The 57671-nt window shown below is 60.7% G+C and carries 49 protein-coding genes and 1 tRNA gene (1 of these 50 running past the window's edge); 16 read left to right on the plus strand and 34 right to left on the minus strand.

The features are described 5' to 3' along the window. Positions 1-63 precede the first annotated feature (63 nt). The 8 genes from BBF94_RS11150 to BBF94_RS11185 form a co-directional block, all read right to left on the minus strand. On the minus strand, positions 64-693 hold the full coding sequence (locus BBF94_RS11150; RefSeq protein WP_065259143.1) for a glutathione S-transferase: 630 nt from the start codon (positions 691-693) through the stop codon (positions 64-66). A 97-nt stretch (positions 694-790) separates the two neighbouring features. Beyond that, positions 791-970, minus strand: coding sequence for a hypothetical protein (locus tag BBF94_RS11155; RefSeq protein ID WP_065259090.1), 180 nt, complete (start codon positions 968-970; stop codon positions 791-793). Next, the gene (locus tag BBF94_RS11160) at positions 967-2097 is read right to left on the minus strand and encodes a PepSY-associated TM helix domain-containing protein (RefSeq protein WP_065259144.1); all 1131 of its coding nucleotides are present in this window, start codon (positions 2095-2097) and stop codon (positions 967-969) included. Before BBF94_RS11160 ends, BBF94_RS11155 begins: the two co-directional genes overlap by 4 nt. 74 nt (positions 2098-2171) lie before the next feature. Beyond that, the gene (locus BBF94_RS11165; RefSeq protein WP_065259091.1) at positions 2172-4598 is read right to left on the minus strand and encodes a TonB-dependent siderophore receptor; all 2427 of its coding nucleotides are present in this window, start codon (positions 4596-4598) and stop codon (positions 2172-2174) included. Positions 4599-4754: 156 nt separating this feature from the next. Further along, positions 4755-5726, minus strand: a complete 972-nt coding sequence (locus BBF94_RS11170; RefSeq protein ID WP_065259092.1) for a FecR domain-containing protein — start codon at positions 5724-5726, stop codon at positions 4755-4757. Beyond that, positions 5723-6241, minus strand: coding sequence for an RNA polymerase sigma factor (locus BBF94_RS11175; RefSeq protein WP_065259093.1), 519 nt, complete (start codon positions 6239-6241; stop codon positions 5723-5725). The genes BBF94_RS11170 and BBF94_RS11175 overlap by 4 nt, the downstream gene beginning before the upstream one ends. Before the next feature lie 113 nt (positions 6242-6354). Then, a complete protein-coding gene (locus tag BBF94_RS11180; protein ID WP_065259094.1) occupies positions 6355-7062 on the minus strand; it encodes a 3'-5' exonuclease in 708 nt (235 codons plus the stop codon). After that, positions 7059-8999: a putative nucleotidyltransferase substrate binding domain-containing protein gene (locus tag BBF94_RS11185; protein WP_065259095.1), complete on the minus strand. Its 1941-nt coding sequence runs from the start codon at positions 8997-8999 to the stop codon at positions 7059-7061. Before BBF94_RS11185 ends, BBF94_RS11180 begins: the two co-directional genes overlap by 4 nt. 253 nt (positions 9000-9252) lie before the next feature. On the opposite strand from BBF94_RS11185, the gene BBF94_RS11190 reads away from it, so the two are divergent. Continuing rightward, entirely contained in the window at positions 9253-9717 is a 465-nt protein-coding gene (locus tag BBF94_RS11190) for a response regulator (protein WP_065259096.1), read from the plus strand. Between the two features lie 64 nt (positions 9718-9781). On the opposite strand, the gene BBF94_RS11195 is transcribed toward BBF94_RS11190, so the two are convergent. Beyond that, positions 9782-11959 carry a malate synthase G gene (locus BBF94_RS11195; protein ID WP_065259097.1) on the minus strand — a complete coding sequence of 726 codons (2178 nt, stop codon included), beginning with the start codon at positions 11957-11959 and terminating at the stop codon, positions 9782-9784. Between the two features lie 454 nt (positions 11960-12413). On the opposite strand from BBF94_RS11195, the gene BBF94_RS11200 reads away from it, so the two are divergent. Beyond that, complete coding sequence (locus BBF94_RS11200; RefSeq protein ID WP_065259098.1) at positions 12414-12932, plus strand: glycine cleavage system protein R; 519 nt, start codon at positions 12414-12416, stop codon at positions 12930-12932. Positions 12933-13157: 225 nt separating this feature from the next. On the opposite strand, the gene rarD is transcribed toward BBF94_RS11200, so the two are convergent. The 5 genes from rarD to BBF94_RS11225 all read right to left on the minus strand — a co-directional run bounded on the left by rarD (position 13158) and on the right by BBF94_RS11225 (position 18797). Next, positions 13158-14045, minus strand: a complete 888-nt coding sequence (gene rarD / locus BBF94_RS11205; protein WP_065259099.1) for an EamA family transporter RarD — start codon at positions 14043-14045, stop codon at positions 13158-13160. A 66-nt stretch (positions 14046-14111) separates the two neighbouring features. Further along, positions 14112-15086 (minus strand): serine/threonine protein kinase, encoded by a 975-nt coding sequence (locus BBF94_RS11210; protein WP_065259100.1) that lies wholly within the window; start codon positions 15084-15086, stop codon positions 14112-14114. Positions 15087-15259: 173 nt separating this feature from the next. After that, positions 15260-17161, minus strand: coding sequence for a PhoX family protein (locus BBF94_RS11215; RefSeq protein WP_065259101.1), 1902 nt, complete (start codon positions 17159-17161; stop codon positions 15260-15262). Between the two features lie 72 nt (positions 17162-17233). Then, on the minus strand, positions 17234-17998 hold the full coding sequence (locus BBF94_RS11220) for a TOBE domain-containing protein (protein ID WP_065259102.1): 765 nt from the start codon (positions 17996-17998) through the stop codon (positions 17234-17236). 58 nt (positions 17999-18056) lie between these two features. Beyond that, on the minus strand, positions 18057-18797 hold the full coding sequence (locus tag BBF94_RS11225; RefSeq protein ID WP_065259103.1) for a ComF family protein: 741 nt from the start codon (positions 18795-18797) through the stop codon (positions 18057-18059). Between the two features lie 91 nt (positions 18798-18888). On the opposite strand from BBF94_RS11225, the gene bioB reads away from it, so the two are divergent. The 9 genes from bioB to BBF94_RS11270 all read left to right on the plus strand — a co-directional run bounded on the left by bioB (position 18889) and on the right by BBF94_RS11270 (position 29482). Then, positions 18889-19944, plus strand: a complete 1056-nt coding sequence (gene bioB / locus BBF94_RS11230) for a biotin synthase BioB (RefSeq protein ID WP_065259104.1) — start codon at positions 18889-18891, stop codon at positions 19942-19944. A gap of 67 nt (positions 19945-20011) precedes the next feature. Further along, complete coding sequence (bioF, locus tag BBF94_RS11235; RefSeq protein WP_065259105.1) at positions 20012-21190, plus strand: 8-amino-7-oxononanoate synthase; 1179 nt, start codon at positions 20012-20014, stop codon at positions 21188-21190. Beyond that, positions 21183-21914, plus strand: coding sequence for an alpha/beta fold hydrolase (locus BBF94_RS11240; protein WP_065259106.1), 732 nt, complete (start codon positions 21183-21185; stop codon positions 21912-21914). Before bioF ends, BBF94_RS11240 begins: the two co-directional genes overlap by 8 nt. Beyond that, positions 21907-22719: a malonyl-ACP O-methyltransferase BioC gene (gene bioC / locus BBF94_RS11245; protein WP_065259107.1), complete on the plus strand. Its 813-nt coding sequence runs from the start codon at positions 21907-21909 to the stop codon at positions 22717-22719. The genes BBF94_RS11240 and bioC overlap by 8 nt, the downstream gene beginning before the upstream one ends. After that, the gene (bioD, locus tag BBF94_RS11250; RefSeq protein WP_065259108.1) at positions 22716-23396 is read left to right on the plus strand and encodes a dethiobiotin synthase; all 681 of its coding nucleotides are present in this window, start codon (positions 22716-22718) and stop codon (positions 23394-23396) included. Before bioC ends, bioD begins: the two co-directional genes overlap by 4 nt. Positions 23397-23502: 106 nt before the next feature. Then, a complete protein-coding gene (locus BBF94_RS11255) occupies positions 23503-23799 on the plus strand; it encodes a pyrroloquinoline quinone biosynthesis protein PqqE (protein WP_065259109.1) in 297 nt (98 codons plus the stop codon). A 275-nt stretch (positions 23800-24074) separates the two neighbouring features. After that, positions 24075-25880 carry a phenylacyl-CoA dehydrogenase gene (locus BBF94_RS11260; RefSeq protein ID WP_065259110.1) on the plus strand — a complete coding sequence of 602 codons (1806 nt, stop codon included), beginning with the start codon at positions 24075-24077 and terminating at the stop codon, positions 25878-25880. A 331-nt stretch (positions 25881-26211) separates the two neighbouring features. Continuing rightward, positions 26212-27501: a GGDEF domain-containing protein gene (locus BBF94_RS11265; RefSeq protein WP_065259111.1), complete on the plus strand. Its 1290-nt coding sequence runs from the start codon at positions 26212-26214 to the stop codon at positions 27499-27501. A gap of 202 nt (positions 27502-27703) precedes the next feature. Further along, on the plus strand, positions 27704-29482 hold the full coding sequence (locus BBF94_RS11270) for an acyl-CoA dehydrogenase C-terminal domain-containing protein (protein ID WP_065259112.1): 1779 nt from the start codon (positions 27704-27706) through the stop codon (positions 29480-29482). Between the two features lie 228 nt (positions 29483-29710). On the opposite strand, the gene BBF94_RS11275 is transcribed toward BBF94_RS11270, so the two are convergent. Further along, positions 29711-30640 (minus strand): LysR family transcriptional regulator, encoded by a 930-nt coding sequence (locus BBF94_RS11275; protein WP_065259113.1) that lies wholly within the window; start codon positions 30638-30640, stop codon positions 29711-29713. A 169-nt stretch (positions 30641-30809) separates the two neighbouring features. On the opposite strand from BBF94_RS11275, the gene BBF94_RS11280 reads away from it, so the two are divergent. Further along, on the plus strand, positions 30810-32093 hold the full coding sequence (locus BBF94_RS11280) for an aspartate aminotransferase family protein (protein WP_065259114.1): 1284 nt from the start codon (positions 30810-30812) through the stop codon (positions 32091-32093). Positions 32094-32299: 206 nt separating this feature from the next. Further along, positions 32300-32458, plus strand: a complete 159-nt coding sequence (locus BBF94_RS11285; RefSeq protein ID WP_065259115.1) for a YqaE/Pmp3 family membrane protein — start codon at positions 32300-32302, stop codon at positions 32456-32458. A 3-nt stretch (positions 32459-32461) separates the two neighbouring features. Here BBF94_RS11285 and BBF94_RS11290 read toward each other — a convergent pair whose 3' ends face one another. From BBF94_RS11290 to rpsU, 15 genes are all read right to left on the minus strand, one after another. After that, positions 32462-34270, minus strand: coding sequence for a S9 family peptidase (locus BBF94_RS11290; RefSeq protein WP_065259116.1), 1809 nt, complete (start codon positions 34268-34270; stop codon positions 32462-32464). Next, positions 34236-35408: a pyrroloquinoline quinone biosynthesis protein PqqE gene (gene pqqE, locus BBF94_RS11295; RefSeq protein ID WP_065259117.1), complete on the minus strand. Its 1173-nt coding sequence runs from the start codon at positions 35406-35408 to the stop codon at positions 34236-34238. Before pqqE ends, BBF94_RS11290 begins: the two co-directional genes overlap by 35 nt. Beyond that, a complete protein-coding gene (gene pqqD, locus BBF94_RS11300; RefSeq protein ID WP_065259118.1) occupies positions 35380-35655 on the minus strand; it encodes a pyrroloquinoline quinone biosynthesis peptide chaperone PqqD in 276 nt (91 codons plus the stop codon). The genes pqqE and pqqD overlap by 29 nt, the downstream gene beginning before the upstream one ends. Beyond that, positions 35652-36404, minus strand: coding sequence for a pyrroloquinoline-quinone synthase PqqC (pqqC, locus tag BBF94_RS11305; RefSeq protein ID WP_011336228.1), 753 nt, complete (start codon positions 36402-36404; stop codon positions 35652-35654). Before pqqC ends, pqqD begins: the two co-directional genes overlap by 4 nt. 21 nt (positions 36405-36425) lie before the next feature. Beyond that, positions 36426-37337 (minus strand): pyrroloquinoline quinone biosynthesis protein PqqB, encoded by a 912-nt coding sequence (pqqB, locus tag BBF94_RS11310; protein WP_065259119.1) that lies wholly within the window; start codon positions 37335-37337, stop codon positions 36426-36428. 81 nt (positions 37338-37418) lie between these two features. Next, positions 37419-37493, minus strand: a complete 75-nt coding sequence (gene pqqA / locus BBF94_RS27115; RefSeq protein ID WP_003444522.1) for a pyrroloquinoline quinone precursor peptide PqqA — start codon at positions 37491-37493, stop codon at positions 37419-37421. A gap of 159 nt (positions 37494-37652) precedes the next feature. Continuing rightward, entirely contained in the window at positions 37653-40079 is a 2427-nt protein-coding gene (pqqF, locus tag BBF94_RS11315; protein WP_065259120.1) for a pyrroloquinoline quinone biosynthesis protein PqqF, read from the minus strand. A gap of 38 nt (positions 40080-40117) precedes the next feature. Beyond that, entirely contained in the window at positions 40118-40912 is a 795-nt protein-coding gene (locus tag BBF94_RS11320; RefSeq protein WP_065259121.1) for a carbon-nitrogen hydrolase family protein, read from the minus strand. Between the two features lie 12 nt (positions 40913-40924). Further along, complete coding sequence (locus BBF94_RS11325) at positions 40925-42607, minus strand: flavin monoamine oxidase family protein (protein WP_065259122.1); 1683 nt, start codon at positions 42605-42607, stop codon at positions 40925-40927. Between the two features lie 146 nt (positions 42608-42753). Then, complete coding sequence (locus tag BBF94_RS11330; RefSeq protein ID WP_065259123.1) at positions 42754-43215, minus strand: Lrp/AsnC family transcriptional regulator; 462 nt, start codon at positions 43213-43215, stop codon at positions 42754-42756. 57 nt (positions 43216-43272) lie between these two features. Beyond that, positions 43273-43349 (minus strand) — tRNA-Ile (locus tag BBF94_RS11335). A 15-nt stretch (positions 43350-43364) separates the two neighbouring features. Further along, positions 43365-47111, minus strand: a complete 3747-nt coding sequence (locus BBF94_RS11340; RefSeq protein ID WP_065259124.1) for a bifunctional diguanylate cyclase/phosphodiesterase — start codon at positions 47109-47111, stop codon at positions 43365-43367. A 125-nt stretch (positions 47112-47236) separates the two neighbouring features. Beyond that, positions 47237-49084, minus strand: a complete 1848-nt coding sequence (gene rpoD, locus BBF94_RS11345) for an RNA polymerase sigma factor RpoD (RefSeq protein ID WP_065259125.1) — start codon at positions 49082-49084, stop codon at positions 47237-47239. A gap of 67 nt (positions 49085-49151) precedes the next feature. Then, complete coding sequence (gene dnaG / locus BBF94_RS11350; RefSeq protein WP_065259126.1) at positions 49152-51119, minus strand: DNA primase; 1968 nt, start codon at positions 51117-51119, stop codon at positions 49152-49154. A 483-nt stretch (positions 51120-51602) separates the two neighbouring features. Further along, entirely contained in the window at positions 51603-51818 is a 216-nt protein-coding gene (gene rpsU, locus BBF94_RS11355; protein ID WP_002551877.1) for a 30S ribosomal protein S21, read from the minus strand. Positions 51819-52017: 199 nt separating this feature from the next. Between rpsU and tsaD the strand changes: the two genes are divergently transcribed. After that, a complete protein-coding gene (gene tsaD, locus BBF94_RS11360; protein WP_065259127.1) occupies positions 52018-53043 on the plus strand; it encodes a tRNA (adenosine(37)-N6)-threonylcarbamoyltransferase complex transferase subunit TsaD in 1026 nt (341 codons plus the stop codon). A gap of 22 nt (positions 53044-53065) precedes the next feature. Here the strand turns inward: tsaD and plsY are convergent, their stop codons facing one another. Beyond that, the gene (plsY, locus tag BBF94_RS11365) at positions 53066-53635 is read right to left on the minus strand and encodes a glycerol-3-phosphate 1-O-acyltransferase PlsY (protein WP_065259128.1); all 570 of its coding nucleotides are present in this window, start codon (positions 53633-53635) and stop codon (positions 53066-53068) included. A 74-nt stretch (positions 53636-53709) separates the two neighbouring features. On the opposite strand from plsY, the gene folB reads away from it, so the two are divergent. Both folB and folK read left to right on the plus strand, forming a co-directional pair. Then, entirely contained in the window at positions 53710-54066 is a 357-nt protein-coding gene (folB, locus tag BBF94_RS11370) for a dihydroneopterin aldolase (RefSeq protein WP_016772885.1), read from the plus strand. After that, positions 54057-54578, plus strand: a complete 522-nt coding sequence (gene folK, locus BBF94_RS11375; protein ID WP_065259129.1) for a 2-amino-4-hydroxy-6-hydroxymethyldihydropteridine diphosphokinase — start codon at positions 54057-54059, stop codon at positions 54576-54578. Before folB ends, folK begins: the two co-directional genes overlap by 10 nt. 41 nt (positions 54579-54619) lie before the next feature. On the opposite strand, the gene BBF94_RS11380 is transcribed toward folK, so the two are convergent. From BBF94_RS11380 to BBF94_RS11390, 3 genes are all read right to left on the minus strand, one after another. Next, entirely contained in the window at positions 54620-55849 is a 1230-nt protein-coding gene (locus BBF94_RS11380) for a multifunctional CCA addition/repair protein (protein WP_065259130.1), read from the minus strand. Between the two features lie 63 nt (positions 55850-55912). After that, positions 55913-57475, minus strand: coding sequence for a SpoVR family protein (locus BBF94_RS11385; protein WP_065259131.1), 1563 nt, complete (start codon positions 57473-57475; stop codon positions 55913-55915). Beyond that, positions 57472-57671, minus strand: the 3' portion of a protein-coding gene (locus tag BBF94_RS11390) for a YeaH/YhbH family protein (RefSeq protein WP_065259132.1). The gene runs 1072 nt beyond the window's last position; the window shows 200 of its 1272 coding nt (coding positions 1073-1272); the start codon falls outside the window, past its right edge; the stop codon is at positions 57472-57474. The genes BBF94_RS11385 and BBF94_RS11390 overlap by 4 nt, the downstream gene beginning before the upstream one ends.

Genomic DNA, 57671 nt, shown 5'->3' on the forward strand with positions numbered 1-57671 from the left:
CCACAGGTGCACGCGTTCCATTGTGGGAGCGAGCTTGCTCGCGAAGGGGCCGGAACAGTCGGCCTAGACTTTTGGCATCGTCGCAATCATCGACGGCCGCTGGCTCACCTCGAAGTACCAGTGGGCCAGTTGCGGGTTGGCCTCACGCCAGCCGAAATCCGCAAAGCGCAGATCCAGATAGCCCAACGCACAGGCCACGCTGATCGCGGCGATGTCGAAATGACTGGTCAGTTCGGCAATGGCGTCGCGCTCCAGCAGCGCCAGGGTGCGGCGAATCTTGTCGCGCTGGGCTTCGAGCCATTCGTCCCAATGCTTCTCCGGGGCGCGCAGCACTTGTTCATAACGCACCAAGACGGAGGCGTCCATGACCCCGTCGGCCATCGAGGCCAGGGTCAGGCGCCGCCAGCGGGCCGAGCCGTCGCGAGGGATCAGTGGATTGCCGACGTGCTGGTGGTCGAGGTAGTCGAGGATCACCCGGCTGTCATGAATGACATTGCCGTCGGCCAGACGCAGGGCCGGGATCTTGCCCAGCGGGTTGTCGTCGTTCAGCGCAGCATCGGGACTGACCGGTGTCAGGACGCAGTCCTGCAGGGCGACGCGATCCTGCTGGCCGGTCTCGTGCAGCAGCACCATGACTTTGCGCACGAACGGGGACAGGTTGTTGTGGAACAGGGTCATGCTGGGAGCGGACATCGGCAGGGTCTCGGTCAAGGGCAATGAACGGGCAGCATAGCCTGTCAGCGCCTTGGCTCAAGCCTTTTGTGGGAGCAGGCTCGCTCCCACAGGTTTTTCAGCTTCGCCACAGCAGACCGCGCAAGGCGAGTGCGGCCGGCACACCCAGACCGATCCAGCTCAAGCCGTCCCAGATTCCGTCGCCCAGCAGTGCGGCGAACAGCCCCGCCGCGCTGAGCAACGCGATCACCAGCGGTGTGCTGAAGACTTTCCAGAAGTTCGACTGACGCGGTTTCATGCCGAAGCCTCCGCCGTTTCCGTCACCGGTTTTGCCGCCTTGCGCCGCACCAGCCACAAGTACACGCCGCTGCCGAGAACGATGATGGTCAGCACATCGAGGGTGGCCCAGAGGATCTTCATCGGCATGCCGCCGTAGTCGCCAAAGTGCAGCGGTTGCGACATGCCCATGGCGTCCATGTACCACGGTCGTTCGGCTACCGCCGTGACCTGCAGGGTGCTGGCGTCGATCAGCACCGGCGTCAGCAGATGCGAAGTCAGGTGGGTGCCGCCCTTCATGAACACCGAGTAATGGTGCTCGCTGGAAAACCGCGTGCCGGGGAAGGCGATGAAGTCCGCTTTCATCCCCGGTGCGACTTCGCCGGCGATGTCCAGCAGGCGGGTGGCAGGGGCGAGGTGAGTCAGCGGCGGGGCATCGCGGTAGGGCGCGATCATGGCGTTGAGCGAGTCGTTGCGCCAGGCCGCGATGATCAGGTCGGCACAGGCGCTGATCACCCCGGTGACGCCGACCACCAGCGCCCAGGTCAGGGTCACCACGCCGATAAGATTGTGCAGGTCGAGCCAGCGCAGTCGGGTGGATTTGTCCCGGCGCACGGTGGCGAAATCCAGGCGACGCATGAACGGCAAGTACAACACCGTCCCGGAGACGATCGCCACCACGAACAGCACACCCATGAACGCCAGCAGCAACTTGCCCGGCAGGCCTGCGAACATGTCGACGTGCAGACGCAGGATGAACAGCATCAGTCCGCCGTTGGCCGCAGGCGTTTCCAGGACTTCGCCGGTGCGGGCGTCGAGCATGAAGGTGTGCGAGGAATTCGGCTCGGTGCCGGCGGTTTTCGCCATGATCGTCAGCACGGCGTTGGGCTCGTCGTCTTCGAAACCGAAGTACTGCACGACGTCGCCGGGGCGATGGGCCTCGGCGGCCTGCACCAGTTGCGCCAGGTCGAGGTGCGGCGTGTCGGCCGGCATCTCCCGCACTTCGGGGGCGTCACCGAGCAGATGCTCGATCTCATGATGAAAGATCAGCGGCAGGCCGGTCAGGGCCAGCAGCAGCAAAAACACGGTGCAGATCAGGCTGGTCCAGGTGTGGATGAACGACCAGCGACGGATTGTTTTACTTTTCATTTCATGACCTTCAAAAGCACCAAAGCCGTCCACGAGGGACGGCCTGGTTGCGGCACCTGTTCCAGCTCAAGCCATTACCATTTGTAGGTGGCACTGGCGACGACACTGCGCTGGTCGCCGTAGTAGCAGTAGAAGCTGTCGCAGGTGGAAATGTAGTCCTTGTCGAACAGGTTGGTGGCGTTGACTGCCAGCGATGCGCCTTTGAGGCTGTTGTCCAGACGACCGAGATCGTAGTGCACGCTGGCATCGAACACGGTGTAGGCGTCTGCCTTGCCCAGCCAGGTGTTGGCCTTGTCGCCGTAGGTGTTGCCGGTGTAGCGCACGCCACCACCGATACCGAAACCATCGAGCACGCCGCTGTGCCAGGTGTAGTCAGTCCATAGCGAAGCCTGCTGGTTCGGCATCAGTTGCAGGCGGTTGCCCTTGTCGACGCCGTTCTGCACTTCGGACTTGGCCAGGGTGTAGGCGGCGATGACTTTCAGGTTGTCGGTGACGTCGGAGGTGGCTTCCAGTTCCAGGCCCTTGACCTTCACTTCGCCGGTCTGGCTGGTGATCGATACGCCATTGACGAAGGAACTCACCGAGACGTTTTTCTGGGTCAGGTCATACACCGCAGCGCTGAGCAGGGTTTTGCTGCCCGGTGGCTGGTATTTGATCCCCAGTTCCCACTGTTTGCCTTCGGTCGGCTTGAGCGATTCCGTGGAGGAGGCGTCGGCGCCACTGGTGGGCTGGAAGGACTCGGCGTAGGAAAGGTACGGCACGAAGCCCGAGTCGAACACGTAGCTCAGTGCGGCGTTGCCGCTGAAGGCCTTGTCGCGGTCGGTGTTGGTCGCATCGCCCTTGTTGATGAACTTCGTGCCGGTGTGCACCCAGTCTTCACGGCCACCGAGGGTCAGGCGCCACTGGTCGAGGGCCATCTGGTCCTGCACGTAAAGACCGGTCTGGTAAGTTTTCTGGTCGTAGTCGTAGAACGCGGTGGAGCGTGCCGGACGCACGATCGGCTGACCATAGATCGGCTTGAGCACGTTGGTGGTCAGGCCGTCACCGAAGATCGAGGTGTAGTTGGTGTTGCTGCGCTGGTGATCCAGACCCAGCAACAGGGTGTGGCGAATGTCACCGGTGGCGAAGTCGGCCTGGAAGTTGTTGTCCACGGCGAACTGGCTGATGTCCTCTTCGACACTGGTGCTGGTACGACCGACATTGCCGGCGTCGTCCACCTGGGTGTACGGATACGAACCCGGGGTCAGGCTCTGGAACGACAGGTCCGACTTGGTGTAGCGCAGGTTCTGCTTGAACTGCCACACATCGTTCAGGCGATGTTCGAAGGCATAACCCAACGCGTAGTAGGTGCGGTCGTAGTATTCCCAGTCCGGATCGCCGAGGTTCTTGTGATGGGACACCTTGCCGAACGGCATATCGATCCTGGTGCCCTGCACCGGCAGGAACTGGCTGGTGATGCCGGTATCGTCGCGGGTGAACTGGGTCAGCAGGGTGAATCTGGTGTCGTCGTCGATGTTCCAGGTCAGGCTCGGCGCGATGTTGTAGCGCTTGTTATCGACATGATCGACCTGCGTGTCGCTGTCGCGCACCACACCGCTGAGGCCGTAGAGAAACTGCCCGGCGTCGTCGATCTTGCCGGTGCTGGCGAAGTTGATCTGACGGTGATTGTCGCTGCCGTACTGCAACTGGATCTCGCTGCTCTGCACATCGCTCGGACGGCGGCTGACCATGTCCAGCAGACCGCCCGGCGGGGTCTGGCCGTAAACCGACGAGGCCGGGCCGCGCAGAAGGGCAAGGCGGTCGAGGTTCCAGGTTTCCTGTTTCGGGTTGGCGTACACGCCTTTGGGCAGTGGCAGGCCGTCGAGGAACTGGGTCGGTTCGAAACCGCGCACCCGCAGCCAGTCGGAGCGGGTGTCGCTGCCATAGCTGCTGGCGGTGATGCCCGGCATGTAGCGCACGGCGTCATCGAGGCTGTGGACGCTGCGGTCGTCCATCTGCTGGCGAGTGGCTACGGAGATCGAGCGCGGTGCTTCGACCAGTGCGGTATCGGTCTTGGTGCCGGCGGCGGTGCGGGTGGCGGTATAGCCCTCGACCGGGCCCCAGGCACTTTCCATGTTTTCCACACTGATCACGGAAGTTTCCGGCAACGCCACCACGCCCTCCGGCACGGCAACCAGCGTGTAGGTTCCGGCGCTGCTCTGTTGCAGTTGCAGACCGGTGCCCAGCAGAGCTGCGCGCAGGGCTCCCGCCGCGTCATATTGACCATTGACCGGGGCCGAGGTCTTGCCTGCGGCCAGTGCCGGGCTCAGCGACAGCGCAAGGCCGCCCTGGCTGGCGATCTGATTGAGGGTGGTCGCCAGTGGTGCGGCCGGCAGGTTGTAGGCGCGAACGCTCGATGCCTGTTCAGCAGCGATCGACGGGCTGCTGGCCAGCGGTGTGCAGAGGGCAATGGCGACCGCCAGCAAACTGGGGCGCAACAAGGTGTCTAGCGAACGGGACATACGGCGGCTCCTGAATGGAAATATTTCTCAATTGCCTGTGTGCCGGACGAGATTCGAAAAGTGATAGGGCTGGATGAAAATAATTTCGATTAACGGACGGCATGGCGGCTGAAGTCAGCTGAAAGTCCGTTTTCATTGGGGGGGACGGGATTTTTATCAGGGCTTCGGATCAGCCTTGGCCACGGTGACCCACCAGGGGGTGTGCTGTTCGATCTGCACCGGCAGGGTCGGTAACAAGGCGTTCAGGGCCTTGTCGGTATCGTGCAGCGGGAAACTGCCGGTGATGCGCAAATCGGCGACTTCCGGCGCTACGCCCAGATGGCCGCGACGATAGCGGCCGAGTTCGTGCACCAGATCGGCCAGGCGCGCGTTGTCCACCACCAACATGCCGCGAGTCCAGGCATCGGCGCCGGGACCGAGCGTCGCAACCGCGTCCAGCCCGTTGTCGCGAATCAACACTTGCTGGCCTTCGCGCAGGATCTGCTCCTGCGGGTCGAATTGCGCATGTGCAGCGACGGCCGACTGCAACACGCTCAGGCGCGTGCCCTGTTCTTCGCGTTTGACCAGAAACCGTGTGCCCAGCGCACGCATACGGCCTTCGCGGGTTTCGACAATGAACGGTCGTGCATCGCCATGGCCGGTTTCGATGAGGATTTCGCCGTCCTGCAACACCACCAGCCGCTGTTTGTCATCAAAGCGCACGTCCATGGCGCTGTGAGTGTTGAGATTGATCACGGTACCGTCCGCCAGCCGCACGGTGCGTTGTTCGCCGGTGGCGGTGCGCTGGTCGGCGAGCCAGTAATCCAGTGGCAGGTAGTGTTCTGCGGCAAACAGCGACAGACCGATCACCGCGACAACGCTGGCCAGACCGCTGCCCAGTTTGCGCACACGCCGCCGGATCCCCTCGCGCGATTGCAGCAACGCAGCGCGGGCCGGGCCGTTGGCCACACTGAAACGCTGATCGAGCATGCCCAACTGGCGCCAGGCCCGGGCGTGCTCTTCGTGGGCGGCGTGCCACTTGGCGAACTCTTCGCGCTCCAGCGGGCTGCTGGAATCGAGGGTCAACTGCCACGCGATCGCGGCATCCAGCACATGGGCCGGGACGGGTCTGGAACTGGCCGGGTTCACGTCGGCTCACCGTACAGGGCGATGTAGCACTGGCGGATGCCCTGAGCCAGATACTGGCGTACACGCGGCACCGACACGCCGAGTCTGTCGGCGATCTCGGCATGGGTCAGACCGTCCAGACGGTTATAGAGGAATGCGGCGCGGGCCTTGGTCGACAATTGGCCGAGCAGGCGATCGATGGCTTTGAGGTCTTCGAGAATCAGTTGCTGCTCTTCCACCGACGGCTGTTCGTCTTCGGGAATCAACATCAGTTCGGCGAGATAGGCCTGCTCCAGCGCGGCACGACGGAAGTAGTCGAACAGCAGGCCTTTGGCGATCGCCACCAGAAACGCCCGGGGCTCGCGGGGCGTCAACAGTTCCTCGCGGCCGAGCAGGCGGACGAAGGTGTCCTGGCTCAGGTCTTCTGCACGTTGCGGGCAGGCCACGTTGCGCCGCAGCCAGGCCAGCAGCCAGCTGCGATGGTCGCGATACAACGCACCGACGAGCTCACTGTGAGGGCTTTGGGCTGACGACACGAAGGCACCGACTGGGAAATGTTAACCAACGAGAATTGTTCGCGATTGTGGCAGAGGTGGGAATGGTTAGCAATTGGCCACCGGTCGGGTTGTCGGGGCGACAACCCCGGACCTCAGAACGAATGTGTCTGCTGACGGCGCTTCCACTGACTCAGGCGTTGCTGCAGATTCAGCGGGCTGTGAATCTGTTGCTGACGCGCGCGGCTGAACAGAATCAACGCCAGCTCTGCGGTTGCCAGTGCGTCGGCGCTGGCATGGTGACGCTCGAACACATCGAGCCTGAACCAGTTGATCCAATCGTCCAGACCGGCTTCGCGGATGTGCGCCTGCGGACAAACCAGCGGCGCAATGTCGGCCACATCGAGAAATACCTGCTGCAGCTTGTGCCCCAGGTGTTCTTTCATGGCCCGGCCCAACATGTGTTGATCGAAGGGCGCATGAAAAGCCAGTACCGGACTGTTCCCCATGAATTCCAACAGGTCGACCAGCGCTTCGGCCGGCTCGCTGCCGGCGGCAATCGCATTCGGCCCCAATCCGTGGATCAAAACGCTGGGGCTGACCTTGAGTTCACGACATTGCAGGGTCCGTTCGAACTGCTGGCCGAAGTCGATGGCGCCGTCCTCGATCACCACCGCGCCAATCGACAGCACCCGATCCTTGTTCAGATTGAGCCCGGTGGTTTCCAGATCCAATACCACCCAGCGTTGCTCGCGCAGACTGCACTCGCTCAGGTCGCGGATCACCGGCAGTTTCCCCAGCCGTCGTTGCAGATCGTCCGCCAGGACCGGGCTGGCCGGACGCAGCCACGAGAACAGGTTCATAGCTGATACCGCACGGTCAGGCTGCTTTGCAGGCGTTGGGCCTGGCGCAGGGATTCGCGCAGGATGCGCCGGTCCAGATGATTGAGGCTGTCGGGATCGACCCGGTTGGAGTACGGCAGGTTTTCCCGCGTCTGTAATTGATGCTGTTGCAGGCGGGTCTGCTGGATGAAGTGGTAGGCCTCTTCGTATGCCGCGCCATCCAGCCGGTCGATGACGTCTTTGTTCACCAGTTGGCGAAAGCGTTCGAGGGTATTGTTGGCGTCGATGCCGTTGGCCAGCGCCAGCAGGCGTGCGCCATCGACAAATGGCGTCAGCCCCTGGATCTTCAGGTCCAGCGTGGCTTTCTCGCCGTTCTTTTTCGTCAGCACAAACTCACGGAAACGCCCCACCGGAGGACGGTTGCGCAAGGCGTTCTCGGCCATCATCCGCTGGAACAGTCGATTGTCGCCGACCTGATCCAGGATGCCCCGGCGCAGTTGCGCGCAACCCTGCTCGTCGCCCCAGACCACCCGCAGATCGAAATAGATGCTGGAGCCCAGCAGGTTCTCCGGCGTCGCTTCGCGGATGAACGCGGCAAAGCGCCGGGCCCATTCGGCGCGGGACAGACACAATTGCGGATTGCCGGCCATGACGTTGCCCTTGCACAGGGTGAAGCCGCATTGCGCCAGGCTGTTATTGATCTGTTGCGCAATGGGCAGCAACTTGCCGCGAATCTCCGCCGCATGCGCGGCATCCCGCGCCTCGAACAGAATGCCGTTGTCCTGATCGGTGTGCAGGGTTTGCTCGCGCCGGCCTTCGCTGCCGAAGCACAGCCAACTGAACGGCACACCGGGGTCGCCTTTATCGGCGAGGGTCAGCTCGATCACCCGGCACACGGTGTGATCGTTGAGCAGGGTGATGATGTGAGTGATCTGGGTCGAGGACGCACCGTGAGCCAGCATGCGCTCCACCAGTTGGCCGATCTCGCCACGCAGATTCACCAGTTGTTCAACTCGCTGGGCGCTGCGGATGGTGCGCGCCAGGTGCACCAGATCGACCCGCTGCAGTGAAAACAGATCCCGTTCTGAAACCACGCCGCACAGGCGTTGCTCCTTGACCAGGCAAACGTGGGCGATGTGTCGCTCGGTCATCGCAATCGCCGCGTCGAAGGCGCTGTGATCCGGCGACAGATAAAACGGCGAGGGTGTCATGTGGCGTTCGATGGGATCGTTGAAGTCGCCAATACCTTCAGCTACCACATGACGCAGGTCGCGCAGGGTGAAAATCCCCAGCGGCGCCTTGTGCTCATCCACCGCGACGATGCTGCCGACCTGTTGCTCGTGCATCAGCTTCACCGCTTCGCGTAGCGCAGTGGTCGGGCTGCAGGTGACTGGATGACGCATGGCCAATTCGCCGAGACGGGTATTGAGTGAATACTGGGTGCCGAGGGTTTCCACGGCTTTTTGCTGGACCTGCTGGTTGACCTGGTCGAGCAGGCTGCTCACCCCGCGCAAGGCGAAATCGCGGAAAGTATTGGAGAGGGCGAACAGCTTGATGAACGCCAGTTTGTTCAGTTGCAGGCAGAAGGTGTCTTCGCCGGCGAGGTGTTCGGTGCGGGTCGCCCGCTCGCCGAGCAGCGCGGCGAGGGGAAAACACTCGCCGGTGGTGATTTCAAACGTGGTTTCGGTGCCGCCCTTGGCCGTGTGCGGACGCTCGCCGACCACCCGGCCCTGCTTGACGATATAGAAGTGTTCGACCGGCCCGTCGGCGGGTTTGATGATGCTTTCGCCCTGACCGTAAAAGCGCAGTTGGCATTGTTCCACCAGATAAGCGAGGTGGGCGTGTTCCATCTGATTGAAAGGGGGGAAGCGCTGAAGGAATTGCAATGTGCCCTGAATGTTCTGCAACACCGCGGTTTTCCCTGCCTGGGTGAAGGCGTCCGCTTTACTCATAACCATTACCGCAGTCTTTTTCGAATTGTTGTTATCGGATCGTTGCAGCCATGGTCGGCTCCCGGGCGCGGGGTGCCCATTGGACGTAAGTCTAGGTTTTCACGACCGTCGGGCGGTTTCGGACATACCCTACAGAAATACTCGGAATTTCCTCGGTTCGCCTATTGGAAAAGTTTCCGACGAAGTGCACATTGAAGCTCTGCCCTGCGATGTCTGACCACTGTGCCAGAGGATCGATTTCGAAAATGTAGAGAATGCCATGTCCGACCACGATATTTTGAGCGACGCCGAACAGGAGGCGCTGCGGGAACTGATGTTCGAGCCCGAATTGCCTCCTCAGCGGGTTTTGATCGTCGATGACGACAAGGACGCTCGAGAACTGCTGGCGGATATTCTCGGTCTGGACGGCATTGACTGCGTAACGGCCGCCAGCGGCGAAGAAGCGCTGAGGATGTTGATGCCCGATACGGATAACCGGCGACGGATCGGGCTGGTGATCACTGACCTGCGCATGGGAAATGTGGGAGGGCTGGAACTGATCCGGCGGGTGCGGGAATCTGAACGCGCCGCACTGCCGATCATCATTGTCTCCGGCGATGCATCGGTGAAGGATGCCATCGCGGCAATGCACCTCAGCGTGGTGGATTTTCTGCTCAAGCCGATTGATACGGCGAAGTTGCTGGGGCTGGTCAAACATGAACTGGGGATCGAGCCCTGGGGATAGCGACCCAAACGAAAAAGCCCTGATCGAAGGATCAGGGCTTTTTCATGTCCGGAGTCCGCGCAGGTTACAGGCCGTTGGCAGCCTTGAACTCGCGACGACGACGGTGCAGGACCGGCTCGGTGTAGCCGTTCGGCTGTTTGGTGCCTTCGATCACCAGTTCGACCGCTGCCTGGAAGGCGATGTTGCTGTCGAAGTCCGGTGCCAGCGGACGGTACAGCGGATCGTTGGCGTTCTGACGGTCGACCACCGGCGCCATGCGCTTGAGGCTTTCCATCACTTGCGCTTCGGTCACGATGCCGTGGCGCAGCCAGTTGGCGATGTGCTGGCTGGAAATGCGCAGCGTTGCACGGTCTTCCATCAGGCCGACGTCGTTGATGTCCGGCACTTTCGAGCAACCCACGCCCTGATCGATCCAGCGCACCACGTAACCGAGAATGCCCTGGGCGTTGTTGTCCAGTTCATTCTTGATCTGCTCCGGCGTCCAGTCCGGCTTGACCGCCAGCGGGATGGTCAGAATGTCATCGACCGAAGCGCGGGCACGTTTGGCCAGCTCGGCCTGACGGGCGAACACGTCGACCTTGTGGTAGTGCAGCGCGTGCAGCGCGGCGGCGGTCGGCGACGGAACCCAGGCCGTGTTGGCGCCGGCCAGCGGGTGAGCGATTTTCTGTTCGAGCATCGCCGCCATCAGGTCGGGCATCGCCCACATGCCTTTACCGATTTGCGCACGACCCTGCAGGCCGGTGCTCAGACCGATATCGACGTTCCAGTTTTCGTAGGCACCGATCCATTTCTCGGCCTTCATGTCGGCCTTGCGCACCATCGGGCCGGCTTCCATGGAGGTGTGGATTTCGTCGCCGGTGCGGTCGAGGAAACCGGTGTTGATGAACACCACGCGCTCGCTGGCCGCCTGGATGCAGGCCTTGAGGTTGACCGTGGTACGGCGTTCCTCGTCCATGATCCCGACCTTCAAGGTGTTGCGCTTGAGGCCCAGCACGTCTTCGATACGACCGAACAGCTCGTTGGTGAACGCCGCTTCTTCCGGGCCGTGCATTTTCGGTTTGACGATGTAGACCGAACCGGTGCGGGTGTTCTTGCGCGAGGTGTTGCCGCTCAGGTTGTGCATCGCCGCCAGGCAAGTCACCAGACCGTCGAGGATGCCTTCCGGTACTTCATTGCCGTGTTTGTCGAGGATCGCGTCGATGGTCATCAGGTGACCGACGTTGCGCACGAACAGCAGCGAGCGGCCGTGCAGCGTCAGTTCGCTGCCGTCGACTCTGGTGTAGGTGCGATCCGGGTTCATGGTGCGGGTGAAGGTCTGACCGCCCTTGGTGACGGATTCCGCCAGGTCGCCCTTCATCAGGCCCAGCCAGTTGCGGTAGATCACCACCTTGTCGTCGGCATCGACGGCGGCGACGGAGTCTTCGCAGTCCATGATGGTGGTCAGTGCCGCTTCCATCAGGATGTCCTTGACGCCGGCGGCGTCGGTCTGGCCGACCGGGGTGCTGGCATCGATCTGGATTTCGAAATGCAGACCGTTGTTCTTCAGCAGGATCGCGATCGGTGCCGATGCATCGCCCTGGAAGCCGATCAGTTGTGCGTCGTTGCGCAGGCCGCTGTTGCTGCCTCCCTTGAGGGTAACGACCAGTTTGCCGTCAGCAATCTTGTAACCGGTGGAGTCGACGTGGGAGCCGGCCGCCAGAGGTGCCGCTTCGTCGAGGAAGGCGCGGGCGAAGGCGATGACCTTGTCGCCGCGCACCTTGTTGTAGCCTTTGCCTTTTTCCGCGCCGCCGGCTTCGCTGATGGCGTCGGTGCCGTACAGGGCGTCGTACAGCGAGCCCCAGCGGGCGTTCGAGGCGTTGAGGGCGAAGCGGGCGTTCATCACCGGAACCACGAGTTGCGGGCCGGCGGTACGGGCGATTTCGTCATCGACGTTTTGCGTCGTTGCCTGGAAATCAGCCGCTTCTGGCAGCAGATAACCGATCTCTTGCAGGAAGGCTTTGTAGGCCACGGCGTCGTGCGGCTGACCGGCACGGCTCTGGTGCCAGCCGTCAATACGGGCCTGGAAGTCGTCGCGTTTGGCGAGTAGGGCTTTGTTCTTGGGCGCCAGGTCGTGAATGACCTTGTCGGCACCTTCCCAGAATTTTTCGGCGGTGAGGCCGGTACCGGGAATGGCTTCGTTGTTCACGAAGTCGAACAGGACTTTGGCGACCTGCAGGCCACCGACTTGAACGTGTTCAGTCATTGCTTGCCTCACTCTGCTCAGCTATTTCGCTTTTCAGCTCTTCAATTTAACAATGAAGCCTCTGGCCATTTAAACCACAAACCCCTCGACCAGTACATGCCATCGCTGGCGGCTGGGCTGGGACCAATCAACGGCTTGGGGGCCTTGCTGACGGGGCTTTCAGGGTTGCGAACGTGCCTTGGGCAGACATCGATCCAACGTTATGTAGTGCGCGCTGCGGCATACTACATGATGAGTTGCGGTTGTGAAAATCAGACTAATTACGTCGTTCTGCGACCCCATGACGCATTGCGGTCACGGCGCGGAACGGGATGTTCTCAAAAAACCAATGGATTGTTCCAGTTAAATATAAAAAGTTGTACACGATTTGTGATTTCGAGCGTCTGAGGCGCCGCTCGAACCCTTGCCTATACTTGGTTTTCCACTACAAGCGTCATGAGAAGAGGGCTGCGCCATGGATCACCTCGTACTCACCGTCTTCGCGCCGGACAAGCCCGGACAGGTCGAGCGCATCGCCCAATGCATCGCCGAGCACGGCGGCAACTGGCTGGAAAGCCGCATGTCACGGATGGCCGGACAGTTCGCCGGGATTCTGCGAGTCGGGGTGCCGGCGGAGGCTTACGACGAATTAGTCGATGCCTTACAGGCGCTGTCGGCACAGGGCATTCGTGTGCTGGTGGCCGAAAGCGGAATCGAACAGGCGTGCACCTGGAAGCCGATCGCCATGGAACTGGTGGGGAATGATCGTCCGGGCATCGTGCGTGACATCACCCGATTACTGAGCGAGCAGGGCGTGAACCTCGAGCGACTGGTGACCGAAGTACGTCCGGCGCCGATGAGCAGCGAGCCGTTGTTTCATGCCGAGGCGATTCTGGCCTTGCCGCTCACCTTGTCGCTGGACGTGTTGAAATCACGTCTGGAGACCCTGGCTGATGACTTGATGGTGGAATTGAGTCTGCGTGCAGAAGAATGAAACGTCGTGGCAGGTTATCCAGTGATAACGTGCATCCGCTTGTGGATAACCTGTAGAGACTGACTTCCAGGCCACGCCCGCCGTGGCTTTGCCAAGATTGATCAAAAAACCGCCAGCATTCAGTGACTTGCGCACAAACGGCGGGGATCACGCTGTGGATAACCTTGGGAAGGAACGGTGCAGGCCACGAGAACCGTGGCCTGTGGAGGGTTGTTTGTTTTTTGATCAGTTGCGCCGGCGCAGACTTATCCACGCATCGACGCTGTACACCGCCAGACCGGCCCAGATAAACATGAACGCAATCAGCGTGCTGGACGACAAGTGCTCGCCGAACAGCAGCACGGCTTGCAGCAGCACCAGGGTCGGCGCCAGATACTGGAGGAAACCGAGGGTGGTGTAAGGCAGGTGTCGTGCGGCCGCGTTGAAGCAGACCAGCGGAATGAGCGTCACCGGACCGGCCGCCACCAGCCACCAGGCCTCGGAGGTGGTCCAGAAGGTGGCCTGGGCGCTGGTAGCGGTCGGATTCAGCAGCAGCCACGCGAGGGCAATCGGCACCAGCATCCAGGTTTCCACCACCAGCCCCGGCAATGCCTTGACCGGCGCCTGTTTGCGGATCAACCCGTAGAAACCGAAAGTCAGCGCCAGCACCAGTGACACCCACGGCAGACTGCCCACTTGCCACACCTGCTGCGCCACGCCCACGGCGGCCAGGCCGACGGCGATCCATTGCATCCGCCGCAGACGCTCGCCGAGGATCAGCATGCCCAGCAACACGTTCACCAACGGGTTGATGTAGTAACCCAGACTCGCTTCAAGCATCCGGCCATTGTTCACCGACCACACGTAAGTCAGCCAGTTGGCCGCGATCAACGTGCCGCTGAGCGCAAGAATCGCCAGGCGTTTCGGATTGTCGCGCAGTTCCTGCCACCAGCCCGGATGTTTCCAGACCAGCAGCAACAGCCCGCCGAACAGCGCAGACCACAGCACGCGGTGAATGATGATCTCCACCGCCGGCACTTCGGCGATGGCTTTGAAGTAAAGCGGGAAAAGGCCCCAGATGATGTAGGCACTCAGGCCCAGAATGTACCCGCGACGCGGGTTGGCGGCTTGCATGCAGAGTCCTTGCTCAGGCAACTGACAAAGCGGTGATTGTACGGGCAGTTGTATAGACGTGTCGTGTCAGAAAAGCTTCAGCGGCTCTTCATTCAACGCCGCCAGCTGTTCACGCAACGCCAGCACCTGATCGCCCCAATACCGCTCGCTGCCGAACCACGGAAAACTGTGGGGGAACGCCGGATCATCCCAGCGTCGGGCCAGCCAGGCGCTGTAGTGCATCAGGCGCAGGGCGCGCAGCGGTTCGATCAGCGCCAGTTCGCGCGGATCGAAATCGTGGAATTCGTTGTAACCGTCCATCAATTCCGACAACTGTACGAGACATTCCTGACGGTCGCCGGCGAGCATCATCCAGATGTCCTGCACCGCCGGGCCCATGCGGCAGTCGTCGAGGTCGACGATGTAGAACATCTCGTCGCGGCACATCATGTTGCCGGGGTGGCAGTCGCCGTGCATGCGGATGTTCCGGTGCGGCGTGGCGGCGTAGATGTCTTCCACCCGCTTGAGCAAATCGCGGGCGACGGACTCATAGGCCGGCAACAGGCTTTTGGGGATGAAGTCGCCTTCCAGCAAAGTGCGCAGCGAGTCATGGCCGAAGTTCTTCACGGTCAGCGCTTCGCGATGTTCGAAAGGCCTGGTTTCGCCGACCGCGTGCATGCGCCCGAGCAACTGGCCGAGACGATACAACTGATCGAGATTGCCGGGCTCCGGCGCCCGGCCACCGCGTCGGGGAAACAGGGTGAAACGAAAACCGGCGTGTTCGTGCAGGGTCTGGCCGTTGTGGACAAGTGGCGCCACCACCGGGATCTCGACGTCTGCCAGTTCGAAGGTGAACCGGTGTTCTTCGAGAATGGCTTCGTTGCTCCAGCGCTGCGGGCGATAGAACTTGGCGATCAGCGGTTCGGCGTCTTCGATGCCGATCTGATAGACGCGGTTTTCGTAACTGTTGAGCGGCAGGATGCGCGCGTCGCTGAGAAAACCGATGCTTTCGACGGCATCGAGCACGAGGTCTGGGGTGAGGGTTTCAAACGGGTGGGCCATGCTGACTCCTGCGCGCGGCAGGCTGCCGCGTCCGGCCCAGCATGGTAGCGCAGATGGCAGCGGGTTAGTTGGTCGGTGTCTGATCGGGTCTTCGTCGGAACGCCGCCCGGAGCAGGCTCGCTCTCACATTTGGAATCCCCTGTGGGAGCGAGCTTGCTCGCGATGAGGCCCAATCAGGCGCCGATGATCCCGCCATCCTCGCGGGTAATCGCCATCACCGAAGAGCGCGGCTTGCCGTTCGGCAAATGCTCGGGGAAGGTCGAACCGCCGTTCTCGCCCGGATGCTGAATCCCGACAAACAGGGTTTTCTGGTCAGGCGAGAAGGTGATTCCGGTGACCTCGCAACCGATCGGCCCGACCATGAACCGGCGAATCTCTCCGCTCCTGGGGTCGGCGCAGAGCATCTGGTTGTTGCCCATCCCGGCAAAGTCCCCGGCGTTGCTCGAATCACCGTCGGTGAGAATCCACAGTCGGCCCGCCTTGTCGAAACCGAGGCCGTCCGGGCTGTTGAACATGTTCTGCGGGGTGATGTTCGACGAGCCGCCCTTTGGCGTTCCGGCGTGCACGCTCGGGTTGCCGGCGACCACGAACAGATCCCAGGCAAAGGTTCTGGAGCCGTGATCATCGCGGTCGGTACGCCAGCGCAGAATCTGCCCGTAGACGTTCTTCTCGCGCGGGTTCGGACCACCCACCGGTTGCCCGTCTTCGCCGCGTTTGGCGTTGTTGGTCAGGGTGCAATAGACCTGGCCGTCTTTCGGGCTGACCACGATCCACTCCGGACGGTCCATGCGTGTGGCGCCGACTACGCTGGCTGCCAGGCGTGCGTGGATCAGCACTTCAGCCTGATCGGCAAAACCGCTGCTGGCGTCGATGCCGTTCTTGCCGTGGGTCAGTTCGATCCACTGGCCCTGGCCTTTCGGATGGTCGGGGTTGCCGTCGCCCGCGTCGAACTTCGCCACGTACAGGGTTCCGTGATCGAGGATGTCGCGGTTGGCTTTGGCGTTGCGGTGATTGATGCGGTCGCGGCTGACGAATTTATAGATGAACTCGCCGCGTTCGTCGTCGCCCATGTACACCACGGCGCGACCATCGTCGGTCTCGGCCAGGGCGGCGTTTTCGTGTTTGAAGCGACCGAGGGCGGTACGTTTGACCGGGGTCGACTGCGGATCGAACGGGTCGATTTCCACCACCCAGCCGTGACGGTTCAGCTCGTTCGGGTTCTTCGCCATGTCGAAGCGCGGATCGAACGGATGCCAGTTGATCTCGCGGCTGGCGGCTGTCACGCCGTAGCGTTTCTGCGCCGGGTCGAACTGTTGCTGGGCGTTGCTGCTGCCGAAACAGTCGGTGAAGTTCTCTTCGCAGGTCAGGTAAGTGCCCCACGGCGTCTTGCCGTTGGCGCAGTTCTGGAAGGTGCCGAGAACTTTCCTGCCATGCTTGTCGGCACTGGTTTTCATCAGTTCATGGCCAGCCGCCGGACCGCTGATGCGCAGCGGCGAGTTGCCGTGAATGCGGCGGTTGTAGCGTGAGCCCTGGACGAACTGCCACTGGCCGTTCCTGCGCGCCACTTCGATCACCGACACCCCTTCGCAGGCCAAGGCCTTGCGCACGTCTTCCGCCGACTGCGGCAGACCGCCATGGGGGTAGAGGTAGCGGTAGTTGGTGTATTCGTTGTTGATCGCCATCAGGGCGCGATTTTTGTCGTCCGGAAAGGCGAACAGGCTCATGCCGTCGTTGTTGTCGCCGAACTGCACTTCCTGTGCAGCTGCAGTGCCGTTGCCGCTGGGGTCGAAGGCCGGGCCGTTATTGTGCAGGGGCTGGCCCCAGCTGATCAGTACCGACGACTTGTAGCCCTTGGGCAGGCTGATGACGTCGGTAGTGGCGGCCGGAATGCTGTCGAAGCCGAGCAGGCGGCTGTTGCCGGCGCTGACACCGGTGGCCAGCGCGCTACGGCTCAACAGGCTGCCGCCAAGAAACATCGCCGCACCGCACAGTGCGCCGGCACCGATGAAACCGCGACGGCTCATGCCGACCATTTTTTCCAGGTCTGTGGATTGGTTTTCTTCTAATAGGCTCACATCAGGCTCCCTGCTTGGTTTTGGCAGCCACCTTAATGAGAGGCGATGAAGCTTTTGTTGCAGGGCTTGCGGCTAGAGCGGTGTGCCGATCAGCACATTGGACGGCGAAAATTGCACCCGCACCGGTTGTTCGACGCTCAGTTGGCTGGTGCGCAAGTGCAGCGGCTCAGCCAGGGCGCAGAGTGTCTGGCCATTGGGCAGGGCGATGCGCACTTCGCTGGGGCCGTCCTCGGCATCGAGAATCGCTTCGAGAGTGCCTTCGAGAAGATTGTGACCAGATGTTGCGGCCTGTCCGTTGCCCAACAATTCAAGCCAGCCGGCCTTGATCAATGCCACCACTTCGGTGCCGGTTTGCAGTTCCAGATGCACGGTGCTGTCGTGGGTGATCTGCGCGTCGATGCACAGGCCTTCGGCCAGTTCGAGACGGATCAGGTCATTGCGGCCCTGAGACTCGATGCCGAGGACTTTGCCGCGCAGTTGATTGCGAGCGCTGGTCCTGAGCATCAAACGCCCGAGCAGATCCAGATCGCTGGCGTCTTCGGCAGCTTCCAGCACCTGCGCCTGCAAGGTTTGCAACTTCTGGTAAAGACGCAGCACCCGTTCGCCTTCGCTGGACAGTCTGGCGCCACCGCCGCCCTTGCCACCGACCGCCCGCTCGACCAAGGGTTTTTGTGCGAGGTTGTTCAACTCATCAATGGCATCCCACGCTGCCTTGTAACTCAGGCCCGCGCTTTTGGCGGCGCGGGTGATCGAACCCTGTTCGGCGATGTGTTGCAGCAACGCGATGCGTTGCGGGCGGCGGACGATGTGCTGGGACAACAGGCTGGGCAGAGACATGTCGGGTGCTTTGTGCTGGGCTGATGGAGGAGGACGTTGGCCGCTTGGCGCGTGCGAGTCAAGCCGCGTCGCCCGGTTTCGGTGTGCGGGCCAGGCAGTACACGTCGACCCGTGTGGCGCCGGCGTCCACCAGCAGCCGCGCCAATGCCTGGGCCGTGGCACCGGTGGTCAGTACATCATCGACCAACGCCAGATGCCGGCCGCGCACGTTGGTCTGCGGCAGCAGATTGAAGGCGTTGCGCAGATTGCGTTTGCGCGCCTTGGCATCCAGTGCCTGCTGGGCGTCGGTGTCCTGGATACGTCGCAGGATATGTTCTTCACAGGGCACATCCAGTCGCTTGCCGAGCCACTGCGCGAGCATGGCCGCCTGATTGAAGCCGCGTTGCCGCAGACGCTTGTCCGCCAATGGCACCGGCAGCAAGGCATCCGGGCGCGGGAGGTCTTCGTCGAAGCGATGTTGCAGAAACTGGGCGAAAACCTCGCCCATCAAGTTGCCAAAGGGCCATTTGGCGTTGTGTTTGAAGCGGGTGATCAGGCTGTCCACCGGAAACCCGTAAGACCAGGGCACCACCACCTGTTCGAAGGCGGGCGGATTCCTCAGGCAGTCGCCGCAGGTCAGGCCTGCTGCGGGCAGCGGCAATGCGCAAGTCATGCATTGATCGCCCAGCCAGGGCAGGTCGGTTTCGCATGCGGTGCAGAGGGGGGTATCGGTTTCCGCCGGCTCATCGCAAAGCAAGCAGGATTGGTTGTTATTTAACCAGATGTAAACCTGCATTTCTTGATGTGGTTGACAGTGCATGACTCTTCCTTAAATATGCCGAACATCCGTGTCGTGCCTGTGGGTATTCCGTTTCCCCAGGCGTAAGCCAAGCATAACCAAGGAACCACCCATGAGCGCCAGCACCACTGCCTCCCTGCGTCACGACTGGACTTTGGCCGAAGTCAAAGCACTCTTCGTTCAGCCGTTCAACGACTTGCTGTTCCAGGCGCAGACGGTGCACCGCGCGCATTTCGATGCCAACCGCGTCCAGGTTTCCACCCTGTTGTCGATCAAGACCGGCGCCTGCCCGGAAGATTGCAAATATTGTCCACAGTCGGGTCACTACAACACCGGCCTGGAAAAAGAAAAGCTGATGGAAGTGCAGAAAGTCCTTGAAGAGGCTGCCCGCGCCAAGGCCATTGGCTCGACACGATTCTGCATGGGAGCTGCGTGGAAGCACCCGTCGGCCAAGGACATGCCCTACGTGTTGAAAATGGTCGAAGGCGTTAAGGCCATGGGCCTGGAAACCTGCATGACCCTCGGTCGTCTCGACCAGGAGCAGACCGAAGCTTTGGCCAAGGCCGGCCTCGACTACTACAACCATAACCTCGACACCTCGCCGGAGTTCTACGGCAGCATCATCACCACCCGCACCTACAGCGAGCGTCTGCAGACCCTGGCCTACGTGCGCGATGCCGGCATGAAAATCTGCTCCGGCGGCATCCTCGGCATGGGCGAGTCCCTCGATGACCGCGCGAACCTGCTGATTCAGCTGGCCAACCTGCCGGAGCATCCGGAGTCGGTGCCGATCAACATGCTGGTGAAAGTGGCCGGCACGCCGCTGGAAAACGCCGACGACGTCGATCCGTTCGACTTCATCCGCATGCTCGCCGTGGCGCGGATCCTGATGCCGCAATCCCACGTGCGCCTGTCCGCCGGCCGCGAGGCAATGAACGAGCAGATGCAGGCCCTGGCGTTCTTCGCCGGCGCCAACTCGATTTTCTACGGCGACAAACTGCTGACCACCGCCAACCCGCAGGCCGACAAGGACATGCAGCTGTTCGCACGTCTGGGCATTCAGCCGGAAGCCCGTGAAGAGCATGCCGACGAAGTGCATCAGGCCGCCATCGAGCAGGCGCTGGTGGAACAGAAGAGCAGCGAGCAGTTTTACAACGCGGCGGTCTGATCGCCCGTTCTTCTCAGGTGCTGCTTCGGGCGGCGCCTGCTGATTCATTTGCCACCGTGAGGCTTGCATGTCTTTCGATCTCGCCGCACGCCTTGCTACTCGTCGTGCCGAAAATCTCTATCGCCGGCGACCGCTGCTTGAAAGCCCGCAAGGGCCGCAAGTGGTGGTCGACGGTCAACCACTGCTGGCGTTCTGCAACAACGATTACCTGGGCCTGGCCAATCATCCGCAAGTGATCGAAGCCTGGCGTGCCGGTGCCGAACGCTGGGGCGTTGGTGGCGGAGCGTCGCATCTGGTGATCGGCCACAGCGGCCCGCATCACGAACTGGAAGAGGCCCTGGCCGACCTCACGGGCCGCCCGCGTGCACTGTTGTTCACTACCGGTTACATGGCCAACCTCGGCGCGGTCACGGCGCTGGTCGGGCAGGGCGATACGGTGCTGGAAGACCGGCTCAATCATGCGTCGCTGCTGGATGCCGGATTGTTGTCCGGCGCACGCTTCAATCGCTATCTGCACAACGACGCCGGCAGCCTGGCCAAGCGTCTGGAGAAAGCCACCGGCAATACGCTGGTGGTCACCGACGGCGTGTTCAGCATGGACGGCGATCTGGCCGACCTGCCGGCGTTGGCCCGAGAGACCAAGGCCAAAGGTGCGTGGCTGATGGTCGACGACGCCCACGGTTTCGGTCCGCTGGGCGCGAGCGGTGGCGGGATCGTCGAGCATTTTGGTTTGAGCCAGGAGGACGTTCCGGTGCTGATCGGCACGCTCGGCAAAGCGTTCGGCACGGCGGGCGCGTTCGTGGCCGGCAGCGAAGAATTGATCGAAAGCCTGATCCAGTTTGCCCGCCCCTACATTTACACCACCAGCCAGCCGCCGGCGCTGGCCTGCGCGACGCTGAAAAGTCTGGAACTGCTGCGCAGCGAACACTGGCGCCGCGAGCATCTGCAAACGCTGATCCGCCAGTTCCGTCAGGGTGCCGAACAGATTGGTCTGGAACTGATGGACAGCTTCACGCCGATCCAGCCGATCCTGATCGGTGATGCCGGTCGGGCCGTGCGTCTGTCGCAAATGCTGCGTGAGCGGGGGCTGATGGTCACCGCGATCCGTCCGCCGACCGTGCCTGCCGGCAGTGCGCGGCTGCGGGTCACCCTGACCGCCGCCCACAGTGAAGCGCAGGTGCAACTATTGTTGGAAGGACTGGCCGATTGCTTTGCCCAACTGAAGTCGGAGCCAAGCCATGCGTGATCGACTGTTTCTTCTCCCCGGCTGGGGTCTTGGTGTTTCCCCCCTGGAACCGTTGGCGGCGGCGCTGCGCGGGCTCGATGAACACCTGACGGTGGAAATCGAACCGTTGCCGGAACTGGAATCCAGCGATCCTGCGCACTGGCTCGATGAGCTGGATGAGCGCATTCCCCAGAACGTCTGGCTCGGCGGCTGGTCGCTGGGAGGGATGCTGGCTTCAGAGCTGGCGGCGCGGCGTGGTGAACATTGCTGCGGCTTGCTGACACTGGCGAGCAATCCTTCTTTCGTTGCTCATGAACAGTGGCCGAGCGCGATGCCGGGGGAAACATTTGATGCGTTTCTGGCGGGCTGCAGTGCTGACCCGCGTCAGACCCTCAAGCGTTTTTCGCTCCTGTGCGCTCAGGGTGCACAGGACTCTCGCGGCTTGTCGCGACTGTTGCTGGGCGGTGCGCCGAGTACTTCTCCGGCAGCGGTGATGGCGGGCCTGGAACTGCTGGCACAACTCGATACCCGTGACGCCTTGCAGGCATTTCGTGGCCCGCAATTTCATCTGTTCGCAGGGCTCGACGGGTTGGTGCCGGCAGAGGCAGCGGGGCAAGTGTTCGCGTTGCTGGCGGATGTCGAAGTCGGTCTGATCGAACAGGCCAGCCACGGGTTTCTTCTGGAGGATCCCCACGGTGTGGCGGGGGCGATCCAGGCATTTTTACATGAGTGCGGTGATGACTGATTTGTCTTTTGCTGCGCTGCCCGGCGGCTTGCCTGACAAGCGCCAGGTAGCGGCTTCCTTTTCCCGCGCCGCGGCCAGTTACGACAGTGTGGCCGAGTTGCAGCGCGATGTCGGTACGCAGTTGTTGAACCGTCTGCCGACGGGTTTTCTGCCACGACGCTGGCTGGATCTGGGCTGTGGCACCGGCTATTTCACCCGTTCATTGGCCGAACGTTTTACCGATAGTGAAGGATTGGCGCTGGATATCGCCGAGGGCATGCTCGATCACGCCCGGCCTTTGGGCGGTGCCATGCATTTTATCGCGGGTGATGCCGAACGCTTGCCGTTGCAGGAGTCGACCTGCGATCTGATTTTCTCCAGTCTGGCGGTGCAGTGGTGTGCGGACTTCGAATCGGTGCTCGGCGAAGCTTTCCGGGTGCTCAAGCCGGGTGGGATTTTCGCGTTTGCTAGTCTTTGTGCAGGAACGCTGTATGAATTGCGCGACAGTTGGCGGCAGGTCGATGGTCTGGTGCATGTCAATCGCTTCCGCGAGTTCGCCCGCTACGAACAATTGTGCGCAGTCAGTGGTTTGCGCACGGTCAGCCTGGAGAACCGGCCGCATGTGTTGCATTACCCGGATGTGCGCAGTCTGACCCATGAACTCAAGGCGCTGGGTGCGCATAACCTGAACCCTGGTCGTCCGGGCGGTCTGACCGGGCGGGCGCGGATTCTGGGACTGGTCGAAGCGTACGAGCAGTTTCGTCAGCCTCACGGTTTGCCGGCGACTTATCAGGTGGTCTACGCCGTGTTGGAGAAACCCTTATGAGCGCAGCCTATTTCATTACCGGAACCGACACCGATGTCGGCAAGACCACCGTGGCCGCCGGGCTGCTGCATGCCGCCAGGTCGATGGGATTGAGTACGGCGGCGGGTAAACCGGTGGCATCCGGTTGCATCGTGACGCCCAAGGGTTTGCGCAATTCCGATGCCTTGGCATTGCAGGCCGAATGTTCCGTTCCGTTGACTTATCAACAGGTCAATCCTGTGGCGTTCGAACCGGCCATCGCGCCGCATCTGGCGGCCCGCGAGGCAGGCGTGGCGCTGACCGTGCAATCGTTGCTGGCGTCGATGCGCGAGATCCTGGCCATGAACGCCGACTTCACGTTGATTGAAGGCGCGGGTGGCTGGCGGGTGCCGTTGGCGGATCAGGATAATCTGTCGGACCTGGCCATTGCGCTGAATCTGCCGGTGATTCTGGTGGTGGGTGTACGCCTTGGGTGTATCAGCCATGCATTGCTGACTGCCGAAGCGATTGCCCGTGACGGGCTGCAACTGGCCGGTTGGGTGGCGAACATCATCGATCCGAAGACTTCGCGGCTGGAGGAAAACCTCGCGACGCTGGCCGAGCGCATTCCGGCGCCGTGTCTGGGACGCGTGCCCAAGCTCAAGGCGGTCAGCGCCGAGTCGGTCGCCGAGCATTTGCAACTGGATCTGCTTGACTGATTCTGGCTATGACAAGGCACTGTGCCATTAGTGTTTTTGACGGGTGTTTTTCTGACGTCTCTGGTTCAATGACACCCATTGATCCTTCCCAAGGATGAGCGCTCCCATGGAAATCTCTGGAAACACAGCTTTTTATGCAGGTCTGAGCACCATTCAGACCGGGCAGAACCGCGTCGATCAGGCGGCCAGCCAGATCGCCAACAGCACCATCGAACGCTCGGTCACCAGCCAGTCCTCCGAAGCTCAGGTTGACCGCCTGCGCAGTATCGATCGCAGTCAGCAAATGGACCCGAACAGCGCCATGGCCGAGATGGCCCAAGGCAAATTTCAAGTGGAGCTGGGCGCGAAAGTCGCCAAGGCGTCCGATGAAATGCTCGGTACGATCATCGATACGTTTGCCTGATTGTTCGATATTCGCGTTGCCGGACGCCGCGATTGTTCGCGGCGTTTTTCGTTGTAAGTCCTTCTCCCTCAACTAATCTTTTTTCATTGCACATGGCTTTGTCGGGCGCATGTCGCACTGCTGTGTCCGGCGTTCGGAAAATGTGATGACGAATGGCAAAAGAACGACGCTTGACAAGATTTCGGCGTAAACGTATGTTTCAAACAACTGTTTGACCGTCACAACAAATCAATGCGGTCGTTCATTCCCGGTTACATCAGCAGAGGTTTATCGCTATGCCTGACTACAAGGCCCCCTTGCGTGATATTCGCTTCGTACGTGACGAACTGCTCGGCTATGAAGCGCACTATCAGAGCCTTCCAGCCTGCGCAGACGCAACGCCGGACATGGTTGACGCCATTCTCGAAGAGGGCGCCAAGTTCTGTGAGCAGGTGCTGGCGCCGCTGAACCGCGTGGGCGATCTCGAAGGTTGCACCTGGAGCGAGTCCGGCGTGAAAACCCCGACCGGCTTCAAAGAGGCTTACAAGCAATTCGTGGAAGGCGGCTGGCCAAGCCTGGCTCACGACGTCGAGCACGGCGGTCAGGGTCTGCCTGAGTCGCTGGGCCTGGCTGTCAGCGAAATGGTCGGTGAAGCCAACTGGTCGTGGGGCATGTACCCGGGCCTGTCGCACGGCGCGATGAACACCATCTCCGAGCACGGCACTCCAGAGCAGCAAGAAGCCTATCTGACCAAGCTGGTGTCCGGCGAATGGACCGGCACCATGTGCCTGACCGAACCTCACTGCGGCACCGACCTGGGCATGCTGCGCACCAAGGCCGAACCTCAGGCCGACGGCTCCTACAAAGTCTCCGGCACCAAGATCTTCATCTCGGCCGGTGAACACGACATGGCCGACAACATCGTCCACATCGTATTGGCCCGTCTGCCGGATGCACCAGCCGGCACCAAAGGCATTTCCCTGTTCATCGTTCCGAAGTTCCTGCCGAACGCCGACGGCACCATCGGTACTCGCAACGCAGTGAGCTGCGGCTCCATCGAACACAAGATGGGTATCCACGGCAACGCCACCTGCGTGATGAACTTCGATGGCGCGACCGGTTTCCTGATCGGCCCGGCGAACAAAGGCCTGAACTGCATGTTCACCTTTATGAACACCGCACGTCTGGGTACCGCGCTGCAAGGTCTGGCCCACGCCGAAATCGGCTTCCAGGGCGGTCTGAAATACGCCCGCGACCGTCTGCAAATGCGTTCCCTGACCGGCCCGAAAGCGCCGGACAAGGCCGCTGACCCGATCATCGTGCACCCTGACGTACGCCGCATGCTGTTGACCATGAAGGCATTCGCCGAAGGCAACCGTGCAATGGTGTACTTCACTGCCAAACAGGTGGACATCGTCAAATACGGTGTGGACGAAGAAGAGAAGAAGAAAGCCGACGCACTGCTGGCCTTCATGACGCCGATTGCCAAGGCGTTCATGACCGAAGTCGGTTTCGAGTCCGCCAACCACGGCGTGCAGATCTACGGCGGCCACGGCTTCATCGCCGAGTGGGGCATGGAGCAGAACGTTCGCGACAGCCGCATCTCGATGCTGTACGAAGGCACCACCGGCATTCAGGCACTCGACCTGCTGGGCCGTAAAGTGTTGATGACCCAGGGCGAGGCTCTCAAAGGCTTCACCAAGATCGTCCACAAGTTCTGTCAGAACAACGAAGGCAACGAAGCCGTCAAGGAATTCGTCGCACCGCTGGCTGCACTGAACAAGGAATGGGGCGAACTGACCATGAAGGTCGGTATGGCCGCCATGAAAGATCGCGAAGAAGTCGGCGCAGCCTCCGTGGACTATCTGATGTATTCCGGCTACGCCTGCCTGGCTTACTTCTGGGCCGACATGGCGCGTCTGGCTGCTGAAAAGCTGGCTGCCGGCACCACTGACGAGGCGTTCTACACCGCCAAGCTGCAAACCGCGCGCTTCTACTTCCAGCGCATCCTGCCGCGTACCCGTACGCACGTGGCGGCCATGCTGTCGGGCGCCAACAACCTGATGGACATGAAGGAAGAGAACTTCTCGCTGGGCTACTAAGCCTCGGTGCGGGTTCCATGAAACCGTCGCTCCCCGGGAGCGGCGGTTTTTTTTGCCCTGGATTTTCTCGATCGTTCCGAACGGAGGGCGATGGGCGCTGCACCGTCCTGCGACGATCTCTCAGGGGAAATGGCCTTGATGGCAATGACGTAGAGCGGCCATCGCGCAAGTTTCATGTTTGTCAGGGAAAAAACCTTGATTGAAGGCTCAGAAACAGAGGGATTCAGCCGTTAAAGAGACAACCTGTGATCTGGATCACATTGTGTGTGCCTAATCGGTCACATTGCAGGCACAATGCCATCTCTTTGCCAAGACGGTCGGAGCTTTACCCTTGCCGCGTTCTTCCGCTGTACGTTTCAGTCACTTTTTACCTTCACTGCTGTTGTTGCTTGCGGGGTTGGCGGCTGCGTACGTCAAAGACCTCAACGTGTTCTTCACCTCACTGTTCAACGTGCTGCCGACCCTGGTGCTGTTGCTGGGCGGTTCTTATTGCGCGGTCTATCGACGCCAGCGTGAACTGTTTCTGATGGTCACGGTGTATATCGCCTACTTTCTGCTCGACACCCAGACCGACTATTACCGTGACAACGGCAAGGTGCGCGAAGACGCCGCCGTGGTGTTCCATCTGGTCTGCCTGCTGCTGCCGTTGCTGTTCGGTCTGTTCGCGGCGTGGCAGGAGCGCACACATCTGTTCCAGGACATGGTGGCGCGTTTCGCCGTGCTGCTGGCTTTCGGCAGCGTGGCGCTGGGACTCGAGCAAAGTTATCCCCAGGCCCTGTTGATGTGGCTTTCGGAGATCCGCTGGCCGGCTTTGCACGGGGCCTGGATGAGTCTGATCCAGATGTGCTACCCGGTATTTCTTTCGGCGTTCCTGCTGTTGGCCTGGCAATATTGGCGCCATCCGCGTCCGCTGCATGCGGCGCAACTGGTGGGGTTGCTCGGGGTGTTCTGGATGCTGCCGAAAACCTTCATTCTGCCGTTCACGCTGAACATCATGTGCAGCCAGGTGATGCTGATGATTGCCGCTGCGGTGGCGCATGAAGCCTATCAAATGGCTTTTCGCGACGAGCTCACCGGACTTCCGGGGCGTCGAGCACTCAACGAGCGCATGCAGCGTCTGGGACGCAACTATGTGCTGGCAATGAGCGATGTCGATCACTTCAAGAAATTCAACGACACCCATGGCCACGACGTGGGTGACCAGGTATTGCGGCTGGTTGCCAGCAAGCTGTCGAAAGTCAGTGGCGGCGGCCGGGCGTATCGCTACGGCGGTGAAGAGTTTGCCCTGGTGTTCGCGGGCAAGACACTCGAGGAGTGCATGCCGCACCTTGAGGTCATCCGGGAATCGATTGCGTCCTACAACATCCAGCTGCGCAATCAGGAAAGCCGTCCGCAGGACGATCAACAGGGGCGCCAGCGTCGTGGCGGCTCCGGTGCGTCCAGCGTATCGGTCACGGTCAGTATCGGTGTCGCCGAAAGAGTGGAGCAGCGCACGCCGGAAGACGTGCTCAAGTCCGCCGACCAGGCGCTCTACGCCGCCAAGGGCGCGGGACGGAACTGTGTGATGGCCTTCGGTCAGAACCGCCGTGGCGCGGTACGCATGGACAGCGCGGCGGGTTGAGCGATGAGGCGCGTTCAGCGCCCGGCATTGTCAAACAAAAGAGCCCGCGGATTGCGGGCTTCTTTTTGGCTAACACAGTGACCAAAAATTACAAACAAGTCATGGCTTGACCCTATGTGTCGCAAAAGTTGTTGGGTTACACTCCGGCTCAACGAAAACTTCTTTCCACGAATCACCTGTTTTGATCTTTGCGAGGTTTGCCATGGCTGACTATAAAGCGCCGCTGCGCGATATGCGCTTCGTCCTCAATGAAGTGTTCGAAGTCGCCAAGCTCTGGGCCGAACTGCCGGCACTGGCCGAGACTGTCGATGCCGAAACCGTCGAAGCCATTCTTGAAGAGGCCGGCAAGGTCACCAGCAAAAGCATCGCGCCCCTGAGCCGCGCGGCCGACGAAGAAGGCTGCCGCTGGGCCGACGGTGCCGTTACCACACCGGCCGGTTTCCCGCAGGCCTATCGCACTTATGCCGAAGGCGGCTGGGTCGGCGTCGGCGGTGATCCGGCCTACGGCGGCATGGGCATGCCCAAGGCTGTGTCGGCTCAGGTCGAAGAGATGGTCAACTCCGCCAGCCTGTCCTTTGGTCTGTACCCGATGCTGACCGCCGGCGCGTGCCTGTCGATCAACGCCCACGCCAGCGAAGAGCTGAAATCCGCTTATCTGCCGAACATGTATGCCGGCATCTGGGCCGGTTCCATGTGCCTGACCGAGCCGCATGCGGGCACCGATCTGGGCATCATCCGCACCAAGGCCGAGCCTCAGGCCGACGGTTCCTACAAGGTCAGCGGCACGAAAATCTTCATCACCGGCGGTGAACACGATCTGACCGAAAACATCATCCACCTGGTGCTGGCCAAGCTGCCGGACGCACCGGCGGGACCGAAAGGCATTTCGCTGTTTCTGGTGCCGAAGTTCCTGGTCAATGCCGATGGCAGCCTGGGTGCGCGCAACCCGGCCCACTGCGGTTCGATCGAACACAAGATGGGCATCCAGGCCTCGGCTACGTGCGTGATGAACTTCGACGACGCCGTGGGGTATCTCGTCGGCGAGCCGAACAAAGGCCTGGCCGCGATGTTCACCATGATGAACTACGAGCGCTTGGGCGTCGGCATACAGGGCCTGGCTTCCGGTGAGCGCTCTTATCAGAACGCCATTGAATACGCCCGTGATCGCTTGCAGAGCCGTGCGCCGACCGGCGCGCAGAACAAGGACAAGGTTGCCGACCCGATCATCGTCCATCCGGACGTGCGTCGCATGCTGCTGACCATGAAAGCCTCGAACGAAGGCGGCCGTGCTTTCTCCACCTACGTGGCGATGCAGCTTGATACCGCCAAGTTCAGCGAGGACGCAGCCACCCGCAAACGCGCCGAAGATCTGGTGGCGCTGCTGACGCCGGTGGCCAAGGCGTTCCTGACCGACCTGGGTCTGGAAACCACTGTCCACGGCCAGCAAATCTTCGGTGGTCACGGCTATATTCGCGAGTGGGGTCAGGAGCAACTGGTGCGTGATGTGCGCATCACCCAGATCTACGAAGGCACCAACGGCATTCAGGCGCTGGATCTGGTCGGTCGCAAGATCGTTGGCAGCGGTGGGGCGTTCTACAAACTGTTCGCCGACGAGATCCGTCATTTCACCGCGACCGCCAGTGCCGACCTTGGCGAATTCATCAACCCGCTGAGCGATGCCGTCGATACCCTCGACGAACTGACTTCGTGGCTGCTGGACCGGGCGAAAACCAACCCGAACGAAATCGGCGCAGCGTCGGTCGAATACTTGCAGGCCTTCGGTTATACCGCCTACGCGTACATGTGGGCGCTGATGGCCAAGGCATCGTTGGGCAAGGAGGCGCAGGACGATTTTTATGCAAGCAAACTCGGCACCGCGCGTTTCTACTTTGCCCGCCTGCTGCCGCGGATTCACTCGTTGAGCGCATCGGTGAAGGCGGGCAGCGAGTCGCTGTACCTGCTGGACGCCTCACAGTTTTGAGGATGTGACGTCATGTAAGCGATCTCTTACATGACGTGCTGCTGTTCTCCCATAGGCGCAGATTGGATCCAGAGCTAATCTACTTTCCATGGACGTAGCGCAGGAAGCGCAAAGCAATAACACGGACACGTAAGGATTCTGCCAGGGTGGCGGAGTGAAATGGATGTCAGGGAAACAGTCTGCAAAGCCCCGCTTCGGCGGGGTTTTCTTATGCCCGCAGAAAAGTTTTCAGCCCAACGAATCCAGAGCCGGCGATCCTTTGAGAGGTTTGTCCTCGCGCTGCATCACTTCTTCCAGCAAGGTCCTGAGCAAGGCCAATGACGCCTGTTGGCGTTGCACATCACGGCACACCAGACCCACCTTCAGCGGTACTCGTGGTTCGCTGATCGGTTTCCACAGCAAATCCTGATCGTCGTATTCCTTTTGTGAGCGCCCGGGCAGCACCGTCGCCAGCCGTGTGTGCGGCAGACTGTCGAGAATCCCCACCATATTGTTCAGCTCCGCCTGCACCTGCGGGCGGCGCCCGAGGCTGGCCAGTTGCGCCTGCCAGATCTGACGGATCTGGAATTCTTCTCCCAAAAGCAGCATGGGCAACTCGGCAGCCTGACTCATCGAGACTTTCTTGAATTCCCGCAGCGGATGATCCGCCGGAATGACCAGCGTCAATTCATCTTCGTACAGCATCACGCCGTGCAGACCCGGCTGGCGTGGCGGCAGATAGCTGATGCCGATGTCCAGCGAACCGTTGAGCAGGCGTCGCTCGATCTCCAGCCCCGTCAGTTCATAAATCTGCACCACCAGATGCGGCTGGGCCTTGCGTACCCGTTCCAGCATTTGCGGCACCAGGCTGGTGTGCACGGTTTGCAGCACGCCGATCGCCAGCGTGCGCAGCGCCTGGCCCTTGAAGTTGCCCAGCGCCTCGCGCGCACGTTGCATGCCATCAAGCAGTGGCAGCGCGTGGTTGTACAGCGTATGAGCGGCGAGGGTCGGCAGCAGGCGTTTGCTGCTGCGCTCGAACAGGGTGACGTCGAGGTTCTGTTCCAGATGGCGGATCTGCTGGGACAACGCAGGTTGGGAGATCGACAGACGCTCGGCAGCACGCCCGACATGGCCTTCTTCGTAGACCGCGACGAAATAACGCAGTTGTTTGAAATCCATAAGTGATGCTTATCGAAAATGCTGGGAAATCGAAATGGCTCGGCGCCTTGAAGACGCCTAGTCTAACCGCATTCACAAGGCTTGCAGGGCCGGAAAGCGCAATGACCAGCGTTTGCTTCGAAAGTGTTTACATAGGCAGTTCAAAAAACCTCAATCGAGGTTTTTTTCAATGAATCTGTTCAGCTTGCGGCGCCAGGCGCCGAGCCTCGATGACCTGACTTTTGAAACCCATGTATCGGATGCCGCTGATGGTCTGAATGCCGGGCGCCTGATGCCCAGCGTCGAGCGCCCACAGCAGGTTTTCGTTCGCGGCCAGGGTTCCTGGCTGTGGGACAGCAATGACCGCGCCTACTTGGACTTTTCTCAGGCCGGCGGCGCCAACAGCCTGGGCCACAGCCCTTCGGCGCTGGTCAAAGCCATCGCCAGCCAGGCGCAGGCCCTGATCAATCCCGGATTCAATCTGCACAACCGCGGCATGCTCAGCCTCGCCGAGCGTTTGTGCGCCAGCACTTCCAGCGATCAGGCGTATCTGCTCAACAGTGGCAGCGAAGCTTGTGAAGCCGCGATCAAACTGGCGCGTAAGTGGGGTCAGCTGCATCGCGGCGGCGCCTCGCGGATCATTGTCGCCAGACAAGGCTGCCACGGGCGTAGTCTGGCGACGATTTCGGCGTCGGACAGTTGCAACCTGCACAACCGCTTCGCGCCGCTGTTGCCGGGCTTCGATCGGGTGCCGTTCAATGATCTGCCGGCACTGCATGCTGCTGTCGATTCGCAGACCGTGGCGATCATGCTCGAACCGATCCAGAGCGATGCCGGTGTCATTCCGGCGACCGAACATTACCTCAAGGGTGTCGAACGCCTGTGCCGTGAACTGGGAATTCTGCTGATCCTCGACGAAGTACAGACCGGCTTTGGCCGCTGTGGCACATTGCTCGCCGAACAGTCCTACGGCGTGCGCGCCGATATCGTCGTGCTCGGTAAGGGCCTTGGTGGTGGCGTTCCATTGGCTGCATTGCTGGCGCGAGGCAAGGCTTGCTGTTTCGACGCCGGCGAGCTGGGCGGTACTCATCACGGCAACGCACTGATGACAGCCGCCGGCCTGGTGGTGCTCGACAGCGTGCAGGACCGCGCCTTCCTCGAACAGATCCGGGACAACGGCCAGCATCTGCGCGAGGGGCTCGCCCGTCTGGCCCATCGTTATGAACATGGCGAGTTGCGCGGGCAAGGGCTGTTCTGGGGACTGACCCTGTCGGAAGACTCCGCAGAGGCCGTGGTCAAAGCCGCGCTCCATGAAGGCTTGCTGCTCAACGCCCCACAAGCCAACTGCCTGCGCTTTACCCCGGCGCTCACCGTCAGCAAGGCCAACATCGACGAAATGCTCCTGCGCCTGGCCCGCGCATTCTCCCGGGTACGCACTGCGCAATTGCAATGCCGCAAAGGGATTGCCGTTTGAGCTGAAGTTTCCCACCCGAATTCAAGAACCGTCTCGCGGTATAACGCACGCCCCACGCCTGATTCTTTTGGCGTGGGGCGTTTTTTTGTGCGCCGGTAATGGCAAACAAATGGCGAGATCGCGGGTTGCACTGAACCCTGACAAACGGCACAGGTCGATTAGCTTGTATGGCTCAGTCGAGCCAGCCCCCAATCAGGAGCTGCCCCATGGACTTCATCCGCATCATCATCGCCATTATCTTGCCGCCGCTGGGCGTGTTTCTTCAGGTCGGATTCGGCGGTGCGTTCTGGCTCAATATCCTGCTGACGCTGTGCGGCTATATCCCGGGGATCGTGCATGCGGTGTACATCATCGCCAAGCGCTGAGTTTCAATCCGCCAGGCCCATCACTCGCTGATAGAAACGCCACTCCTGCTCCAGCGCGTGGGCCTGGTTCGCGGCCCGGCGAAAGCCGTGGCGTTCGTCGGCGTAATAATGCGCTTCGACCTCAATGCCGTTGTGCTCCAGGGCCGCGACCATGTCGCGGGTCTGTTGCGGCACCACGACAGCGTCCAGTTCACCCTGAAAGAAAATCACCGGCACGCGAATGTTGTTGGCATGCGATAACGGCGTGCGCGCGGCGTAACGGTCGGCGTCTTTCTCCGGATCGCCGATCAGCCAGTCCAGGTAGTCGCCTTCGAACTTGTGTGTCGCCCGACCCAGAGCCACCGGATCGCTGACGCCATACAGGCTGGCGCCGGCACGAAACACCTGATGGAACGCCAGGGCGCACAGCGTCGTGTAGCCACCGGCACTGCCGCCTCGGATGAATGCACGCTCGCCGTCGATCATGCCGCGATCATTAAGGTAAGCCACCACTGCGCAGGCATCCTCGACATCCACCGCGCCCCAGCTCAGATGCAGCGCTTGTCGATACTCCCGGCCATAACCGCTGCTGCCCCGGTAGTTGAGATCCGCAACAGCGAAGCCGCGCTGCGTCCAGTACTGGATACGCGGGTCGAGCATCGGGTAGCAGGCCGATGTCGGACCACCGTGGATGAACACCACCAGCGGTGGTTTCGCTTCGCCACTCGTGGTCGGGTAGAAGAAACCGTGCGCTTCACCTGAACCGCTCGGATAGCAAAGGGTTTGCGGGCGGCTGATGCACTCGGCGGGCAGCGGTGCAATGCCGCCGGCCAGCAATTTCACTTCACGCGACTTGCGATCAATGGCGATCACGGCTGAAGGGCTGATCGGTGAGGCGGCGATGCAGTAAATGAACTGATCATCGACAGCCAGATGACGGAAGCGGCTGTAGTCGCCAGTGAAGTCTTCACCGTTGAGCGCCAGACGACCAAAACCGCCTTCGCTCCAACTCGCCAAGAATCCTTCATCGGTGGGCAGCCACGTACATCCGCCGAGTTGCCACGGCGCTGGTGCATGATCGGCTGTAACACAGGGCAGCAGTTGCAAACCGTCTGCAGACTCGACCCACGGTTCCCAATATCCGCCACGGTCGGTCAGGCAGCCCAGTCGGCCATTGGTATCGAAGCGAGGTTGCTGGATCGACTCTTCGAGTGTTTCACCGGCCACGCAGCGCGGGGCGGAAAAACCATCTTCCGAGCGTTCGGCGAGCATGAGCCGTGTAGATGTCCACGGCTGATGTGGACGGCTCCATTCGATCCACGCCAGGCGTCGTCCATCCTGGCTGATGATTGGCGACGCGTAAAAATCCGCGCCTTCAACCAGCCTATGGCGTTCGCCACTCGCCAGATTAATAGCCACCAGCCGATGCCGATCACCGTTCTCTTCAACAGCCAGCACCTGCCCGTTGGCAAAATGCAGATCACCATATCGGCATTCCCCGGACGTCAATGCCACGGGTTCGCCGTCCAGCGTCTGTCGGTACAACTGCTGATCCGCCTCGTTGACGAAAACCACTCCATCAGGCGTCAGACAAAACGCCCCGCCGCCATATTCGTACACCCGGCTGCGCACGCTGAAACCCGCAGGCGTCAGGCACTTCGCCACGCCGTCGCGCCAGTGCCAGACCCGGCACGCGGCATCGGCGGGACGGTATTCATTCCAGAACAAACCATTGGTGCCGAGCTGCAATTCGGCGAAATCCACACCGGCGGTAACGGCGGCAGTGGCGCTGAAAGGCTCAGCCTTTGGCGATGAGTCGCGAGTTTCGTTCATTGCGAAAGGCCAGTTGTTCGATGGTCTGGGAGGCGTGCTCGGCTTCTTCGCGGGCCTTTAGGATCACGCCGTGATGTTCGGATTTGCTGCACACCGGGTCGGCATTGCTGGCATCGCCGGTGAGCATGAAGGCCTGGCAGCGGCAGCCGCCGAAATCCTGTTCCTTTTCATCGCAGGAACGGCACGGCTCGGGCATCCAGTCATAACCGCGAAAGCGGTTGAAGCCGAACGAGTCGTACCAGATGTGCTGCATGCTGTGGTCGCGCACATTGGGAAATTGTACCGGCAGCTGTCGGGCGCCGTGACAGGGCAGGGCGGTGCCGTCTGGCGTGACCGTCAGAAACAGGCTGCCCCAGCCATTCATGCAGGCTTTCGGGCGCTCTTCGTAATAGTCGGGGGTGACGAAAATCAGTTTGCACGGATGCCCTTCGGCTTCCAGCTTGGCGCGGTATTCGTTGGTGATGCGTTCGGCGCGGACCAGTTGTTCCTTGGTTGGCAACAGGCCGACACGATTGAGCTGCGCCCAGCCATAGAACTGGCAGGTGGCGAGTTCTACGAAGTCGGCCTCCAGCGCAATGCACATCTCGATGATGCGGTCGATCTTGTCAATGTTGTGCCGATGGGTGACGAAGTTCAGCACCATCGGATAGCCGTGTGCCTTTACGGCGCGAGCCATTTCCAGTTTCTGCGCGAAGGCTTTTTTCGAGCCGGCGAGCAGGTTGTTCACTTGCTCGTCGCTGGCCTGGAAACTGATCTGGATGTGGTCGAGACCGGCCTTCTTGAAGTCGCTGATCTTCTGTTCGGTCAGGCCGATGCCGGAAGTGATCAGGTTGGTGTAAAAGCCCAGCTGACGCGCTTCACGGATCAGATCGGCGAGGTCCTGGCGCACCAGCGGTTCACCCCCGGAAAAGCCCAGTTGTGCCGCACCCATCTCCCGGGCTTCGCGGAACACCTTGATCCACTGCTCGGTGCTCAGCTCTTTGCCCTGCTCGGCGAAGTCCAGTGGATTGGAACAATACGGGCATTGCAGCGGGCAGCGGTAGGTCAGCTCGGCGAGCAGCCACAGCGGCAGGCCGATTTCCGGTTTGGCCGGTACTTGCGCCGATGACTCAGGCAAGTTCGATCCAGTGCTGCGCACGGGCAACCTCCATGAATTGCTCGATGTCATCACCGAGCTCGGGCACGCCGGGGAACTGTCTGTCGAGTTCGGCGATGATCGCCGCAACATCCCGTTCACCGTCGATCAGGCCGCCGATCAGCGCGGCACTTTCGTTGAGTTTGATCATGCCTTCCGGGTACAGCAGCACGTGGCCTTTCTGGGCCGGTTCGTACTGGAAGCGGTAGCCGGGGCGCCAGCTCGGGGTCTTGCTGCGGTCGAAACTCATAAGGCGATTCCTTTATGCCAGACCCGTTGATCGGTGACGCTGTGATACGGCGGGCGGTTCAGTTCGTAAGCCATGCTCATGGCGTCGAGCATGCTCCAAAGGATGTCCAGTTTGAACTGGAGAATTTCCAGCATGCGCTCCTGGCCTTCGCGGGTCTTGTAGTGTTCGAGCGTGATCGCCAGACCATGCTCGACATCACGCCGCGCCTGACCGAGACGGGTTCGGAAGTACTCGTAACCGGCCGGGTCGATCCAGGGGTAATGCTGCGGCCAGCTGTCGAGGCGCGACTGGTGGATCTGTGGCGCGAACAGTTCGGTCAGCGAGCTGCTGGCGGCTTCCTGCCAACTGGCGCGGCGGGCGAAGTTGACGTAGGCGTCCACGGCGAAACGCACGCCGGGCAGTACCAGTTCCTGGGAGCGCAATTGATCCGGATCGAGACCGACGGCCTGGCCAAGACGCAGCCAGGCCTCGATGCCGCCGTCTTCGCCGGGGGCGCCGTCGTGGTCGAGCAGGCGCTGGATCCACTCGCGGCGGATCTCGCGATCCGGGCAGTTGGCCAGGATCGCGGCATCTTTCAGGGGAATGTTCACCTGGTAGTAGAAGCGGTTGGCAACCCAGCCCTGAATCTGCTCGCGGGTCGCCCGGCCTTCATACATCGCCACGTGATACGGGTGATGGATGTGATAGTAGGCGCCCTTGGCGCGCAGGGCCGCTTCGAATTCGGCGGGGGACAGCGGGGTATCGGTCATTGCGGTTCTCCGGGCCATTCGTTACAGGACGATGCTCATGCCGTCATACGCCACTTCTACATTGCGCCGAACCAGTTCTGCGCGCTCCGGCGAGTCTTCGTCGAGAATCGGGTTGGTGTTGTTGATGTGGATAAGCACCTTGCGCTGCTCGGGAAGCTGTTCCAGCACTTCGAGCATGCCGCCGGGGCCGTTCTGGGCCAGGTGGCCCATTTCGCGACCGGTGCGGGTGCCGACGCCACGGCGCTGCATTTCATCGTCGTCCCACAGCGTACCGTCCACCAGCACGCAGTCGTTGCCGGCCATGATGTCCAGCAGCGGTGCGTCGACCTTGCCCAGGCCCGGGGCATAGAACAGTTTGCCGCCGGTGCCGAGGTCTTCGACGATCAGACCGATGTTGTCGCCCGGATGCGGATCGAAGCGGTGCGGCGAGTAGGGTGGAGCGGCGCTGCGCAACGGCAGCGGGGTGAAGCGCAGGTTCGGGCAGGCGGCGACGGTGAAGCTCTGGTCGAGTTCGATGCGGTTCCAGTCCAGCCCGCCGTTCCAGTGCTTGAGCATGGTGAACAACGGGAAGCCGGTGCTCAGGTCTTCGTGGACCATGTCCGTGCACCAGACCTGATGCGGGCAGCCTTCGCGCAGACTGAGCAGGCCGGTGGTGTGGTCGATCTGACTGTCCATCAGGATGATTGCACTGATGCCGCTATCACGCAGGGCCCGACCCGGCTGCATCGGGGCGAAGCTCTGGAGCTGCGCGCGGATGTCCGGCGAGGCGTTGCACAGCACCCAGTTCACGCCGTCATCGGAAATGGCGATGGACGATTGGGTGCGGGCCTTGGCATTCAGGCTGCCGTCGCGAAAACCGGCGCAATTGACGCAGTTGCAGTTCCACTGCGGAAAACCGCCACCGGCGGCCGAACCCAGAATCTGGACGAACATGAACGCTCCATCATTTCAACGCTGAAAATAAAACGCCCCGGCGAGCCGAGGCGTTGCACTGCAATTCTGACGAGGCAGAACTCAGCGGCTGGCGAAGTACATGGTGACTTCGAAGCCGATGCGCAGGTCGGTGTAAGCAGGTTTGGTCCAGGCCATCGGGTGACTCCTTCTTCGGGTGGGTGAGATAGCGCTATCCATAGGTATAGTCCACGGCAGCGTCGAGATGTTCCAAATAGTTAGGTTGCTATGTTACTCAAAATTTCAAAGGTATTGCCCGTGAATCTTTGAGAAAGCTCCTTGCAGCCTTGGTAATGATCATTTTGCAGCTTTCCATGGCGCGCCTGGCGCTGGGTCATTGGACAGGCCGTGCCAGCCGCCTTCGGCGCAGATAAGGCGTTGTGCGGCGGCCTGCAATGCCGGGCGATCCAGTTGAGTGATGGCGCTGCGCAATTGCAGCAGATAATCCGACGAGTGGCCGCAGAGACGGGCCTGCCACAGAAGCTCGGCCGCCTCTTTGCCAGACAGGGCGGTTTCATCGAACTGATCGGCAAGCGTCTGGCGTTGCTGGGTGAGGCTGGCGTCATCGAGTTGTTCGATCCGGGCTGGCAGGTCATCGAGGAACTGCTGAATGTGCTCGAGCAATTGCGCGGCGCTGGTCGTTGGCGATTGCACACCGAACAGCATTGCGCTTTGGCCATGGATCTGGCGCAACCCGCTGAAAACCGCATAACCCAATTGCAGCTCGACTCGCAGGCGTTGGTAGAACTGCGTTTGGCACAGGTGTGCGAGCAGGCGGCACGCGGCTTCTTCAGCGACTTCCTGGCTGGCGGTAGGGCAAAACAGTAGCAAGGCGTGTTCGTTGGACGCACTTTCGATCCGGTGCCACAGGTAACCGGCGTTGATTGCCGACGGTGCGGGTAATTGGTTGTCCGGTGCGCCGGGGATGCGACTCAGCACCAGGCCCATGGCGGATTGGGTTTGTGGGTTGAGGCCCAATGCCAAGCCATCCCAGCGGGAAGTTGTCCACAGGTGCGCGGCGTCATCGGATTCGCTCATTGCTGGCAGGCAGTGCTGGGGCAATTCCTTGAGCAATTGGCGGATCGGTATCAGCGCAGGTTGCAGCTCGCCTTTCGCGGAGTCGACGCCCGCTTGTGTCAAAGATTTCAGCGCATGTTCCAGCACAGCGGGCAGCGTGTCCTGCAGACCGGTCACTTTCAGCAGCCACTGATTGCCCGTCGCGCAGAACGACAACTCGACCCCGGCCTGACGTGCATCATCAGACACTTCCCGCAGACTGCGCTGCAGTTTCGACTGCAGCTCGGCGGTGGCCGCTGCTTCCGTTTGCCAGCGCACGTACACCGCGCCTTCGCCATTGTTGTCCGGCAGCGCCTGACTGAATTGCATCGGCGAGCGCTCACGGCGACTGCGCGAGCGATCCTGAGCAAACGTGCGCAGGCCACGGTGAGCGCTGGTCTGGCCACGGATCAGGCCGGCGTTGGCCAGCGCTTCGGCCGTGCGCAGGAATGGATTGGGGGCAGGCAGATGCCAGTGGCGGCTGAAGTTATCCACAGTGCCGATTTTGCCGAGAATCCCTTTGAGCGCGGCTACGGCTGAATCGGACAGGCCGCATTCGAGTTGCTCGCTGTCGAGCTGCGCCAGTTGCAGTGCGCCGCTGACTTGCTGTCGGCGTAGATGCAGTGCCGAATATTCCTCACGCAATGTCGACCAGTCCCGCTGCGCGGCGAAGAAGCTCAACCAGTCCAGGGATTGCTCGCGAATGAGGTCGAAAGAACCGGCAACTGCGGTGAACTGAAGATGCAGCAATGCTTGCCCGGCGAACTGGTACTGCACGCAGCCGTGCAAGTTGTCTGCAAGCCCTTGCTGCCGCAGATGAGCGAGCAATCCGCCGGGCTTGGCACTGTTCAGCCAGTGGCAGAGGAACGCCAGCGCTTCGGCGGACGATGCCGGCAAGTCTTCCAATGCAAACAGCAGATTGCCGCGCCGCTCGCCGACCTGTTGATAAGTTGCCTGTGGAGTGTCCATCAAACGAACGGGGGTTGCCTGTCCGGTTTTATCCCCAGGTGCCAACGTGGCGGCGAACTGCTCGGCCAGGGCTCTCAGCTCTTCGATGCTCTGCGGTCCGGCCAGGCTCAGGATCATCTGTCCCGTGCGGTAAAACCGGTGATGGAAGTCTTTCAACGCCTGCTGAAACTCCGCTCGCTCTACCGGCAGGCTGTCGCGGTTTCCGGCATGAAAGCCACGCAACGGATGCGCTGCTGACAAGCCTTCGAACAGTGCTTCTTTCTGTTGTGCGGCAGCGTCCTGGGACCATGCGATGAACTCCGCCTGCAACACTTCCCGTTCCCGCAACTGTTCCTCCGTGTTCAGGCGAGGACGAGTGAGCATGTCTGACAGGCGCTCCAGCCCACCGCTGAAAGATGCTGGCGGCAGCTCAAAAAAGAAATCGGTGGTGCGCTCGCGAGTGCTGGCATTCACCTGGCCGCCATGCGATTGCACGTAAGCCATCAATCCTTGGCCGGCAGGAAAACGCTCGGTGCCGAGAAACAGCAAATGCTCGAGGAAATGCGCCAGCCCCGGCCACGCCAATGGCACGTCATGGCTGCCGGCCGCCACCCGCAGCGCAGCGGCGCTGCGCTTCAGGCCGGGCACGTGACGCAGGGTCACGCGCAAGCCGTTGGTCAGGGTTTCAGTGTGGGGGCGGGGGTGAGTCGGCGCAGGCATGGGCACTTCCAGGACGGTGAGGTGCCCATGCTAGCGGATTAGCGCTTGTTGAGCGCGTCGTAAAGTTCGGGACGGCGGTCGTTGAAGTAGCGGTTGGCATTGCGTGAATCGACCATCAACTGGCGATCCAGCTCACCGACGATCAAGGCTTCGTCCAGTCCGGCCTGAGCGATACGACTGCCATCCGGCGCGGCTATGCTGCTTTGCCCGCAATAATGGATGTCGCCCTCCTGGCCGCAATAGTTGGCGTAAGCCACGTAGCACTGGTTTTCGAAGGCGCGGGATCGCACCGAGACGTCGGCAATGAAATCGAAAGGAATCATGTTCGCCGTCGGCACCAGAATCAGCTCGGCGCCTTCGAGGGCCAGGCGCCGCGCGTTTTCCGGGAACTCCAGGTCGTAGCAAATCAGGAAGCCGAGCTTCCAGCCGTTGAGCTCGACGATGGGAAACTCGCCATCGCCGGGGCTGAACATCGAACGGTCCAGATCGCCGAACAGATGCGTCTTTCGGTAATTGCACAAGCGTTCGCCGTTCGAATCGATCAGCTGTACGGCGTTGTAGATCTGCCCTTCGGCAGTGCGCTCGGGGTAGCCGTAAAGGATCGCCAGCCCGGCCGCCTTGGCGATCCGTCCGACTTGCTGAGCCCACTCACCGTTGTAGACCTCGGCCAATGTGGCGACCGCTTCCTTGCCGATGTTGTAGCCGGTCAGAAACATCTCCGGTACCACCAGCAGGTCGGCGCCTTTGGCCTCCATCGCCAGTTGATGCAGGCGCTGGAGGTTGGCGGGCGGCTCCAGTGGCAGCGGTGGGCATTGGTAAAGGGCTACGCGCATCGGGGATTCCTCTTATTCAGGCAGGGCGATCGGGCCGATGTCGTTGAACACATCACCCGGGCCGGGGTTCTCTTTATGAGTGGACCCGCCGAAGTGCTTCATGATTCCCCATACTGCGTTGAGCGAGGTCTGTACCGCGCCTTCGACCCAGGCCGGCGTCCACGACACGTCGTCGCCGGCGATGAAAATCCCGCGCTGCTCCGGCGGCATGTCGTCCTGCATGAAGTGTGCGTACATGCGCTGGTTGTAGCGGTAATGGCCGGGCAGGGCACCTTTGAATGCACCGAGGAAATGCGGATCCGCTTCCCAGGATACGGTGATCGGATCGCCGATGATTCGCGCGGCGATGTCGACTTTCGGGTAGATCTTCTTCAACGCATCCAGCGCCAGTTTCACGCGTTTTTCCACCGGGTGCGGGAGCATTTTCAGTGCATCGCTCATCCACGAATACGACAGGCAGATCACGCCCGGCTTGTCGTCGCCGTTGTCGAACAGGTAAGTGCCGCGGGTCAGGCGATCGGTAAGGGTCATGCTCATCAGGTCGCGACCGGTTTCCGGATCCTTGTCCTTCCAGAACGGACGGTCGACCATCACGAAAGTCTTCGACGATTGCATGTAGCGCGTGCGATCCAGCGCCATCCACATTTTCTGCGAGAACAGGGTTTCGTCGCATTCGATCTGGGTGGTCAGCAGCCAGCTCTGGCAGGTGGTCAGTACGGCGGCGTATTCGCGGGTGTCGCCGTTGTTGTCGGTGACTGCGAAACGTCCGCCAGGCGCGTGGGCGATTTTCTTTACCCCGGAGCGCGGCGCACCGTGGTGCAAGGATTTCAGGCTGGTGCCTTGCGGCCAGTGAACGCAGCGTTCCGGCGCATGACGCCAGATGCCCTGCGGCACTTGCTCCACACCGCCGACCACCAGGTGCTGGTGATCGTCGCAGTTGGTCATCACCACGCGGAAGATTTCCAGCATCGAGTTGGGGAAGTCCGAGTCCCAACCGCCGGTCCCGAAACCGACCTGACCGAACACTTCGCGGTGATGGAACGACAGTTTGGCGAAGGCTTTCGACGTGGCGACGAAGTCGTAGAAGGTGCGGTCGTCCCATAGCGGCACCAGGGTGTTCCACAGTTCCTTGAGTCGTGGCACATCGCGGTCGCGGATGGCTTGTTGGATATCGGCGAACTGCGAGCCCGCCTCGAGGGCGTCGGCCCAGGCGTCAGCCACTTCCTGGAACAGTGCGGGAAGATCCTTCAGGCTCCGTGCGTAATGGGTTTTGCCTTCCAGGTCGATCACGGTGCTGCCGGAAGCCGGGGTCAGCGGGTTGGGGAAGGGCCTGGTTTCCAGACCGAGTTTGTCGACGTAGTGATAAAACGCGGTGGAAGACACCGGGAAACGCATGCCGCCAAGCTCGGCGACGATGCCGTCGGTGCCGTTGAAGGCCTGCGAGCGCAAGCGGCCTCCGAGTTTCGAAGCCTCATAAACGACCGGCTTCAAACCGAGTTTCATCAACTCGTAAGCCGCCACCAGACCGGCGATGCCGGCACCGACGATAGCGACTTCGGCACCGTGGTTGTGCTCGGGGATACTGCCCAGGCCGGCTGGATGTTCGATCCAGTCGTCGAAGGCGAACGGAAAGTCCGGGCCGAAAATGGTGATCGGTTTCTTACCGTCTGCAGGATGGCGATTGTTCTTGTTCATGGCTGACCTTGCTGGCGACCCGACGCTGGAGGCGCGTCTGAGTATAGGAAAAGATGCCAGCCATTTTAGGGAGCGTAGAACACGTTAATAAGACACAAAATGTCGTCGTTTTGAACGTTAGCGCTTCAATTTGACGAACCAGTTGGTCAGACTGGATGCCCGCGATCGATTTTACTGCTGAGGATGATCGAGGTCGTGGTCTTGTCCACACCGTCTACGCTGCCGATCTGATCGAGTAGCTGATCCAGTTGTTCCGGTGAGTCCGTTCGCAGCCACGCCACATAATCGAATTCGCCACTCACTGCACACAATTGCTGCACCTGGGCCATCGCACTCAAGCGTCGCAATACTTCCTTGCCCGAGCGCGGTTGTACCTTGATCCCGACGTAGGCCTGCAACCCGCCATCCACCACGCGCTGACCCAGACGTACGCCATAGCCGGTGATGACTTTGGCCTTTTCCAGCCGCGCCAGTCGCGAAGTCACGGTCGTGCGGGCGATCCCCAATTGCCTGGCCAGCATTGCCACGCTTTCGCGAGCGTTGATTTGCAGGGCGGCGATCAACTGGCGGTCGATTTCATCGAGCACGGGTGGGCGGATGTCGGGCAAGAGACTTCTCCACGCAGATACGAAAAAGCCGCACACAGGTGCGGCTTTTTTCATGTTTGGTGGGCCCACACGGACTCGAACCGTGGACCAAAGGATTATGAGTCCTCTGCTCTAACCAACTGAGCTATAGGCCCTCAGTAGGTCGCGGATTATAGCGACGGTTTCTCGGCTGTGCTATCCGAAAAATCTGATACGGCTATGCGAAGAAACGTTGCAGCGAACTCCTCTGGCGGCAACGGCAGACTGACGATGTAGCCCTGGATCTGTTCGCAGCCTTCGGCGGCGAGGAATTGCTGCTGGGCCTGGGTTTCCACGCCTTCGGCGATCACGGTGAACTGCATGCTGCGGCCCAGGGCGATGATAGCGCGCACAATCGCTGCATCGTGGGGGTCGTCGGGCAGGCCGCGGACGAAGGACTGGTCGATCTTGAGGATGTCCAGCGGCAGGCGTTTGAGGTAACTCAGTGAGGAATAACCGGTGCCGAAGTCGTCGATGGCCAGCTGTACGCCGAGGTGTTTGAGTTGGTGCAGCACCGCCAGCGCCTCTTCGGCCTGGCTCATGATGAAGTTTTCGGTAATTTCCAGTTGCAGCAAGTCAGGCTTCAGGCGGTTGTCCTTGAGCAACTGTTCGATGCGCCCCAACAGATTCGGCTGGCGCAGTTGTGCGCCGGCGAGGTTCACCGACAGCGGTCCCAGGGATTCGTAAATCTGGTTCCACTCGAACATCTGCCGGCAGGCGGTTTCCAGCACCCAGTCGCCGATCTGCAGAATCATGCCGTTTTCTTCCGCCAGCGGGATGAAATGCTCCGGCGGAACTTCGCCGAAGTTCGGATGGCGCCAGCGGATCAGAGCTTCGGCACCGACCAGACGGTGATCGTCGAGGCTGATTTTCGGTTGGTAGTAGAGGTACAACTCTTCGCGCTCGATGGCACGGCGCAACTCATGCTCCAGCGCCACCCGTTCGCTGGCCTGTGCAGTCAGGTCGCGGGTGTAGCTCTCGACGCGGTTGCGGCCCTTTGCCTTGGACCGGTACATCGCTGCGTCGGCGTTCTTGATCAGGGTGGCAACATCGCAGCCGTCGCGGGGATAGAGGCTGGTGCCGATGCTGGCGCTGATGAAAAACTCGTGCTCGCCGGCCTGGAACGGTGCGCCAAAGCAGTTCAACAGCTTGGAGGCGATATTGTCGGCATCACCGGCCTGTTGCAGGCCCGGCAGGAGAATGATGAATTCATCGCCACCGAGCCGCGCCACCGTATCGATATCGCGAAGCTGCTCCTTCAGGCGCACGGCAATGCCCTTGAGTAACAGATCGCCGACCGGGTGGCCGAGACTGTCGTTAATGTGCTTGAAACGGTCGAGATCGAGGAACAGCACGGCACCCAGACCACCGTTTTCCTGCTGACTGTTCAATGCCGTCAGCAGGCGACTTTCGAACAGCGTCCGGTTGGGCAGACCGGTCAGCGGGTCGTGGTGGGCCTGGTAGTCGAGTTTCGCCTGGGCGTGCTTGAGGCTGGAAATATCGGCAAACACCGCGACAAAGTGAGTGATGAGCCTGTCGCGATTGCGCACGGCGCTGATGGTCAGCCAGCTGGGGTACAACTCGCCATTCTTGCGCCGGTTGGAAATCTCGCCTTGCCAGTGGCCTTCGTCGGTCAGTTGATGCCACATCGCCGCGTAGAACGCGCTGTCATGCAGCCCGGAGGCGAGCAGGCGCGGGGTATGGCCGAGCGCCTCGCTTTCGCTGTAGCCGGTGATTTCGGTGAATGCGCGATTCACGGCGCTGATGTGCTGTTGCGTATCGGTGATCAATACGCCTTCGGCGGTACTCTCGAACACTGTTGCGGCCTGTTGCAGTTTTTCCTGCATCAGGTGGCGTTCGGTGATGTCCCGGGCGATGGTCAGCATGCAGTCGTCATCACCGATCGGCAGTGGACGGCTGGAGACTTCACAGAGACGGATCTGCCCGTCGCTGCGGCGAATATGACAGGTGAAGTCGCGAACGAAACCGTCACGATGCAACAGGTCGAGCATCTGCTTGCGTTCGTTGAGGTTGACCCAGATTCCCAGATCCAGTGCCGAGCGGTCCACCGACATGGCACTGTTGAAGCCGGTGATACGGCTGAAACCTTCATTGACTTCCAGTAACAGGCCATCGCTCTGACGCGAGAGCAGCAGGCCGTCCGGGGAGGCGTGGAAGGCTTTGGCGAACTTTTCTTCGGAGGTTTGCAGCAGCTGTTGGGTTTCCTTGAGCTGGGTGATGTCGCGAACCACCACGACCAGTGCGGGTGTCGTGTCGAGCTCGAAGGGCTCGGCGGAAATCAATCCGGTGAACACTTGTCCGTTGCTGCGGCGAAAGGGCATCTCCAGATTGCGAATGCTGCCGGCCTGCAACCGTTGCAGCAGGCCGGGGCCAACGCCGGGAATACCCCAGATATTGAGTTCGGTGGCGGTCTGACCGATGACGTCTGCCGCTTTGAGCCCGATCTGCTCTTCAAATGCTTCGTTGACCTCCAGCAGGCAGCCATCGGACAGGCGCGCGATCACCAGAATGTCCGGGCACTGCTGGAAAACCGAGGCGAATTTCTGTTCGGACAGGCGCAGGGCTTCTTCGGTGCGCTTGGTTTCGCTGATATCGATCATCAGGCCGCGCATCACCGGTTCGTGACCGTGCTCGATCAGGCTGACAATGTCACGCACCCACAGGCAGCGACCGTCGGCGGTGATCACCCGATAATCCAGGCTGTGGTCCCGTCCGGCAAGCACCTCGTGATCGCAGAAACTCTGCGCACGGGTGAGGTCTGCCGGGTGAATGATGTTGCGCCAGAACCCCGGAATCAGCCAGTGAGACAGCGGATAGCCGAGCAGGTCCTCGGCATGGGGCGACACATAGCTGTAGGTGAAATCACTGATCCGCGCTTCCCAGGCAATGGCCGAGAGACTCTCCACCAGGCCACGATAGTGGTATTCGCTGCTGCGCAGTTCCTGTTCGAGGTCGATGCGCCGGGCGATTTCCGAGCTCAGGCGACGATTGATACGGATGACCATCGCCAGAACGATGACCAGAAACAACAGGCCAGGCAGCCCGTAGATCAAAAGATCGGACCAGAATGTCCGATGATCGAGAACGTTGCCTACCCAATGCTCCTGAATGCTGCTGATTTGCTCCGGGGGCATGTCGGCCAGGACTTTATCCAGAATGCCCACCAGCATTTTGCTTTCCCGAGGCACCCCCATCGCCAGTTGATAGCGATAAGGGGTTTCGCCGCTGACATACAGACCATCGAGCCTGAGCTGGCGCAGGCTCCAGACACTGGAGGCCAGATCGCCGACCACTGCGTCCACTTCGTCGGTGGCCAGGGCCTGCAGCGCCGAACTGACATTGGGCATGGCGACCAGATTCAGATCGGGATGATGGGTGCGCAGCAGTTCATGGGGCGCATAGTTTTCGACAACGGCGATCTTCAGCCCGTAAAGGTCATCGATCTTGCGGGGTTGCGGGCCGCCGACGTGGGCGAGGATGACGATCGGAAAATCCAGGTAGGGACGGGTGAAGGCCAGATAACTCTGGCGCTCAGGGGTCGACATGATGCCGGGCAACAGATCGATCGTGCCGCTTTTGGCCTGTTCGAGCACGGCTGTCCAGCTCGAGGGTTCGATTGGCGTAAGTTTGATGGCCAGGCGTTGGCGGATCACATCGATATAGTCTGCGGCCAGGCCCTGATAGCGGTTCTGATCATCGCGAAACTCGAAAGGTGGCCACGATGCATCGACACCCAGTCGCAAGTCCGGGTGAGCCGCCAGCCAGCTACGTTCTTCGTCGGTCAGAGTCAGCGCGTCAGCCGTTGCGGTCCAGATCATCAGTGACAGCAAAAAAAGCACGGACGCCAGTCTGGGCATAACGGTCTCGTTATGGCACGGGGGAATGCTTCGAGTGTAGACGGGCTGTGCGCAAGGGAAGGCGGTGGGAGGTATTTAATCTGCCCTGAAAACAGAACCCCCGGCCTGGGCCGGGGGTTCTGGGATCACTCGTCGAGGAACGAACGCAGGTGTTCGCTTCGCGTCGGGTGGCGCAGCTTGCGCAGCGCCTTGGCTTCGATCTGACGGATCCGCTCACGGGTCACGTCAAACTGTTTGCCGACTTCTTCGAGCGTATGGTCGGTGTTCATGTCGATACCGAAACGCATGCGCAGCACCTTGGCTTCACGGGCAGTGAGGCCGGACAGTACTTCGCGGGTCGCTTCCTTCAGGCTCTCGACAGTGGCCACATCGATTGGCGACTGCATGGTCGAGTCTTCGATGAAGTCACCCAGATGAGAGTCTTCGTCATCACCGATCGGGGTTTCCATGGAGATCGGCTCTTTGGCGATCTTCAATACCTTGCGGATCTTGTCCTCAGGCATTTCCATGCGCTCACCCAGCTCTTCCGGGGTCGGTTCGCGACCCATTTCCTGCAACATCTGCCGGGAAATGCGGTTGAGCTTGTTGATCGTCTCGATCATGTGCACCGGAATACGGATGGTGCGAGCCTGGTCGGCGATCGAGCGAGTGATCGCCTGACGGATCCACCAGGTGGCGTAAGTCGAGAACTTGTAACCGCGACGGTATTCGAACTTGTCCACGGCCTTCATCAGACCGATGTTGCCTTCCTGGATCAGGTCGAGGAATTGCAGGCCACGGTTGGTGTACTTCTTGGCGATGGAGATCACCAGACGCAGGTTCGCTTCAACCATCTCCTTCTTCGCGCGGCGGGCTTTTGCCTCACCGATCGACATGCGACGGTTGATGTCCTTGATCTCGGCGATGGTCAGACCGGTTTCGGTTTCCAGCGCGGTCAGTTTCTGCTGGCAACGGATGATGTCCGGCTGTACGCGGCCAATGGCCTCGGCGTACTTGCTCTTGCCTTTGGCCAGGGCGTCGGACCAGCTTTCGTCGACTTCATTGCCCGGGAACTGGCGCAGGAAATCGGCCCGCGGCATGCGTGCATCACGTACGCACAGCTGCATGATCGCACGCTCTTGCTGGCGCAGACGATCCAGGGCGCTGCGAACGCGCTCGACCAGGGCTTCGAATTGCTTTGGCACCAGCTTGATCGGCATGAACAGATCAGCCAGAACCAACAGCTCGGCAATCGCCGCCTTGTTGTGACGACCGTGCTTTTTCAGGGCCTTGCGAGTGATTTCCATCTGCTCGGCCACAGCGCCGAAACGCTGCGCGGCAATGACCGGATCCGGACCGCTTTCGGCTTCTTCTTCGTCGTCAGACGCTTCGGCGTCATCGTCCTCGGAATCGTCATCCGCTTTTTCGGTTTTCGCATCGATAGGCGGAGGCACTTCGGCAGCGGGTGGCGTAGTGCCGTCGTCCGGATCAATGTAACCACTCAGGACGTCGGACAGGCGACCGCCTTCGCTGGTGACCCGATCGTATTCGGAGAGAATATGATCAACCGTGCCGGGAAAGTGCGCGATTGCACTCATCACTTCACGGATGCCTTCTTCGATACGTTTGGCGATTTCGATTTCGCCTTCACGAGTCAGAAGCTCGACCGTACCCATTTCACGCATGTACATGCGCACCGGGTCAGTGGTGCGACCGATATCGGTCTCCACCGCCGCCAACGCAGCGGCGGCCTCTTCCGCAGCGGCCTCGTCGGTATCGGCGTCGGCCAACATAAGGGCGTCCGCATCCGGAGCACTCTCGTGTACGGGGATCCCCATGTCGTTAATCATGCGGATGATGTCTTCCACCTGCTCCGGATCTGAAATATCCTCGGGCAGGTGGTCGTTGACCTCGGCGTAAGTCAGATACTTCTGCTCACGACCCAGTTTGATCAACTCAATAATACGAGACTGCTGTTGCGCTTTTCCGGACATAACACCCTATCCACTGAAGGTCTTGGCGGGCAAAAAACAAGCCGAGGATTATACCTGAGCTATGACCTCACGCGCCAGTTGAGGTCGGGTTTGATGCAGGAACATCACGTTTGAGCAGGTCGAGCAGCAAATATTTTTCTTCGGTGCTCAGATCGCTTTGACGTGATTTCCTGAGAAGTTGTTCCAGCTTTCGCTCACGCTGGCGGGCTGACAAGCTGGTTATGGTGTCGAAAAACTGTTGTTCAAGGTTTTCTCCGTTGATCAACCACTCCTTTTCTGCCAGGCGGGTCAGCAATCGGCCTTGTTCGGTACCATGCCATCGCGAGATCAACTGAAAAGAGTTTAGCTGAGGATTCTTTTGTACGGCTTCCAGTGAGGCCACCAGCAGCTGGGTATTGGTATTGTCTTCGTCCGCGAAATGGCTCGCGGTCTCGACTTTCAGGGCCAGTTGCGGGTGATGGATCACCGTCCGCAGGGCGGCCATGATCGGTGGTTCGACCGGAGCCGGCACTCTTGGGGCATGCGATTGATCGCGATCTGCGCCACGCTTGCCGTTCTTGTCCCAGGGTTTCTTGTCCCATTTCTTGCCGCCGGCCCCCGGTTTCTTCGGTGTCCATTCCTGCTGCGGCACGTACATCTCCTGTGCCTGCGGCTGATGGTAGTCGCTGTAGTCCGGCATGGCGTCGTAATCGATGCCCGGATCGTAGGCGGGTGGCGCTTCCTGTGGTGCGCTCTGGGCCAGTTGGCTGACGGTCTCGCTGCTCAGGCCGGTGATTTCGGTCAGGCGCTGGCGCATCAGGATCCGCAGATTGGCTCCCGGCACCTTGTCGATCAGCGGTGCGGCGAGGGTGGCCATGTGTGCCTTGCCTTCGAGCGAGCGCGGATCGGCTTCTTCGGTCAGTTGCTGGAAGAAGTAGTCTGCCAGTGGTTGCGCGTGCTGATTGATCCGGGCGAGAAAGGCGTCGGTGCCTTCGGCGCGGATCAGGGTGTCCGGATCTTCGCCTTCCGGCAGGAACAGAAAGCGTGCCCGACGGCCGTCCTGCAGACTGCTCAGCGTCGCCTCGAGCGCGCGCCAAGCGGCGTTGCGACCGGCCTGGTCGCCGTCGAAGCAGAACAGCACGTTCGGTACGACGCGAAAAAGACGCTTGAGGTGTTCCTCGCTGGTGGCTGTACCCAGTGTCGCAACGGCGTTGCGCAAGCCTTGCTGGGCCAGGGCAATGACGTCCATGTAGCCCTCGACGACGATGATTTCGTCGAGGTTACGGTTGTTCTTCCGGGCTTCATACAGACCGTAGAGCTCCTGGCCTTTATGAAAAACCGGGGTTTCCGGCGAGTTCAGGTATTTCGGCTTGTCATCGCCGAGAACCCGGCCGCCGAACGCAATGATGCGTCCCCGGGTGTCGCGGATCGGAAACATCACGCGATCGCGGAAGCGGTCATAGCGCTTGCCGGTTTCGGCGTTCTCGATCAGCAGGCCGGCGTCGATCATGGCTTTCTGCTGCAGGGTATCGCTGCTCAGATGCTTGAACAGATTGTCCCAGCCCGGTGGGGCGAAGCCGAGGCCGAAGTCCCGGGCGATCTCGCCGGTCAGGCCGCGGCTCTTGAGGTAATCCACGGCCGCCTTGCGTGCCGGATGGCTTTTGAGTGCCTGACGGTAAAAATCGGCGGCAGCGGACAGCAGCGGATAGAGCGGCGAATCGGTCGGCTGTCGTGGCTTGTGCGAGCGGCTGCCTTCTTCGCGGGGGACTTCCATGCCGGCGGCTTTGGCCAGGTCCTCGACGGCTTGGGGGAAGTCCAGGTTGTCGTGGTCCATGAGAAAGCCGAGCGCGTTGCCACCGGCGCCGCAACCGAAGCAGTAATAGAACTGCTTGTCGGGGCTCACGCTGAATGACGGGGTTTTCTCTTTGTGGAACGGGCAGCAGGCGGTGTAGTTCTTGCCGGCCTTCTTCAGTTGCACGCGCGAGCTGACCACGTCGACGATGTCGGTGCGGTTCAGCAGGTCGTCAATGAAGCTCTGGGGAATCAGCCCGGCCATGGCGTTCTCGTCGTCTGCGCGGTAAGGGGTTCTATGCGAAGGGCGACCGGACGCGGGTCATGCCTGAAAGCGCACGATAGGTGCGGCTCGACCGGTGTCGTCTGCGCATTTGCTGTCGGGAAGTGTATCTGCCGAAAAGCCACTGACGTTAGTACCTATCAGTCTTCGACCATTTGAAAGTGTTGCGCTGAATCCGCATGCGGCCGGTTTAGGGCCTCGGATAACTCATGAAACGGGCACGCAAGCAGGTGCCTTGGGCTGATCGTCGTAAGAAGAATCAGTGGGTGTGCTCGTCAGCAGCCTTGAAAGGCTCGTCAGAAAAGACGTGCACCGCTGGCAAAAGAGCCAGGTCTGACGCGGTGAAGCGGATTTGTCTCGGTCGCGTCTGCGGCTTCGACGGTGAAGCATCAAGCGTTTTCCGCAAATGCCATAAGCCCGGCGGAAGGCCGGGCTTGGCAGAAGCTTGCTACGAACGTCTGTGTATTAGTACAGACGAACGGCGCGGCGCTGTTCGCGCTGAACTTTCTTGGCGTGACGCTTGACAGCGGCTGCTGCCTTGCGCTTACGCTCGGAAGTTGGCTTCTCGTAAAATTCGCGGCTACGAACTTCAGCCAGTACACCGGCTTTTTCGCAGGAGCGCTTGAAACGACGCAGAGCTACGTCGAAGGGTTCGTTCTCTTTAACTTTGACGGCTGGCATCCAGAGCTACCTTCATTCATTACCGGGGTCAACATCCTCGCGGCAAAAGAGCACTTGAAGACGTCGGTTTTTAAGGGTTGCGGATGTTAACCCCTCAACGCTCGGAATGCAAAGCCTCTGATCGAAAACCGCTGGTCGGGGCATTCAGTGACGACTATTATGCGCGCCTTCGAATTCAGCCTAAACAAGGCGCAAACCCATGCTAGTACTGGGATTAGAAACTTCCTGCGACGAAACCGGCGTCGCATTGTACGACAGTGAGCGCGGTCTGCTGGCCGACGCCCTGTTCAGCCAGATCGACCTGCACCGCATCTATGGCGGCGTGGTACCGGAGCTGGCTTCGCGCGATCACGTCAAGCGCATGCTGCCCTTGATTCGTCAGGTGTTGACCGAGGCCGACTGCGTGCCGACCGAGATCGACGCCATCGCCTATACCGCGGGCCCCGGTCTCGTCGGGGCATTGCTGGTAGGCGCTTCCTGTGCTCAGGCGCTGGCTTTCGCCTGGGGCATTCCGGCGCTTGGCGTGCACCATATGGAAGGCCATTTGCTGGCGCCGATGCTGGAGTCAAAACCGCCGGAGTTTCCGTTCGTCGCCTTGTTGGTGTCCGGTGGCCATACGCAGCTTGTTCAGGTCGATGGCATCGGCCGGTACAGCCTGCTCGGCGAAACTCTTGATGATGCTGCGGGCGAAGCCTTCGACAAAACTGCAAAGATGATGGGCCTCAATTATCCGGGTGGTCCGGAAATCGCCAGATCGGCGGAGAAGGGCGTTGCAGGACGTTTCACCTTTCCGCGTCCGATGTGTGATCGCCCGGGGCTGGATTTCAGTTTCAGCGGCCTGAAGACCTTCGCCCTCAATACCTGGCAGCAATGCGTCAGCGCCGGGGACGACAGCGAGCAAGCCCGTTGCGACATCGCGCTGGCGTTCCAGCAGGCCGTGGTGGAGACTTTGACCATCAAGTGCAAGCGCGCACTGAAGCAGGCCGGCATGAAGCGTCTGGTCATCGCCGGTGGTGTCAGCGCCAACAAGGCGTTGCGTATCTCGCTGGAAAAAATGCTGGATGACATGAAGGGCGACGTGTTCTACGCCCGCCCGCAATTCTGCACCGACAATGGCGCGATGATTGCCTTTGCCGGATGTCAGCGCTTGCAGGCCGGTCAGCAGGAAAGCCTGGCAATCAGCGTACAGGCCCGCTGGCCAATGGAGCAGTTGTCGGCGCTGTGATAGTGACGCTTGCGTACGGTATTTAAAAATGCCGTTCGCGCCCGGCAAACAGGTCGCGTAGATTGCCCCGGTGACGCCAGACGATCAGCAGCGTGAGCGTGCTCATCGGCAACAGCGCTGCCGGTTCCTGCCAGGCCAGTAATGGCAGGGTCAGTGGCGTGGCGATCAGTGCTGCCAGCGAGCTGGTGCGGGTCAGGTAGAACGTCAACAGCCAAGCACATACGGCCAGCAATGCCGCGGGCGGATACAGGCCCAGCAGCATGCCGGCCGCGGTTGCAACGCCTTTGCCACCGCGAAAACGGAAGTACAGCGGGAACAGGTGACCGATCACGGCACAGACGCCGATCCATGCCTGATCCTGCAGCGCAAGGCCCGCCGCCGAAGCGATCAGCACCGGCAGCAGGCCCTTGCAGAGATCACCCAGCAGGGTCAGGATCGCGAGTTTGCGACCGGCCAGGCGCAGCATGTTGGTGGCACCGGCATTACCCGAGCCACTCATTCGCGGATCCGGATTTCCGGTCAGGCGGCTGAGCAAAATGGCGAAGGACAGCGAGCCGAGCAGGTAGGCGAGGATCGCCAGTGACCAAAACATGCTAACTATTCCGGGCGAGGACGCCCTGATTCTAACGGCGCAATGCGCCCTTGTCGTGCAGCGGAGAGAAGTGCTTGGACAGAGTGTTTATCGAGGGCCTGGAAGTCGACACCGTGATCGGTGCCTACGACTGGGAGCGCGGCATCCGACAGTGCCTGCGACTTGATCTGAGCTTCGCTTGGGACAATCGCCCGGCCGCAGCCGGCGACGATCTGACGCTGGCGCTCGACTACGCCAGTGTTTCCACCCGAATCCAGGCCTTTGCCGAGCAGGCGCAGTTTCAGCTTGTCGAAACCTTCGCCGAGCGTCTGGTTGAAGTGCTGATGGCCGAATTCAAGATCACCTGGGTGCGCCTGAAGCTGACCAAGCCAGGCGCGGTTCCAGCCGCCAAGGGTGGTGTCGGTGTGGAGATCGAGCGCGGATGTCGCTGACTCAGGTCTATCTCGGGCTCGGCAGCAATATCGAGCGCGAAACTCATTTGCGCGCGGGCCTGGACGCCCTGGCCGGTTTTTTGGTGGATATTCGCTGCTCGGCGGTGTTCGAAAGCCAGCCGGTGGGGATCAAGAGCGGCCCGTTCTTCAATTTCGTGGTGTCGGCCTGCACCGATCTGCCGCTGATGGAGCTGGATCGACGGCTGAAATTCATCGAGGCGGATAACGGTCGTTATGCCCCGGATCGCAAGGGGCTGCCGCTGGATATCGACGTCCTGCTGTATGGCGACCTGGCAGGCAATTTCGACGGACTGATCCTGCCCCGCGCCGAAATTCTGAAAAATGCTTTTGTGTTGTGGCCGCTGTCACTGATCGCACCGAATCGGGTGCATCCTGGTGTGGGAAAAAACTTTGCCACTCTGTGGGCCGAAGCACAGATCGATCAGGTGCTGGCACCGGTCGGATTTGAATGGCGCGGTATTCAGCTCACGCCTTCGGACTTGTTGAGCTGACTGACGCCATCGCGGAGGGTTCGCGATGGCGCCAGAAATTCTCAAGAAGACGCTGATTCCTTATAAGCCTTCAACGCCTTGAGCCGTTCACGCTTGAGAGCCTCGCCCAGTTCCGGGCCCTTGAATCCTTTCTCCAGCAACGGCTGAACCGCAACGCCACGCGCCACATCGGCTGCGCCTCGCAGATAATCCGCCTGTGGATAACTTCGCTGTTCAAGTCCCTTGCGTCCGCGAGCATCCATCTCGCAGGCCACAATGAACTCCTCGAAACGCTGCGGTCGGCGATAAACGTCAAAGCTCTGCAGCAATTCCAGCAAGGTCGAAGCCTTCAGTTCCAGCGCACGATGGCCGTGGGTGTGGTACTGCCCGACCAGCAAGGCCAGTTCCTGACAGTCCTTCGGTGCCTTGAAGCGCTCGTTGACGGCTTTTATCAGTTTCAGACCTTTGTGCTCATGGGCGATGTGCCGTGGCCATTCTTCCTGCGGGGTCAGGCCTTTGCCGAGGTCGTGCAGCAGGCAGGCCCAGCGCACTGTCAGCGGTTGTCTGTGCAGGGCGGCTTGCTCAAGCACGCTCAAGGTATGAATGCCGCTGTCGATTTCCGGGTGGTGGATTTCCGGCTGGGGCACGCCGAACAGGGCGTCAACCTCGGGCATCAGCACTTTGAGCGCGCCACAGTCACGCAACACCTGAATGAATACCTGAGGTTGATTTTCCATGAGTGCGCGAGAAATCTCTTTCCAGCTGCGCTCAGGCGTCAGGGCTTCCAGCTCGCCGGAGTCGCTGAGCTGGCGCATCAAGTCCAGGGTCTCGGGGGCAACCTTGAAGCCAAGCTCTGCATAGCGAGCCGCAAAGCGGGCAACACGCAGGACTCGCAACGGATCTTCGGCGAACGCGGGGGAAACGTGGCGCAGGATTCGGTCTTCCAGATCACGTTGACCGTGATAGGGGTCCGTCAGATTCAGCTGATCGTCCTCGGCCATGGCGTTGATTGTGAGGTCGCGGCGAATCAGGTCTTCTTCAAGCGTGACTTCGGGGCTGGCGTGAAAGGTGAACCCGCCGTAACCGCGACCGCTTTTGCGTTCGGTGCGGGCGAGGGCGTATTCCTCGCCGCTTTTCGGATGAAGAAAGACAGGAAAGTCCGCGCCTACCGGGCGAAAGCCCTTGGCGAGCATTTCTTCGGTGGTGGCACCGACCACCACCCAATCGATATCGGTGACCGGTTTGCCCAGCAGGCGATCACGTACTGCGCCGCCGACCTTGTAAATCTGCATAAAAAACCTCCGTTGGCCCGACAGGATAACCCTTGCGCCGGACTTTCGGAGGTCGGAACGGGATCAAAGATGAATGACCGCCAGATCGAGTCGACCGTAATCCCCCTCGCCATGTTCGCCGCGAGGGGGGACATGATGGGTTTTCATGATCTGGTCGCCCTGCAGGGTTTCCAGATGGATATCGAACCCCCAAAGGCGATGCAGGTGCTTGAGGACCTCCTCGGTGGAGTCGCCCAACGGTTTGCGATCGTGCTGCTGATGACGCAGGGTCAGTGAACGATCACCGCGCCGGTCGATGCTGTAGATCTGCACGTTCGGCTCGCGGTTGCCCAGGTTGTATTGTGCCGCGAGTGTTTCGCGGATGATCCGATAGCCGCTCTCGTCGTGGATGGCGGGTACCAGCAGATCGTCTTTCTGGTCGTCATCGAGGATGCTGAACAGCTTGAGATCGCGAATCACCTTCGGCGACAGGTACTGCAGGATGAAACTCTCATCCTTGAAGCTGCTCATGGCGAACTTGATGGTCGACAGCCAGTCGCTGCCGGCGATTTCCGGGAACCAGCGGCGGTCTTCTTCCGTCGGTTCTTCGCACATGCGCCGGATGTCGCGGTACATGGCAAAGCCAAGCGCATAGGGGTTGATGCCGTTGTAGTAAGGACTGTCGAAACCTGGCTGGAACACCACGCTGGTGTGGGACGCCAGGAATTCCATCATGAAACCGTCGGTGACCAGTCCTTCGTCGTACAGGTCGTTCATCAGCGTATAGTGCCAGAAAGTCGCCCAGCCTTCGTTCATCACCTGGGTCTGGCGCTGTGGATAAAAATACTGGGCGATCTTGCGCACGATGCGCACGATTTCCCGTTGCCACGGCTCCAGCAACGGCGCGTGTTTTTCGATGAAGTACAGGATGTTTTCCTGCGGCTCGGCCGGAAAACGTACATTGTCCTTGTCGCTGAACTTGTCCGCACCTTTGGGAATGGTGCGCCACAGGTCGTTGATCTGTTTCTGCAGGTGCTCTTCGCGGTCCTTCTGCCGGCGCCGCTCCTCCTCGGCAGAAATCGGGTACGGACGTTTGTAGCGGTCGACACCGTAGTTCATCAGGGCATGACAGGAATCCAGCAGGTCCTCCACCGCGTCGATGCCGTGACGCTCCTCACACTGCATGATGTACTGCTTGGCGAACACCAGGTAGTCGATGATCGAGCTGGCATCGGTCCAGGTGCGGAACAGGTAATTGCCCTTGAAAAAGCTGTTGTGACCGTAACACGCGTGGGCCACCACCAGGGCCTGCATGCAGATGGTGTTTTCCTCCATCAGATAGGCAATGCAGGGATCCGAATTGATCACGATCTCGTAGGCCAGTCCCATCTGCCCGCGACTGTAGGATTTCTCGGTGCTGAGGAAGTGCTTGCCGTAGGACCAGTGGTGATAGCCCAGTGGCATGCCGACCGAAGCGTAGGCGTCCATCATCTGCTCGGCGGTGATCACTTCGATCTGGTTGGGATAGGTATCCAGGGCATAGCCGGCCGCGATCCGGGCGATTTCGCGGTCGTAGGCCTGGATCAGCTCGAACGTCCATTCAGAGCCGGTGGAAATGGGTTGGCGCTTCTGCTCTTTGGCGGTCATGTCACTAACCTGCGCTGGAAGAGTTCACGGAAGACCGGGTAGATATCTCCGGCCGAGACCAGCTGCTGCTGGGCAAAAGTGTCGGAAAAGGCTTCGGCGATGCGTTCGTATTCGTACCACAGGGCCTGATGTTCGCGCGGTGTGATCTCCACATAAGTGTAGTACTGCACGAACGGCATGATCTGGTTGATCAGTA

It is taken from the genome of Pseudomonas bananamidigenes, assembly GCF_001679645.1.
Lineage (GTDB): Bacteria > Pseudomonadota > Gammaproteobacteria > Pseudomonadales > Pseudomonadaceae > Aquipseudomonas > Aquipseudomonas bananamidigenes.

What these genes read in the sequence shown, in the direction of transcription:
- BBF94_RS11150 (WP_065259143.1), bottom strand. Translation starts at nt 693, where the DNA reads ATGTCCGCTCCCAGCATGACCCTGTTCCACAACAACCTGTCCCCGTTC.
- BBF94_RS11155 (WP_065259090.1), bottom strand. Translation starts at nt 970, where the DNA reads ATGAAACCGCGTCAGTCGAACTTCTGGAAAGTCTTCAGCACACCGCTG.
- BBF94_RS11160 (WP_065259144.1), bottom strand. Translation starts at nt 2,097, where the DNA reads ATGAAAAGTAAAACAATCCGTCGCTGGTCGTTCATCCACACCTGGACC.
- BBF94_RS11165 (WP_065259091.1), bottom strand. Translation starts at nt 4,598, where the DNA reads ATGTCCCGTTCGCTAGACACCTTGTTGCGCCCCAGTTTGCTGGCGGTC.
- BBF94_RS11180 (WP_065259094.1), bottom strand. Translation starts at nt 7,062, where the DNA reads ATGAACCTGTTCTCGTGGCTGCGTCCGGCCAGCCCGGTCCTGGCGGAC.
- BBF94_RS11185 (WP_065259095.1), bottom strand. Translation starts at nt 8,999, where the DNA reads ATGGTTATGAGTAAAGCGGACGCCTTCACCCAGGCAGGGAAAACCGCG.
- BBF94_RS11190 (WP_065259096.1), top strand. Translation starts at nt 9,253, where the DNA reads ATGTCCGACCACGATATTTTGAGCGACGCCGAACAGGAGGCGCTGCGG.
- BBF94_RS11195 (WP_065259097.1), bottom strand. Translation starts at nt 11,959, where the DNA reads ATGACTGAACACGTTCAAGTCGGTGGCCTGCAGGTCGCCAAAGTCCTG.
- BBF94_RS11200 (WP_065259098.1), top strand. Translation starts at nt 12,414, where the DNA reads ATGGATCACCTCGTACTCACCGTCTTCGCGCCGGACAAGCCCGGACAG.
- rarD (WP_065259099.1), bottom strand. Translation starts at nt 14,045, where the DNA reads ATGCAAGCCGCCAACCCGCGTCGCGGGTACATTCTGGGCCTGAGTGCC.
- BBF94_RS11210 (WP_065259100.1), bottom strand. Translation starts at nt 15,086, where the DNA reads ATGGCCCACCCGTTTGAAACCCTCACCCCAGACCTCGTGCTCGATGCC.
- BBF94_RS11220 (WP_065259102.1), bottom strand. Translation starts at nt 17,998, where the DNA reads ATGTCTCTGCCCAGCCTGTTGTCCCAGCACATCGTCCGCCGCCCGCAA.
- BBF94_RS11225 (WP_065259103.1), bottom strand. Translation starts at nt 18,797, where the DNA reads ATGCACTGTCAACCACATCAAGAAATGCAGGTTTACATCTGGTTAAAT.
- bioB (WP_065259104.1), top strand. Translation starts at nt 18,889, where the DNA reads ATGAGCGCCAGCACCACTGCCTCCCTGCGTCACGACTGGACTTTGGCC.
- bioF (WP_065259105.1), top strand. Translation starts at nt 20,012, where the DNA reads ATGTCTTTCGATCTCGCCGCACGCCTTGCTACTCGTCGTGCCGAAAAT.
- BBF94_RS11240 (WP_065259106.1), top strand. Translation starts at nt 21,183, where the DNA reads ATGCGTGATCGACTGTTTCTTCTCCCCGGCTGGGGTCTTGGTGTTTCC.
- bioC (WP_065259107.1), top strand. Translation starts at nt 21,907, where the DNA reads ATGACTGATTTGTCTTTTGCTGCGCTGCCCGGCGGCTTGCCTGACAAG.
- bioD (WP_065259108.1), top strand. Translation starts at nt 22,716, where the DNA reads ATGAGCGCAGCCTATTTCATTACCGGAACCGACACCGATGTCGGCAAG.
- BBF94_RS11255 (WP_065259109.1), top strand. Translation starts at nt 23,503, where the DNA reads ATGGAAATCTCTGGAAACACAGCTTTTTATGCAGGTCTGAGCACCATT.
- BBF94_RS11260 (WP_065259110.1), top strand. Translation starts at nt 24,075, where the DNA reads ATGCCTGACTACAAGGCCCCCTTGCGTGATATTCGCTTCGTACGTGAC.
- BBF94_RS11270 (WP_065259112.1), top strand. Translation starts at nt 27,704, where the DNA reads ATGGCTGACTATAAAGCGCCGCTGCGCGATATGCGCTTCGTCCTCAAT.
- BBF94_RS11275 (WP_065259113.1), bottom strand. Translation starts at nt 30,640, where the DNA reads ATGGATTTCAAACAACTGCGTTATTTCGTCGCGGTCTACGAAGAAGGC.
- BBF94_RS11280 (WP_065259114.1), top strand. Translation starts at nt 30,810, where the DNA reads ATGAATCTGTTCAGCTTGCGGCGCCAGGCGCCGAGCCTCGATGACCTG.
- BBF94_RS11285 (WP_065259115.1), top strand. Translation starts at nt 32,300, where the DNA reads ATGGACTTCATCCGCATCATCATCGCCATTATCTTGCCGCCGCTGGGC.
- BBF94_RS11290 (WP_065259116.1), bottom strand. Translation starts at nt 34,270, where the DNA reads ATGAACGAAACTCGCGACTCATCGCCAAAGGCTGAGCCTTTCAGCGCC.
- pqqD (WP_065259118.1), bottom strand. Translation starts at nt 35,655, where the DNA reads ATGAGTTTCGACCGCAGCAAGACCCCGAGCTGGCGCCCCGGCTACCGC.
- pqqC (WP_011336228.1), bottom strand. Translation starts at nt 36,404, where the DNA reads ATGACCGATACCCCGCTGTCCCCCGCCGAATTCGAAGCGGCCCTGCGC.
- pqqB (WP_065259119.1), bottom strand. Translation starts at nt 37,337, where the DNA reads ATGTTCGTCCAGATTCTGGGTTCGGCCGCCGGTGGCGGTTTTCCGCAG.
- pqqF (WP_065259120.1), bottom strand. Translation starts at nt 40,079, where the DNA reads ATGCCTGCGCCGACTCACCCCCGCCCCCACACTGAAACCCTGACCAAC.
- BBF94_RS11320 (WP_065259121.1), bottom strand. Translation starts at nt 40,912, where the DNA reads ATGCGCGTAGCCCTTTACCAATGCCCACCGCTGCCACTGGAGCCGCCC.
- BBF94_RS11325 (WP_065259122.1), bottom strand. Translation starts at nt 42,607, where the DNA reads ATGAACAAGAACAATCGCCATCCTGCAGACGGTAAGAAACCGATCACC.
- BBF94_RS11340 (WP_065259124.1), bottom strand. Translation starts at nt 47,111, where the DNA reads ATGCCCAGACTGGCGTCCGTGCTTTTTTTGCTGTCACTGATGATCTGG.
- rpoD (WP_065259125.1), bottom strand. Translation starts at nt 49,084, where the DNA reads ATGTCCGGAAAAGCGCAACAGCAGTCTCGTATTATTGAGTTGATCAAA.
- dnaG (WP_065259126.1), bottom strand. Translation starts at nt 51,119, where the DNA reads ATGGCCGGGCTGATTCCCCAGAGCTTCATTGACGACCTGCTGAACCGC.
- rpsU (WP_002551877.1), bottom strand. Translation starts at nt 51,818, where the DNA reads ATGCCAGCCGTCAAAGTTAAAGAGAACGAACCCTTCGACGTAGCTCTG.
- tsaD (WP_065259127.1), top strand. Translation starts at nt 52,018, where the DNA reads ATGCTAGTACTGGGATTAGAAACTTCCTGCGACGAAACCGGCGTCGCA.
- plsY (WP_065259128.1), bottom strand. Translation starts at nt 53,635, where the DNA reads ATGTTTTGGTCACTGGCGATCCTCGCCTACCTGCTCGGCTCGCTGTCC.
- folK (WP_065259129.1), top strand. Translation starts at nt 54,057, where the DNA reads ATGTCGCTGACTCAGGTCTATCTCGGGCTCGGCAGCAATATCGAGCGC.
- BBF94_RS11380 (WP_065259130.1), bottom strand. Translation starts at nt 55,849, where the DNA reads ATGCAGATTTACAAGGTCGGCGGCGCAGTACGTGATCGCCTGCTGGGC.
- BBF94_RS11385 (WP_065259131.1), bottom strand. Translation starts at nt 57,475, where the DNA reads ATGACCGCCAAAGAGCAGAAGCGCCAACCCATTTCCACCGGCTCTGAA.